Raw genomic sequence first — 56056 nt, 5'->3', positions numbered from 1 at the left:
GACCATCGACTATGCCATCCGACGCGCGAAAATTGAACTCGACGAGCAGATCGCCGTCTTCTGGGGCGTTGAAAGCGCCTCCCTAGAAGAGGGTCTTTTGCTGGCGGACTGGGCGGCGCTGGAGGCCGAAATGCATGTCTTTTTCGGCGTTCCTATCCGGACAACCTATCCGGAGAACACCGATCTGGCCGAGCGCGCCGTTCAGATGATCCGTGAACTGCCCGCTGTCACCACGTGGCACGACGATCGTCAGACCTGGCTGGAAACCGCCAAGTCTCTGGAAGCGCGCGGCCTGCTGCGCCTGCCATCCTGACATTACCCGATGCCCCGCATTGTGCGAGGCACATCAACGCTCGGAGGATATCATGAGCAAAATAACCAAAGCCATCCTGATCGAAACCATCTCGCAAGATGTCGGTCTTCCCAAAACCAAGACGGCGGAAGTGGTCGACGCCGTCCTGTCACGCATCCAGTCCTACACCGACGACGGTGAAAAGGTTGCCCTTGCCAGCTTTGGTCAGTTCGAAGCGCGCACACGTAAGGCCCGCCAGGGCCGCAACCCTTCGACCGGTGAGACGATCCAGATCCCCGAGAGCCGCACCATGGTTTTCCGGGCCAGCAAGGCCGTCAAGAAATCCTGACACTTGACGCGAAACCGGCCCCAGCAGGGCCGGTCGGCGGGGTGTTGTGGCCCCGTCCTGATGAGCAGCTGGAGACAAAGTCATGACTGGATACGAACTGCGCGATCGAGCCGACGGAACCGTCGACCTCGTCGAGAATATTCCCACTGTAATCGCCACGTTTGTCGATCGCATCCATGCCGATCGGATTTGCGGCATCCTCGTGGAACATGGCGACGCGGAAACGCCCCCTTTCAAACTGGTGCGCAACGTAAGAATAGGAGGTGTACGCTACTCACATGACCCGTACCGGCCCATTTCGAAGCCGATGTGGGATGAATATGCAGAGCCCGCATCCCAACCCACAGAAGCGCCGCATGATCACGCCATGACCCGCGCCGAACTGCACGGATCGGTGGCTCAGGCAGTCCAGCCGACGCCGGTCCAGGACGAACCAGCAGGGCCTGTCGCGTCAAGCAGCCATGTTGATTTCGATCTGGCATTTGAGCGGATCGACCAGGGCGAAAAAATCGGCGCTGTCGCAGATGATCTGCGCGTCCCCCTTCACCTGCTCAAGAGCAAGTGGGCCAAACACATCGCAGACAACACACCGGCAACGATCGAAGACGTCCAGACCAATTTGCCGGCTGTTTCCGGTGAACCTGATCTTGAAACGGCATTTTTGCGGATACGCGCCGGGGAAACCGTCAAGGATGTCGCCGCCGATATGGGCTTCAAGTTTCCGTCACTGCGCGGAAAATGGGCCAACAAGCAACGCAGACGTTCGGATGGCGATACCGAATCATGCCGTCTGTGCGACCGGCAGTTCAAGCCCTGTGCAGACAGCGACGGCCTTTGCGCGCGGTGCACTCATGGGTGAGGATATTCGCAAGAAGATTGCCGCGCTGTTGAGCAAGGCTGGCAATGTCGGGGCTTCGGAGGCCGAGGCACTGGCAGCGGCCCAAAAGGCGGCGCAGCTGATGCTTGAGCACGGCGTCTCGCAAGAGGATGTCGAGTTCGACGAGCAGGCAGCCCCTATCCGGACCAAAGGTCATTCACCCCGAGATCCCCTTTGGGGCACGATTGGCCGATGCACCAACTCTGCGCCTGTATTGGACACCAGTTGGGACCCGGTCGTGACCTTCATCGGGCATGCGCCAGGGCCGGAGATCGCCTGCTATCTGGTTGAGGTTCTGAATCGGAGCATCGATCGGGAAATCCTGACCTTCAAGGCATCTCGCGAGTACAAGCGGCGCCGTACTGTCGGGACGCGACGCGCGGCGGCGCACGACTTTACCGCAGCTTTGGTGTTTCGCCTGCGTCAGCGCCTTTTGGAGATGTTCGCGGCCTCTGTATCGGATGAAGCCTTTGAAAAGGCAAAGGAGGTCCTGCAAATACGCATGCCGGGAACGACATCCTCCGCGACGTCGAGCAAGAAGATGCGTTTCGGCAGCGCTGCTGCAGCGGGATACGCGGCTGGCAGTCGTGTGAACATTTCGCGGGGTGTCAACGCCGGTCGCCCTGTGTCCCGCATCGGTTCGGACTGAACCATGAACCACAATGCCATCATCAACATCGCCAAAGCTCAGCTCGGTCTGGAGGAGGATGACTACCGCGCGATGCTCTGCCGTGTGACCGGGAAGGCTTCTCTGCGCGTCATGTCGGGCGGACAGAAGGACGAAGTGATCAAGGAGCTGAAACGTCTGGGGTTTCGGGTGAAGGCCGGGGGCAAGCGCCTGCCAGCCTCCACCCGGCCCTACGTGCGCTTAATCTGGGCGCTGTGGAGTTCCTGCAAAAAGCTTGATGTCATCCAGGACGGATCACGCACCGCCCTGCGGGCCTTTTGCCAGGGCATCGTTGCCCCGGGCGACACCACGATCACTATCGATCCGGATCTTCTCAGCTACGCCGAGGCCACCCCGGTGATAGAGGCGTTGAAGGCCATGGAACGTCGTGGAAAGGCCCGCAAGTGAGCAGCTGGCCCTTCCATCACGGTTTGCATGGCGCTGATCTCCTTGATCGGCAGGACATCTGTGATGTCTGAGAACCTTCCTGTCCGCATTGATGATATCCCACCGTCGCTGGTCGACGTGGCAGAGATCTTCGGAATGCCCGTGGCGTTGAAGCTGATGGCGCATTTCGGCGGACAGCAAAGGCGATTTCCGAAAGTTCCCAAGCCCGGCCACAAGATCATAGCAGCCCTTGGGGAGGAGCAGGCTCGCGCATTCTGCCAGTTTCTGGGAAGCACCGAAATCTACATTCCGCATGCGCGCGGTCAGTCCGTTAAACGTCAGATTGCTGAGTTGGAGGCCGACGGCCTCACTCGCAATGAAATTGCCGAACGCCTTGGCATATCAGGGCGGCATGTCCGCCGCGTGGCCAATCGGAAAGTCCGCACCGACAAGCGCCAGCTCAACCTCAATTTCTTTGAGGATTGACGGGCCGGACATAGGTCCGGTCCAGTTGCTGCGCCGCTTCAGGCAAACCTCGAACAGAGTCAACTCTGAACCGAGGAAACCCGATGTCCTTCATTTTCACCAAGCCAAACCGCCCCGTGAGCCGCGTCTTCATCCATTGCTCGGCATCGGATAATCCCGAACACGACAACGCGGCCACGATGGACCGCTTGCACCGTGAGCGCGGATGGAGCGGCATCGGCTACCATCTCTTCATCCGAAAATCCGCCCTTGTCGAAGATGGGCGCGACCTTGAAAAGGTCCCCGCCGCCCAGGGCGGAAACAACACCCGCACCATCGCGATCTGCCTGCATGGTCTTGCCGTGGACAAATTCACCCAAGAGCAGTTTGACGCTCTGCGTGACCTTTGCGATCAGATCAACCGCGCCTACCAGGGCAACGTCACCTTTCATGGTCATTGCGAAGTCGCAAACAAGACATGCCCGGTTTTCGATTATCGCAACGTCCTTGGTCTTGATATGAAAGGGCGAATGCCAATGCCTATGCGACCCATGGGTTGGGTGAACACCACCGAAGCAGCTGCTGGCACTGGTATCGGCACCCCTGACGTTCCGATTGGGCTCGTCAAATTTGGCGACCGTGGACCAAAAGTCCGCGTGTTGCAGCAGGAGCTGAAGGAACTGGGCTATCAGCCCGGCGCAATTGACGGCATTTTTGGCAAGCTGCTGCGCGATGCCGTGATGGCGCTTCAGGCGGATCATGACCTTGTCACTGACGGCAAGGTTGGACCTGTCACTGCCGAGGCCATTGCCGCGCAAGCCGTCCGCGCGCTGGCGCCGGAACGTACAGCGGCCTCGCTCCTGTCCCTTGCTGGCAATGGCAGCCGCATCGCCACAGCTTCGGTATCAAACGGCCTCGCGGGCCTGACCCTGACGGGCGGCGGTGTGCTGGCCCTGGTCAATGAACTGTCGGGCAAGGTGGATGAGGTCAATGCGATCGCAGGACCGCTCGCGGGTATCCTCAGCACCCATGGCCCACTGGTCGGCGGCGGCACCATCGCGGTCGGTCTCTTCGTCGCCTGGCAGTCCTGGCGCTCCGGCAGTGCCCGCGTCCAGGATCACCGCTCCGGAAAAACGCTGTAAGCTCACAGCTTGAAGAGGCCGCGTGCTTTGATCAATCCTCACCGGCTCGTTTCCAGTTTCCTCCGCCCCGCCATGCACCGGGCGGGGGAAACATTGCGTAAAGGACCTCGCATTGACCCGTGACGAAAAGCGCCGCAAGGCCCGCTCGGACTATGTTTACCGCCGCATGAATGGCACCACCATTGCCTTGGCGCATGGCGTCCACGTCGCGACCTTTGCGCGCTGGAAGAAAAAGGCCCTGCAGGATGGCGACAACTGGGACATCGCGCGCTCTGCCTCGATCATAGCAGGGGAAGGGATCGAAACGGTGGTCTCCTCGGTGGTCGAAGACTTCATGATGATGGCCCAGACGCTGCTGGAAGACATCAAGGGCGGAGAAGGCACAACGGAGCTGAAGGTCAAGCACCTGGTCTCTTTGGCCGATGCCATGACCAAGATGACCTCTGCCGCCGGAAAGCTAGCACCGAAAGTCTCCGAACTCGGCGTTGCGCAACACGTCCTTCAGGAGCTGCTGCGCTTCGTCCAAGAGAACTACCCCCAGCACGCATCCGCCATCATTGAGATCATCGAGCCGTTTGGCGATCGCCTCACGGAGCTTTACGCCACATGAGCAAGCCGCCGCGCCTCAAGGCCGCGATCAGCGCCAAGGATTTTCGCGAGTCACTTGCGGAGATGGCCGAAGGCTTTGCCCGCTGGATCGATCTGTCAGTTTCCGCCTTTCCCGCCGATGCGGCGGCACGGGCGGTGCGTCAGAAATCCGTCGCTGATCCGGATACTGGCTTCCAGTTCTTCATGGAGACCTATCTGCCCCATTACGTCAAAGGCGAACACAGCCTTTTTCACAAGCACATCTTTGCCCGCGTCCCCGAGATCCTTGCGAGTGCCCGAGGCGTCAGGGATCTGTTCATTGCGCCGCGTGGCTCCTCGAAATCGACCCACCTGTCCCTCGGGTTTGCGCTCTACTGCATCGTCACTGGCCGCAAAAAGTATATTCTTGAGGTCTGCGACGTCTATGAGCAGGCAGCGCTCCTGGTTGAAGCCCTCAAAGCCGAGCTGACCAGCAATGCCCGCCTGAAATACGATTTTGAGAACGCCTGCGGGGCCGGGCGGATCTGGCGGGAGGGTGAGATCGTCACCCGCAACGGCATCCGCATAGAGGGCCTTGGTGCGGCAAAGAAGATCCGGGGCCGCCGTCATGGTCCGTTTCGCCCCGACCTGATGTTCTTTGACGATCTCGAAAACGACGAGAACGTGCGCTCTCCCGACCAGCGCAAGAAGCTCGAAAGCTGGATTGCCCGTGCGGCGCTCAAGGTCGGGCCGCCGGATGGCTCGATGGATGTGATCTGGGTCGGAACCGTGCTGCACTTTGATGCCGTTCTGGTCCGCGCAGCAAAGTCGCCTGTCTGGAAGGTCACCGAGTTTCAGGCGATCGTCAGCTGGCCCGATCGGATGGACCTCTGGGATCTGTTCGAAGAGGTCTATCAGAACGAAGGTGAAGACGCGGCCCGCGCCTTTTATGCAAAGCGCCGCGACCAGATGGATGCAGGGGCAGTCGTTAACTGGCCTGCGGTGCAGCCGCTGCTGTTCCTCATGCTGGAACGTGCGGCCTCGCATGATGCCTTCCAGAGCGAATACCAGAACAAGCCTCTGTCTGACGGCAACCCGTTTACCAAACTGATCTATTGGTCTGCGCGCAAGCCGGATCTGGTCTTTTTCGGCGCGGTTGACCCGTCGCTTGGCAAGGCGGGCAAGGGCCGCGATCCTTCAGCCATCCTGGTAGGAGGGTATGATCGGATGACCGGGCGGCTCGATATCATCGAGGCGTCGATCCGCCGCCGCCTGCCAGACATCATCGTGTCGGACACGATTGCCATGCAGCGCGAATATCGCTGCATGCTCTGGTTCATCGAGGCGGTACAGTTTCAGGAATTTCTGCGAACCACTCTGATGACCGAAGCTTCAAAGCAGGGCGTCGGGATATCCGCCATCCCGATCATTCCGCACACGGACAAGGACCTGCGCATCGAGCGCCTGCAGCCGCCCGTCGCGGCCGGGCTTATCCGGTTCAACATGGGCCATACAACGCTGATCGATCAGCTCCAGCAGTGGCCGAATGCCGATCATGATGACGGGCCGGATTGCCTCGACATGCTCTGGCAGAACGCTCTGCACTATTCCGGCGGGGTCGCGGGTGGCGGTGGCGGGATCATGACATCGCAGTCGGGCAGCTCCGGCAGATTGGGAGACTACAGGCTATGAAGGTCACGAACGACAAACTGGGGAAATCCAAACGCAAGAACCTGTCGGCACAGTCCGGCACTCTTGTCGCGACCGCCCGGAACGACATCACGATTCCATACTTCAGCACGGTTCTGCAGCCGCTCGATGACACATTGCTGCAGCGTGGCGGGGGCAAGGGCCTCAAGCTTTATGATGAGATCGAGCGCGACACTCATGCCTTTGCCATGCTGCAGAAAAGAAAGAAGACCTTGCTGGCCCGGGAATGGGAAGTGAACCCGGCCTCGGACGCGCCTCGGGATGTCGAAGCGGCAGAGGTGGTGCGCGACTGCCTGAAGGCTTTGCCGTTTGATCGGATCTGCGAGGATCTGCTCGATGCGACGTTGAAGGGCTTTGCGATCTGTGAGGTGGTCTGGGGACGGGAGGGCAACCGGATCATGCCCATCGACGTTGTGGCCCATGATCAGCGCCGGTTCGTCTTTGGGCACGATTGGCGTCCGCGCCTGCTGACCCACACAAACGTCATGCTGGGCGAGGAGCTGCCCGATCGCAAGTTCATCGTGCATCGTCATGGCGTGAAGGGCAACAATCCTTATGGCCTCGGCCTCGGGACGCGCCTGTTCTGGCCGGTCTTCTTTAAACGCGAAAACATCGCATTCTGGCTGTATTTCCTCGAAAAGTTCGCAGGGCCCACAGCGATTGCCTACAGCCCTTACACGAATGACCCGGCTGAGCAGCGCAGGATGATCAACACCCTGAACGACATCCGCACGGCGTCATCGGTCGTCATGCCGCTCGGCTCTGACGTAAAGTTTCTCGAAGCTGCGCGCAGCGGCTCCGTCAGCTATCAGGAATTTCTGACGTATTGGGACAAGCAGATTTCAATCTGCGTCACCGGCGAAACACTGACCACCGATATCGGCACGTCCGGTTCCAAGGCCGCGTCTCAGACTCATGCCGATATGCTGGAGAACCTGGTCGACAGCGACGGGGATCTGCTGTCGGACAGCCTGCGCGAGCAGCTGCTGACGTGGATCGTCGATTACAACGTTCCCGGTGCGGCTGTGCCGAGCGTCTGGCGCACCCGCACCGAGAACGAAACTGAAGCTGCAACCACCCGCAAGGCCAAGGCCGAGGCTGCAATGGCCGGGGACGCTGCTTTGGCAAAGATTGTCGCGACCGCATCCCGGCTTGAACAGGATGACGATGCGCGCGAATACATCACCTCTTTCGGTCTGACGGATGGTTTGTCTGACGGGACGATTGATCGGCTGGTGGCGTCCCGCTTCAAGGTGTCCGCACCAAGTGAAACGTCAGCAGATCCGGCCCCTCAATTCGCCGATCCCTCCGATCCGCTCAAAAAAAAAGACCTGACCCATGTCTGCCTGGCGGATGAAAACGGGCCGGTCGCACAGATCACCAATCAGCTCATGGCGCTCAGCCAGGGTCACTTTACCCGCCGTCTGAAGGCCATTCGCACCGCTGTTGATATTGCGGACCCGGCGCAGGCCATGCGCAACCTGCTGGCGCTGGCCGCGCGCTGGACGCCCGATGCCCAGGCGCGCCTCCTCGGACAGGCGATGGAGCTGGCGGCATGGGAAGGCCGCGAGGCGGTGTTTCAAGATGCAGATGCCGCTGGCTTTGCGACAGAGGTCAGCGCGCAACCCTTTCTGGAGCAGATCGACTTCCTGCGTCAGAAACGCATCGCCCCATCGAAGACCTGGACGGACACCCTGCGCGGCGATCATGACCGCAAGTTCGTTGTGGCCGGTGCCACGGATCTCGCCCTGGTCGAGGATTTCAAGAATGCGGTGGCCCGCGCGATCGACACCTGGGATGAAAAGGCCTTTGCCAAGGACTTTGACGCGATCGTCGAAAAACACGGCTGGTCCTACAACGGCGGGCGCGACTGGCGCATTCGCACGATCTTTGCCACCAACATCGCCACGAGCCATATGGCCGGTCGCCTGCGTCAGATGCGCGATCCAGATGTGATCCGCCTGCGCCCCTATTGGCAGTATCGGCATGGCGAAAACGGAACGCCCCTCAATCCGCGCCCTCAGCACCTTGCCTGGGATGGACGGATATTGATGCATGACGATGTCTGGTGGGAGACGCACTTCCCGCCAAACGACTGGGCCTGCAGCTGCGGGGTTCGCACACTTTCCAAAGGCGATCTGAAGCGCCTGGGCAAGGATGGGCCTGACAGATCACCCGAGATCATCATGGAACCAATCCTCGACAAGGTCACAGGCCTGCCGTCAGAGAAGCCGAAGGGCGTTGGCTATGGCTGGGACTATCAGCCCGGCGACAAGTGGGAGCGCGGCCTTGTGCCCTCTGCGCTGATCGAAGAGGCGGGCGGGCTGTCCCTCACACATCCAAAGCTTGCTGTCGAAATCGACACGCCACAGCCTCTGGCCGATCTGCTGGCGTCGCCCATCCCCTTCACTTCAAAGCCAATGAAGGAAGGGCTGTCCGAGGAAGACTATGTGCGTGGCTTCCTGCAGCCGTTCGGGGCAGATATCGGGCGGGCGGTGCTTTTTGAGGACAAGGCAGGCGGGCGCATCCCGATTTCTGACGCGCTGTTCAGGAATGCCAGAGGAGACTGGAAGGTTGGCAAGCGCGAACGCGCGACACTGACGCCGCTGCTGGCCGAAGCCATCATGGACCCTGATGAAATCTGGCTTGGCGTGGCGCGCCGCCCGGACAAGGTGGACCGCGATCAGGAAGAGCTGATCGTCGATCGCCGCTACATCCGCACGGATGGCGCCAGCGGCCTGCTGATCGTCTATCAGATCGGCCAATGGTTCTGGGATGCGATCACGGCCTTCAACCCGACAAAAAAGAACGGCAATCCGGATTTGCTTGCGCTGGATAAACGCCGGTCAGGCAAACTCTTGTGGAAAAGGCCTAAAGACTGAGGGCCGAGGTGATCCGGCCCGCACGTCAGAACACTTCACTGGACCATCACCGGTCATCATCGAGTTGCTGACACCTGAAACATGCGCTGAACAGAGGGAGAAATCAAGATGACCGGCATCAGCATCACGGTTGAGATCGACAATGCAGAGCTGCGCGCCAAGCTGGAGAACATGATCGCCCGAATGGAAAAGCCGATCGGCTTTTACAAAAACGTGGGCGAGCAACTGCTGAACTCGACCCGCGACAACTTTGAATCCGAAAGCTCTCCCGAAGGCGTGCCCTGGGCGCAGCTGAAGCCCGCAACGATCCGCGCCCGTGAGCGGCGCAAACAAACCCCGATCAAGATCCTTCAGGCAACCCGGAACACCGGCTTGATGGCCTCGATCAACAAACGCACGATGGAGGTCGCAGACGATCAGGTGCGCATCGGCTCCCCCAAGGAATATGCCGCCATCCACCAGCTCGGGGGCACGATCAAGAAAGCTGCGCGCACGGCAACGATCTATCAGAGCTACGACAAGAAGACCGACACGTTCGATCCAACGTTCCGCAAGAAATCGAGATCCAACTTCGCGAGCGACGTGACCATCCCAGCCCATGAAATCACCATCCCGGCCCGACCGTTTCTCGGGGTTTCAAAGGAAGACGAGGTCATCATCATCGAGATCGCCGACGCCTGGCTGAACGACACCTGACAGCATGTCTAAAAAATGGCCCGCTGAGTGCAATTCACCCCCACGGGGGACCATTCACCCCGGAAAAGGCGAGAACCCCCGTTAAGTTGCCGTTATAAACGCTCTCAGCACAGGTTTGGCAGAACATCCGATATGCGGATGCCAGCGGCGGACATAAATTTGCAATAATTGTCCTTAAACGGGCTTGGCCGGACATGGGTCCGGGCCAGTCGCATTTCCAAATCTGTCAGTTTCCATCCAACGCCTCAGCCTGGATGGAACCAATGCCCCAACAGACACCCGCCACCGCCCGTATCGAAGTCTTCCGCCCCGGCACCTTCACGCCAATGGGTGGCGGGGCCTTGACCTATTCGGCAGCGGATCTGGCGGCGATTGCAGATGTCTACGATTTCGAGACCGCGCCTGCACCGATCGTCGTCGGTCACCCGGCGACCGATGCACCTGCCTTTGGCTGGATCACCGGCTTTGATTTTGACGCCACCGACGGGCGTCTGTTTGCCACCCTGGGCGAGATTGAGCCCAAGTTCTCGGATGCGGTGAGGGCGGGGCGCTACAAGAAAGTCTCGATGTCGTTCTTCCGTCCCGATCAGGAGAACAACCCGGTGCCCGGCACCTGGTATCCCAAGCATGTCGGATTTCTGGGGGGCGCTGCCCCGGCAGTGTCGGGCCTGAAGAACGTCAAGTTCTCGGCCAGCACGACTGAGGCGGCCACGTTCACCGCGGATTTCGGTGAGCGTGGGTTTCAGGAAACGGCCAGCCTGCTGCGCTCCTTGCGCGATTTCATCATCGACAAATTCGGCATGGAAGACGCCGACAAGGCCCTGCCCACCTATTCGCTGGAATGGCTCGACGACATGGAGCTGGACCGCAACCGCACGAGCTTCAGTGCCCCGCCAAAGCCCAAAACTCCCCCCGTACCTGCAATCGACCCCGAAGAGGACCCTGCCGTGCCCCCCAAACCCAATGCCGACTTCGCTGCCCGCGAGGCCGATCTCTCCACGCGCGATGCTGCTCTGAAGGCTCGCGAGGCCAAGCTGCGCCACACCGACAACGTGTCTTTCGCGGACAGCCTGGTCGCGGATGGCAAGTTGCTGCCCGCCTCCAAAGACAAGGTGGTCGCAATCCTCGACACGCTGCCCAGTGACGCCTCGGTCGCCTTTTCCGAGGGTGGCGAAAAGCTCAGCCCCGCCGATGCGATCCGTCAGGTTCTGTCCGAACAGCCCAAGGCGGTGTCGTTCGGGCGTCAGGATCTGGGCGGCGATCCCCGCAGCTCGACAGCCAGCTTTGCCTCTGACGGCAAGGAGGTCGATGGCGAGCAGCTCGAACTCCACGCCAAGGCCGCTGCTTACCAGCTTGCGCACCCGGGCACCGCCTATCTGGCCGCCGTGCGCGCCGTTTCCTGAAGGGACCCCAGACCATGATGACCTATCAGAACGTCCTCAACCGCACAGTCACCGCCACGAGCCTCTTCGATGCCGGTGATCTGATCAGCTACGCGGGCGCAAAAATCACCACGGACGATACGCCCGTGCTGGGCGTTGCCCTCAACCCCTGTACCGAGATCGGCCAGGACATTGCCGTTCTGGTGATGGGCTCCATCCGGATCAAGGCCACGGGTGCCGTGACAGCCGGTGCCAAGCTGATCTCCTCCTCCGGTGGCGGCGTCAAAGTGGCTGTGGCCGATCCCGCCTCGGCCAACGTCTTTGCCACTGCGCTGACCGCTGCGGCGGACGGTGCCTTCCTCGACATCCTCATCCGCTAAGGACCCCAGACCATGAACCAGACCGTTCTCAATACGCGTACCGCCGGGGTCATCGATCCGATCCTCTCGACCCATGCCCGGGGGTATCGCAATCTTGAATTCATCGGGCAGATCCTGTTTCCCCGTGTGCCGATCCCGAACCGCTCGATGCGGGTTATTCGCTTCGGCAAGGAAAGCTTCCGGATGGTCAACACCCGCCGCGCGCCGGGGGCTGACAAGAAGCGCGTCCAGTACGGCTACGCCTCCGATCCGGTGTCGCTCGTCCAGGACGCTCTGGAAGCGCTGGTGCCGATCGAACACCAGGAAGAGGCCCAGAGCATTCCGGGCATCGATCTCAGCGCCGGTGCCGTCGGCATGGTGATGGACGTCCTCGACCTCGGCCTTGAAAAGGAATGTGCTGACCTGGCGCGCAATGCTGCCAGCTATGACGGCAACCACAAGCTGGCCCTGACCGGCGGTGATCGCTGGAGTGATCCCACCAGCGACCCGGCGGCTGATGTGCAGGCAGGCAACGAGGCAGTCCGTCGCTCGATCGGGCGTTACGCCAACACCCTGACGCTTGGCCCGACAGCATTCAATTCCTTGAAGCGTCATCCGGCGGTCAAGGAGCAGTTCAAGTATACGTCCAAAGACTCGATCACGGTTGATATGCTCGCGACGTATTTCGACGTGGCTAAGGTGGTGGTCGGCAAAGCCGTCTACCTGCCCGAGTCCGCTGACGACACCGCCATGGCCACGGATGTCTGGGGGGATGATGCAATCCTGTCCTACACCCCCATGACCGGCGACAACTTCATGGTCCCGGCCTATGGCTACACATACGAGCTGCGCGGCTATCCGATGGTTGAGACCGGGTATTACGAGCGCTCCAACGACAGCTGGATCTTCCCGACTAAGGTCGAGCGGCGTCCCTATGTTGTCGGCGTCGAGGGCGGGTTCCTGTTCCAGAATGCCGGGGCGGCGGCAGTGTGATGGACACTCCCCTGAAACTCGCAAAGTTCGAGGTCACCCTGATCGCCCCCGCCAAGATCGACCGCGTCTGGCAGCCGGAAGGGGCAATTGTCTGGGTCACCCCGAAGGTGGCGTCTCAGCTCTTTGAGGCCGGGGCCATTTCCGGCACCGAAGGCGAAGTGCTGATCGGTGACGAGGTCGACGTCGCCTTCGAAACTCTGGTGGATGCCCGCGCCGAAAAGATCGCCAATGGCATCGTCGCAGCGGCAGTCGATACGGCAATGTCCGGGCTGACCGCCGAAAAGGACAAAGCGCTGGCACAGGCCGAGGCTGCAAATGCCCGTGCTGAAAAGGCAGAGGCGCGGATCACAGAGCTTGAGGGCGAGCTGGCCGATCTGCGCAAGCCTGACGCCGCCCCGGAGCCGACACCCGAGCAGAATACCCCCCCGAGCGAAGGCGCAAAGACCACCCGCAGGGGTGCAGCGCCAACCAAGAAGGGCTGACCCACAGCCCAAGGTCAGCAATGGCCCCCGGGCGGTGCGGCAATGCCGTCGCCCCGCTTTCAAACCCAGATTGATGGAAACCACATGAAGCGTTTGCTCACCTCAATAACCCTGGTCTCTGCCATTGCAGTGGCAGGCATGCTTTCCGCCTGCGATGACACCCAACCGGCAGGCATCGACCTTTTCTCGATGTCCGGGACCGATACCATGTCGCCGGAGATGGTCATCCCGGAACTTGCGACTGCCCCGGTGATCGCGATCACCGCCTCGGACCAGACCCTGACCACCACCCCCGATGCCTTAGTTCTCGCATCCCTGCCGACCGCCGTCATGGATCTGCCCGCCTCGCAGCAGCACCTCTGGCACACGCCGTTCCTGACGCCCGATCCGCGCGCGCCCGACAAGGTCTGATGCGCCGGATTTGAACAGGCCGCGAAAGCGGAGAGACCAAAGCACCAGGGCGCGGCATTTGCCCTGGTGTCTTCACCAAAGGAGCCTCTGAGATGACCGACACTCCGAACAAAGGCACACCCATCCCCCAGGCGCAGCTGAACGCGTTGATCGAAAAGCGCCTGATAAACGTTCTGGATGAGCTTGCAACCTATCCGGAAACAGACCAGCGCTGGCTGCAAATCGCCCGCACGGATATCGAAAAAGGCTTCTTGTCGCTCGACCGCGCTGTCTCTCAGACGACCAGGAGGGCGCTGCCGGATGAAAGTCTGAACCTGATCAGTCTTTCGTCGCTCACGGTTGAAAGCCTCGGTGCCCATCCGCTGCTCACGGATGTCTCGGTTTCTCTGACGAATGCGTCGTCGAAGCTGAATGAATGGATTGATAGCGGAAAGCCCGGCGCGGCGATCATTGTGCCGGAAGCCTGATCCGATGCCGTATGCCAACCTCACAGACCTGATCGAGCGCGCGGGCGAGTCGGAGATCCTGCAGATCGCTGATCGCGACGACGACGGCACGGCAGATCCGGATGTGATCGCCGCTGCCATCGAAGACGCCAGTACCGAGATCGACGGGTATCTGGGGGTGAAGTATACCCTGCCGCTGCCATCGACGCCCCGTCTGGTCACCACCTGGGCCGTGTCGATCGCGCGCTACCACCTGCACCGCGACGGCGCGCCCGAGCACATTGTCACCGATTACGACAATGCGATCAAAGCTCTCGATCGGGTGTCCCGTGGTCTGATGGTCATTCCTGACATCGATGGGGATCAACCGGACACAACCGAACGGCACATGTCGTCTTCACCTGCTCAGGTGTTCACACCCTGCGCCCTGCGAGGCTGGAGATGATTGCCGAGATCGTCCAGCGGCTTCAGGCGGAAGCGACGGCTCTGACGGCCGTCGAGGTGGCCGAGGATATCGAAGCCCTGGCGAAAAGCACCGCCGCTGATCATGGCACCGGCTTTGTCGTGCCCTGGCGGGAACGGGCACTGCCCAATCCGTTTGCGACCGGCGGCTTCCGTCAGAAGGTGAAGGTTCAGGTCGTCGTGGCTTTTGTCATTCGCCAGCACAACGACGCCCGTGGGGCTGAGCGCGCGCTGATGTTCGACGGCTTCAAGACCTCGATCGAGGATGCGCTGGCGGGGTGGTCCCCGTTCGACAGCAGTGACCCGTTCGAGCTGGTGGGCGGCGAAGGCAGCGCGCTTGGAAACAGCGTCACGATTTATGCCCAGACATGGGAAACCAGCAGATTTTTGACAGGAGCCTGACGATGGACAGACCAGCAACCGGGGGTCGCTTCACCCGCGATCCGAAGACCGGAAAGATCAAACAGGTGCAGAAAGCGACGAAACCCGCGCCCGCACCGGCCCCCCAAACCGCAACGCCGACCGAAGCCCCTGTAAAGGCTGACGCGGCCCAGAAGGGCGACTGACCATGGCCGACCGTTACGAACGCAAACTCGCAATCCTGCACAAGATCGAAGCCGCTTACGGCACGGATATCGCACCCGACACCGCTGATGCGATGATCGCCAGCAACGTCACGTTTTCGCCGATGGAAGGCGAGGATGTTCAGCGCGATCTTATCCTGCCTTATCTCGGCTCGCAGGGCATCATTCTGGCAGGGACCTATGCCCGGCTGGAATTCGACATCGAAATTGCCGGGGCAGGTGCCGCCGGGACCGTGCCGCGTTACGGCTCGCTGCTGCGCATCTGCGGCTTCTCCGAAACCGTGACCGTCGATACCGACGTCACCTACGAGATTATCGAGGAAGGCCGCGAGTCCGGCTCGCTCTATTTTGTCATGGACAAGGTCCGGCATATCCTGCTGGGCGCGCGCGGCAACGTCACCGAAACCTTCAACGCCAAGGGCATTCCACAGTTCCGGTTCACGGTCACAGGCTTGCTGGGCACGATCAGCGACCAGGTCTCGAACCCCGCCGTCAGCTCTGCGGGTCTGATCACGCCTCTTGTGGTGTCAAAAGCCAACACACTTCTGACGCTGCATGGCTGGACCTCGATTGCCGAAAGCCTGTCGCTGGATCTGGGCAACACTGTGACGCCGAGCTTCCTGATTGGTGAGGAAGAGATCAAGATTACCAATCGTCAGAGCACCGGCACAGCCGTGGTCAAGGCGACCGCACTGGCAACGGTCGACTGGTTCGCGATCGCCAATGCCCGCACACGCGCAGCCCTCTCGATGGTTCACGGCACGACTGCGGGTAACATTGTCGAGGTCACCGCGCCCAAGGTCGAGATCGGACGCCCGTCCCAAGGCGCAACCAACGGCATCGTCAACTATTCGCTGCCGCTGATGCTCTGCCCTGACGCCGGTCTGGACGAAAAGAAGATCGTCGTTCGCTGACCGCCTTCGGGCGTCACGACGCCCGGAGTTTCTGACACCCCCCTGACCCGGAGACCCTCCATGAATTTTGTCCTTACCGATTTGCAGCTCTACTGGTGGCCCGTTCCAGTCCGCATCCCCGATCCCGACAATGCGGGCAAGATCCTCGAACAGACCTTCAAGGTCCAGTTCGAAGCACAGAGCCAGGATGATGCCGTTGCACATACCGATGGCTATCAGGCCCTGTCCTCAGCGAAAGAACGTGCCGATCACGAACGTGCCTGGCTTTGCCGGGTGGTGCGCAATTGGGATGACGTTGTCGGGCCTGATAAATCCCCTATCCCCTTTAACGACCAGACCTTTACGGCGGCGCTGCAGCAAGCCTGGTTCCGCACCGGGATTTACACCGCCTACCAGGAAAGCATCAACGGTCAGGAAGCGCGCTTGGGAAACTGACGGCGGCGGCGCGGGCGTGGGCCTTCGCGTCACTGGGGCGGGTCGACCAGAACAGGCCCGTCACCGCCGATGATAAGGTGCTCAGCGATTTTGCCGAGATGGGTGTGACTTTCGAGACGGATGCACCCGCGCAAGACGACGGTGACGCCTTTGCCGTCTGGGCCCGCAACTGGGACAGCCTGCTGGCCTTCCTGAACTGCCAGACCCAGTGGCGCACCGCTTCGCGAAACAATGGCTACGTGCATCTGGGTCTGGATTACGTCGCCGTTGATGTCGTTCTGCGCCGCTCGGGCGCTGACGACGGGGTCTTCGCAGACCTTCAGGAAATGGAGCTGGCCGCACTGGCCGCATTTGGGGAACTGACGTGACAGCTGATCGGCAACTCAACTTCGATCTGGTTTTCCGGGGCAATGCGTCCCAGGCGAAAGCTGCGTTGGCCGATCTCAAGGGAGACGTCGAAAAGGCGACGGGTCAGACCGACAAATCCAGCGGTGCCGTCAAAGCCCATACCGAGACGCTCGAAAAAGACACCACGGCCACCCGCGCCGCCGCTGATGCCGCACGCGCTCTTGCCAAGGCCGAAGATGAAGCCCGTGCCGCCGCGCATCGCGCCAACGGCGCACGGACGCAGGCTCCGGCGATCTCACCGGCAGTGCCTGGCGCTGGTCCCCAGTCCAACGGACAGCCGGGTCCCGATCCCAAGCAAATCGACGATCTGCGGGCTAAATATTCCCCGCTCTATGCGATCCAGCGGGACTATGCGCGCGAACTGGAGACCATCAACAAAGCTGAGCAGGTCGGCGCATTGAGCCGCAAGGAACACGGCGAGGCATTGGAACGCCTGCAAATGGGATACGAGCGCTCCGTTCAGAGCATCGACCGCAACGATCGGGCGCTGAAGTCCAGCTCGGGTACGATGAAGCTGACGGCCTATGAAGCCCAGAACCTGCGTTTCCAGATCAGCGATACCTTCCAATCGCTTGCTCTCGGGATGCCGGCGTTGCAGGTGCTGCTGCAGCAGGGGCCGCAGATCACCGATCTTTTTGGCGGTGTTGGTGAGACGTTTCAGGCTCTGAAGCAATTCCTGACACCGGCGCGTCTCGCACTTGGCCTCACGGCGGGTGCGACAGTGCTCGCGGCCAGCGCTTTCGACAGCTATCTGAAATCCGTCAAGGCGGTGGACATCGCCAGCCAGGGCCTCGGGCGGGCCACGGCTGGCAGCTCGGCCGAGATGGAAGCCTCGGCCCGGGCAGGAGCTGCGGCGGCCGGAATTTCGCTGCAGGCTGCGCGCGCCATGCAGGCCGGGTTCCTGAACACCGGTCGGATTGGATCGGATCATTTCGAACGCCTGATTGCCATGTCCGAAGATTTCGGCGCCACAATGGGGCTGGATGCTGCAGCGGCGAGCAGTGCCCTGTCCGAGATGTTTGCCGATCCCGCCAAGGCGGCAGATGCGCTCTATCAGAAATACGGTCTGATCGATGCGGCCACGGCGCGCCAGGTGCGCAACCTGGCCGCCCAGAACCGCGAGAGCGAAGCCCAGGCGCTGCTGCTGGACAAGCTGCCCGACCGGCTGGCCTCTGCGTCCGAGGCGACGAGCGTTCTGGGGCGCGCCTGGCAGGATGTTCAGGCCATGGCGTCGAATGCACAGGACGCGATCGGGTCCACGATGAACACAATCTTTGATCCGCCGCGCATTACAAATGATGACCGCCTCAACGGGCTAGAAAAGCAATTGCTTCGTCTTCAGGTAAAACCGCCAACTGGAGCGGTCAAAGAAGAAATCAAACGCCTGAAATCGGAACGTGATGCGCTGCTCGCCGAAATCGGCCAGTCCCAAGACAAAATCCAAAAAAATGAGGCTGACCAGCAGGCCAGAGAGCAGGCGCGCCTGGGGGATATGTCTCTCACCATCGCCAAAGGCTCTGACGTCAACAAAACCCCTCTGAGGGAAGAGGAGCTGCGCAATCAGATTGCAGCCCTTCAGGCCGGGCAGAATGTGCCGGGTCTCGACAGCACCCAGCAGTCCTGGATCACCTCCGCTATCGAGGGCAAGTCCAACGCCCTGCAGGGGCTGATCGACCGTCAGAAAATAGCCTCAGATCTCGATCGCATCGACATCGCCATCCAGAATGAACGCAACCCTCTTCTGAGGGCGGACATGGAGGCGCGCCGGGTGCTCCTGCAGATGGCGGGCGATGAAGTGACAGCCGCCAAGATTGCGATTGAGTCGGAACGCGCCCGGTCCCGCTCCCTCGGCGCCGCCCTGGGCGCAACCGAAGCGCGGATTGCGGTATCGCAGGACGAGCTGGATATCCGCCGCCAGCTGAACCGACAGGTATCGGCGGGAACGCTGACGGCAGAACAGGCCAACCGCACCCTGCAGCAAGAGCTGGAGTTGCGTCCCCTGATCGCGGCGGCCGCCGCCGCTGAAGGGGCGGAAAAGGTTCGCCTGACCGGCATCATTTCTCAACTGCGGCAGGGCTATGCCGGACTGGCGGAACTGGACCAGCGTGCTGCCGCTGACAGCTTCGTGCGCGGTCAGACGGAAACGCTAGAACGGCTGCGGGTCGAAGCTGCCTTGCTGGGGGCGAGCGCAGACCAGCGCACACGCACCATTGCCCTGTTGGATGCCGAGAAGGCGATCCGTGAGGCTGGCATTCCGGTTCACAGCGCCGAAGCCGATCGGATGCGGCAAACCGCAACGGCCATTGCCGGGCAGACGCGCGAGCTGAACCGCCAGATCGATGCCTGGGACAAGGTGCGCTCGGCTGGCGAAGGGGCCATCGACAGCATCGTCGACAAGCTCGCCAGCGGCGATATCGGCAGCGCTCTGGAAAGTGTCGCCAGCGATTTTCAGGGCATGCTGCTGGAGATGGCCGTTAAAAACCCGCTCAAGAATGCGATCTTTGGCGCAGACAACGGCACCCTTGCGGATGTCGGGGGGCTGGGCGGTATCTGGGATCGTCTGACAGGAGCAACGGACACACGTACGCCCGAGATATCCTCGAAATCCATGGATGTCGGAGCGATGACCGTCACTGCCGCCAGCGTCACGATTTTGGGTGGGCTGATCGGCGGTGGGGCTGCCAATGTTAACGGCAGCGGGCTTAGGGTGCCCGGGGTCAGCACCGGCCCGATCACCGCCAATCTGCCAGGCAGCGAAGCGGTGCAGGATCAGGCTTGGCAGTTCTTTGCCAGCAAGGGCCTGAAGCCGCATCAGATTGCCGGGATCATGGGGAACGTGACTGCGGAAAGCGGTTTCAACCCCGCCGCGATCGGGGATGGCGGCACGTCCTTTGGCCTGTTCCAGCACCACGCCGGGCGCGGCCAGGGGCTGCTGGATGCGCTCGGCGGGCAAGGCAAGCTTGGCAATGTCTCCGGTCAGCTCGACTACGTTTGGAAAGAGCTTCAAACGTCAGAAAAAGGCGTGTTGCAGAAGCTCATGGCCTCCAAGGACGTTCGCGAGGCGACTGGCGCCTTCGCAAGTTTTGAGCGCCCGCAGGGCTGGTCAGCTGCAAACCCCGAGGGGGCGATGCATTTCGACAAGCGTCTGGATGCGGCGCAAAAGTCGGTCGAGAAGTTCGGCACCTCCGCAAATGCCGCCACTGAAAACCTTGGCACCCTTGGCAGCGGCTTTGATGCCTTTGGCAACGCCCTGCTGTCAGGCCTGCAGGGCGGCGGTGGCATCAACGGAATTTTGGGCAGTCTGGCTGGCAGCTTGGCCGGTGCGATCGGCATCCCGGGGTTCTCAGCGGGTGCAGCCACCACCGTGCCCGCCAAGGGGTATGATATCGGCGGGGCCACTGGCGGGTCAGATCCGAACAAGATCGCAGGGTTCGTGCACGAAAAAGAATACGTCTTTGATGCCAAAAGCACGGCCCGGATCGGCGTCTCAAATCTGGAAGCCATCCGCAAAGGCGTGATGGGCGGCTATCGCAAGGGCGGCTATGCCAGTTCCGGCCAGACCTTCCCGAACAATGTCGGCGATCAACGCTCAAATGACAGCGGCGGCTTTGGCAAGATGGCCATCGTCGTGAACGATTATTCCGGCCAGAACGTCGAGGCCGAGGTGCAGCCCGACGGTCGCGGTGGTCGCCAGATGCTGATGTCCATCGGTCAGCAGGGGGCTGCAGCCATGGCGCAGCCAGGCAATCCGATGAACAAGCAGCTCGCCCGCCTCGGCGCCAAGAAGGGCCCGACGCAGCGATGACTGTCCTGACTTGGCCAACCGAGCTTCCCCGTCCGGAGCGCAACAGCTGGAATGCCAGCTGGCAGGACCCCCGTCAGAAACGACGTGGCGAAACCGGTGGCCCGCGCTATCGGCGCCGGTTCTCGGCGGTGTCGAAGATGGTGTCGCTCTCAGTTCTTCTGAGCCGCGCCGAAAAGGGCATTTTCGACAGGTTCCTGAAGCAGGACACCGATTTTGGCTCCCGGCTGTTCTGGATGCCTGACCCGACCACCGATGGCTGGGCGCTGCTGGATGAGGCGTTCGCGCCGCTGCTCGATGAGGCCGGAGGGCCGCTTCTCATGTCGGCGCAGTGGCTCTGCGTCTTTGGTGATGATTTTGCAAAGGAGACAATCGTGGGCACAGATTTTCGCATGACGTTTTCCGTGGTGGTGTTGCCATGAGGCGCGTCTCTCTCAATGCGCGTCAGATGATCGATGCGGAAATGTCGGAAGAGCTGCCGGTGGTGCTGATGGAAATCACCCATCCGCTGCTCGAAGCCCCGATCCGGCTGTCTTCAGACAATGCCGATCTGATCGAAGTGATCGACACGGCGCAGATTCGGGGGACACGCTCCACCTGGCGCGGGGCAGACCCGGAGAGCGAGCCCTACCTGCATATCATCGCCTCGGTTCTGCTGCCGTCCGACCTTGAAGACGCACCGGCTGCCGGCACTCTGGTTCTCGACAATCTCAGCCCGGAAATGGCGAAGCTGCTGCGCTCCTATACCGACCTCGCCACGATCAGCCTGGCGACCGTCATGGCTGACATGCCGAACGATCCGATCGAAGAGAACATCGGCCTGCAGATCACCTCATCCGTGATCACCGCTGCCGAGATCACCATCACCTACACCTACGAAGAGCGCGAGAACGAACCCTTCCCGAAGGGCCGAATGTCGCGCTCGTTTTTTCCGGGGCTGCACAGATGACTGACTGGTCCAACCGCTTTATTGGCATTCCTTATGAGCAATTCGGACGCAGCGAGATCGGCGTTGATTGCTGGGGGCTGGCCTGCATCGTCTATAGCGAAGAACTCAACATCACCTTGCCCGAGTATCTGGGCGAAGGTGCCAGGGGTGAGAATGCTGAAATCGCAGCCTTGGTCGCCGGAGAAGCCGCGTCGCCGCTCTGGGTGCCCGTCACAGGTCCGGCTGTCGCCTTTGATATCGCAGTGTTCAAGCGTGGCCGCTGGGATGCTCATGTCGGTATCGTCATCCAGCACGGTCTGATGCTGCACGTTGCGGCAGGCGACTGCGCGAAGGTCGAGACCTATGCGAAGGGCCTTTGGAAAACCCGGCTGACCGGCGTCTACCGGCATGTCGAGCTGATCAGGCTGGCCGCACAATGAGCGATAACCGCAAGATCCCCGTCCTCGCAGTCCCCATGTTCAACCCCGGCAAGGGCCGGATCGATCTGGAACTGCCCTGCGATATGACGATTGCCGAGATCGTCGCAACGGCCCTGCCGGGTCTGTCCGAGTCTGCCCGCCGCCGGGTGCGGGTGATGCTGGTGACCGACCGCGGCATGCAGATCGTGCCGCTTTCGGTCTGGCATATGGCACGGCCTCTGCCCGGTGTTCAGGTGGTTCTGCGCGTCGTGCCCGGAAACGGTGCGCTGAAATCCATCCTGACCATTGTGGTTGCGGTCGCTGCCGTGGCTCTTGCAGCCACATTTGCAGGGCCTCTGGCTGCTGCCCTGAGTATCAGTCCTCAACTCGCGAGCGGTATTATCGTTCTCGCAACCACTGCCATCGGAAACCTTGCGATCAGCTCGCTCTTTCCGCCGCCGGAGCCGGACAGCGTCAAAAACCGTTATGCCATCGCGGGGTTTCGCAACGAGATGCGCCCGGATGGCGCTGTTCCCGAAATTATGGGCACGATCCGCTATTCACCGCCCTTCGCCACCTCCACCTGGAGCGAGATCATCGGGGACATCCAGTATGTCCGAACCGTCTTCCTCTTCGGGGGCGGACATGTGGCGCTGAGCGACATTCGTCTCGGCGACACCTTGCTTGAAGAATTTGACGAGGTGGAAACCGAGGTGCAGACCAATGTGAGCGGAGACACCTTGCTTGATCTCTATCCCTGGCAAATCGTCGAGGAGCGGTTTCAGGTTGAGCTGGTGCGCCCTTGGCCCACAGATGACGCTGGCAATAAGGTGGATGGTCCCAGCGTCGAGACGCCGATCATCCGCACGACCGGCAGGGACGCGGCTTCGGCCTCGGTCATCTTCTACTTTCCGGGCGGTCTCATCGGCTACAACAGTGACGGTGACAAGAAAAGCTGGGGCGTCAGCATCAGGATCGAACAGCGCGCTGATAACGACGATCCTTGGGAAGAGGTCGCGACGCTCAGCTTCCGAGCAAAGCAACTCGAAGCCTTCTTTCGCCAGCACACTTGGAATTTGCCGTATCGAGGCCGCTGGAAAGTGCGCGTCATCTTTCTGAGCGATCCCAAAGAAGCACCACGCTATACGCAGAAGTGTGCGTGGGTCGCGCTGCAGACCATCCGTCCGGAAAAACCGATTGCCTTTACCGGCCTGGTGACAAAGGTAGGGTTCCGCGCCCGTGCGACCGCGCAGTTCAATGGCCAGATCGACAATTTCAACGCGCTCGCCTCGCGCATCTGTCTGGATTGGGATTATGAGACCGAGGCCTGGGTGGAACGCGCCACGAGCAACCCGGCGTCGCATTACCGCCTGGCGCTACAGTCGCCCGCCAACCCCAAACCCGTTCCCGATGACGAGATCGATCTCGTGCAGCTGCAAGACTGGCACGACTTCTGCCGCATCAAGGATCTGAAGTTCGACTATGTCTTCGAAGACGAAGGCAGCAGCCTGCGCGATGCACTGACCATGATCACGTCAGCCGGTCGCGCATCGCCACGGCGTGATGGCGTGAAATGGGGTGTGGTCATTGATCGCCCGCAGACGCGGATCATCGGCGAACTCAACCCGCGTGTTGCAGACGAGCTGACGTCGACCCGGAGCTACTTTACGCCGCCTCACGCCTTCCGGATCAAGTTCAAGGATGCCTCTGACGATTACAACGATGCGGAGCGTATCGTGCGCTGGCCGGGTTACGAGGGGCTGATTTCTCTGACGGAAGTGCTGGAAATACCCGGCAAGACAGACCCGGCCGAGATCGCCCGCGAGGCCACCCGCCGGGCCTATGAGCTGATCTATCGCCCCGATATCCACCAGGCCATTCAGGCGCATGGCGTAGGCGCGGCAACGCGTGGCGATCTGATGACCTTCAGCAACCATATCCTGAGCGAAGAGCAGTCGGCTGCGCGTGTCCGGGCGGTCGAGGGCACAATGGTGGTGCTTGACGATCGCGTCAGCATGCAGGTCGGAAACGACTATGTGATCCGGTTCCGTCACTATCCAGAAGCGGCACTTGGAGAGGAAGCGGATACGGCGGGGCAGTCCGTTGTGCGTCCTGTCCGTACAGCCCCGGGCGAGACATCGACCCTGCTGCTGCTGGGGTCCGGTCTGATGCCGGTGGTCGGGGATGTGGTGCAGTTCGGCCCGGCTGCAATGGACAGCTTCCCGGTGGTCGTGCGCGGCATCGAGGCGGGTGAGAACTTCTCTTCCATCTACCACATGGTGGCCCATGCCCCGATCATCGACGAGATGATCGACGCCTATGTGCCACCTGCCTGGACCGGTCGCGTTGGCGACGAGGTGGCCTATCCCGGAACGGTGCCGACGGCGCCCAATTTCGTGTCGTTGCAGTCCGGTCTGGAGATCATTGACGACGAAACCGTACCTCCGGCATCTGAAGAACCTGTCCCGCGCGACATCCGGCTTCAGCTTTTGCCAGGCAAAGGCTCTGTGGCCGTGATGAACCAATATCGTATCGAGCATCGCCTCACCGGGGCAAGTGAATGGAGCACGCTTACAGTTCCCGTCTCGGAAGGTGGCGCCACAATTTCAGGGTATTTGACGGGCGCGGATGTTTCCTTGCGCGCTTTCGGTATATCGATCGGTGGCATCGAAGGCCCGGCCTCGGCGACGGTTGCGATCACGGTCGGTCAGGATGACCCCGCCTTCCCTGCGGCTCTTGCAGGGGATGCAGTCACCGTCACGGGCGGTCTGGGCACCTCGCACATTTCGATCGTCACGGGATCGGATAGCGTCACCACCGGCATCCAACTCTACCGGGTTCCTGACGGCACAACACTGGATCGCGATCTGCATGCGATCGGCGCCCCCATCCCGACATCGCCTGGCACGACGCTCAATTACGCAGATGGCGACGCGACACGTACCAACCTGCTGGCAAACTCGGTCTTTGATTCTGCGGGCGCCTGGACGCCCGATGCCAATTGGTCGGTGAGCGGCGGCAACGCGCAGCACAGCTCCGGTACCTCGGATACCATCCGCCAGGCTGTCACTCTGACGGCGGGTAAGGTCTATCGCGTAGCTTTCTTCGCGACGGTTACAGCCGGGTCGGTCACCCCGGTGCTCTTCGGCGGCACGGATCAGCAGGGCAACAGCGTCACATCAACGGGTACGTTTACTGACCGTATTGAGGCTGTATTCGGCAACGCGGCCTTTGGCTGGCTGGCGAGCATCACCGCAGAGCTGCTCGTCGATGACGCAGTCTTGTTTGTCGAGACATCGGGCTGCATCAATGCCGGAAGCTACACGTATTTTGCAGAGCCTGTCTCAGTTGAAGGTGTGCCTGGCGCGCTCTCCGGACCCTATGCGGCAGAGATCTTGTGACGGCGCCCATCCCCCAAACCCCCGAAATCATCCGCGCACCCGCATGGGCGCTGCGATCCCCGTTGAAACAGGAGAATTAGAATGGCTGCCTCTGGTGAGAGAACTGTCGACAAATCATACCTTGACGCCGTCGATGACCTGTTGGGCCACAGCGATAATACAGTGGGTCGCGTTGCTGTGGACCTGCTTTCCACGCGTATCGCGGCTGCAGGACCCTTGGCAGAGGCTCTGGCGGCCAAGGTGGGGACGGATGTGACGGATGCGCTCGACACCCGCACGACAATCCTTGAGGCCGAGTCAAATGATGCCCGTCCATCTGTTGATACGACAGCGGAAGGGATTGCGGCAACATCGACGGGACAGGAGTTCCGCCTTGTTTCTAACGATCTGGACGTTGCGTTCTACCGTTATCGCAACGAGGCAGGTTCCGCCGTGCTCATTGAGACCGTCCCGTCTGTTGCCGCGCTTGTTGCCAAAGCTGACGCTGCCGATCTCGCGAGTGAAATTGATGTCCGCAGCGCTCTGATCGACTCTGCCGACGGTACTGAGATGGTCGGTTTCGAAGACCAGAACGGGTATGTTCAGGGCTATATTCAAGGAGACGGAAGCTACGACGTGCTTGAGGTATACTTCGGCACTGACGGAATCCGCACTCCGCTCTACGAGGTTTATGACGACGGCATTGAAGATGGACGGGTGGTCCACATCGATAAATTCGGGGTTGTCCTGCAAGAGTACCCGGAAAATCCAGCCGACGCATCGGGCGGGGGATCTGAGCCTGCCGTTCTGACCGCTCAGCCAAATGCAACCTATGGATTGCTGCGCAAGTTGGCCGGGGATCAGAATGCAAATATCCTCGTTTGCTCTGACAGTACCGGTGCCGGGACAGATCGCTGGGTCTATAAGATCTCTGATGCGATCGCCGCGTGGGATGGAAGCGTGCGGGTAGAATATCGCGCGTGGGACGACAGTGCGAAAAACTACGCGACGGCTATCGTCGTTTACGCTGGATCGGGCGGCGCGACCTGCACGATCTGGAATGCCGCCGTCGCTGGGCGGCAGCTTTATTACCTGCACGGCGAGCATTTCGATGCGGCGTATGGTCAGACCGCAGCCGACTGGCTGATCATCAACCACGGTCACAATCATGACCACAATTGGACGCCGGAAGTGCACGCCGCCATCCTGATCGGAGGCGGGCAGCAGATCGCGATGCGTCACCCCTATGCAGGCGTCAGTATCGTCGCGCAGAATCCACGGCTGGACAATACTCAGGGCACAAATCGCAGCCTCGGCGCGCAGTTTGCTGCGCGGTCGATGGGCTGGTCGCTTGTCGATGCTTTCAGCTTGTTCCAGCAGGCGGGTAAGCCGCCTGCCTGGTATGACGACGATGGAACGGACCCGATACACCCCTCTGTTATCGAAGGCGGCGGCGATGATGAGATTGTCCAGACCCTGATCGCACCGCTTATCAGCAACCAGATCAGCCTCTCTCAGGCGCGTGATCCGACGCTCTATGATCGAGTGCGCAATCTCCTGAGCAATGGTCTTTTGTCAGACTGGACAGCATCGGTCCCTGACGATTGGGAGTTGGTCAACTGCACATCTGCCGAGGAGACGACCATATATGAAACCGCTGCCATTTCCGCGCGGCTCACAAACAACACGGCAACAGGCGCGCAGCTGCGTCAGACGATGACAGGCGACAAAGTCCGGGCTCTGCGAGGCCGCTATGTGACGGCAGCTTTCCGGGCTTGGATACCGACCGCGACAACATCCGGTGTCGCCGGAACAGACATCAAATCATCGAGCGACGGCGGAGCGACATACGGCTCATCATCGCGGGGTTGGAGTGTCACAAACACCAATGGTCGCGGCGGCTGGCTTTGGATGTGCCAGTCCGCGCTGATCCCGGCTGACGCGACGCACATACAGATCAGCAGCCCGGGGCAAAATATCGGCGCGGCAATGGACATCATTATCGACCGAGGCATCCTCGTCCCCGGATCGCTACCCAAAGACATGGAGTTCTGACATGACGACTTTTATCAAACACACGCGCGCGAATGGCTTGGCAACTGCGCGAAAAATCAATCCGCCAGTCACTGACGGTCTTGTAGGTGTTTTTATTTTTGGCGGTACGCTTGCTCAGTCAGTGCGAAACCTTGCCACGGGGGTGACTGATGCCTCCGTCATAGGTTCACCTGCCATTGGGGAGAGCTATCTTGACCTGACAGGCAACAGCACGGCATATATCCAAACCGCGATTGCACATAGCGAGGATCTCACTTGGATCTCTGCCTGCCGCCCGCTGACAGATACCACCGCAGCCCTGATCAGCAATTACTGGTCGAATAGCCAGAGCTATGGCGGACAGACAATCGGCGGAAATCTTATCCTCTCTGAGAATACCGTGGCTGATGGTTTGGTCTCGGCTCAATTTACGCAGGCTTTTGACGCGGCTGGCACGAGCACAGCAGCGCAGGCAAACACCGGCGCTCCGGGTTTCGCCATCGGCGCAGACTATATTATTTCGGGCCGCGTAGATCAGATCGACAGGACACGGAGCGTCACGAATATCACGACGGGCGCGTCTGGAACAAATAAGCCAGCGCTGAACCCAGCAGACCTCGGTGGGCCAATCCGCATTGGGAGCGCGTACAATAGCCAGTTTGCAGGGCAGGCGCGCCACTATGCGGCGATCTTGTATGACCGAAAGATTTCCGATGAACAGTTGACCTTGATGAATGACTGGCTAGCGATCATCCTAGACGCACGTGGGATCTCTGTCTGATCATGAAACCGCTTCTGCTGTGGATCTGGCACCTCGACACCCGCCTCACTGAAATTGTCCTGGGCAGCGTAAGCCTTGCGCGGGGCGTCACGCTGGCCTTGCCGGGGGACATGATGACGGCAGATGCATACCGCGCCTTCGACCTGCTGCCAGAATCTGCCTGGGCTGTCCTCTTCACGGCCTTCGGACTGGCGCAGCTCGCGGCTGTGGTGATCAATGGCCGCTGGCGCCGGTCCCCGGCGATACGCGCCACCGGCGCGATCTTCGGCGTCTGGTCCTTTACCGCTTTGACAACGGGTTTTGTCGTCTCCGGTGGCCTCAGCCTGGCATCCTGCCAATATGGCATACTGGCTTTCTGGTCAGCCTATTGCCTGATCAACATCTCCAGCAAAACGGCAAGACGCCTTCATGTTTGAGTTTCTGAAGAATGCCCTGTCGCCGGAGCTGGTGGTCGCCTTCGGCTCCGCCCTTGCCGCCGTGATTACCGCAGTGCTCGTCAGGGGCAAAGCACCCTCAAGCCCCTCGGCTGCCAGCATCGTCCAGCAGGCTATCCGACCCGAGACCGAAGCTGAGGTGCGTGCGGCAGATGCTCTGGAAGAGATCTCGGCGGCTGTCAAAAAGATGGCGGAGAGCGTGGATCGTATCGAGCGATCAACTTTTGTCCTGGTCGATCGAAGCGGGCGGCCACACTGAGCGTCAGAGAGTTGGGCGTATGTGTAGATCTCTGACGCTTGAGTTCATAATTTCTGTCCAGATTACCATGTCAGTCCGTCCAGAAGCTGACGGCGCGCCACACACTGTACATGGTCTCCCTTTAGGGACCAATTCATTGCAGAGTGGGGCTAAGTTGCCAAGCAGATTAAGAAAAGTGGCGATCCCGGGAGGAATCGAACCCCCAACATCCTGATTAGAAGTCAGGTGCTCTATCCAGTTGAGCTACGGGACCGTGGCTCTGTGATAACGGTTCGGAAAACGGTTCGCAAGTCGCTGACGTTCTCCTAACCGTCTGTATTTCTGCCTTCTTCTGGCCCCAGACCTCCGGCTTAGAAGTCAGGTGCTCTATCCAGTTGAGCTACGGGACCGCATGGCGCCGCTTGTCGGTCATACGCGCCGCTTTGGCAAGACCGTTGGCACCCTGAAAATAGCGTTCAAGACGCACAAAACCCAGCCAGCTTGTAAAAAAGGCACCGCCCCGCAAGGCGATGCCATCTTCTAATTCTCGCCGCTGCCGGGCCTGCACCCGATCAGTCAGAACAGATCAGCTGGGACCGATCATGAAACAGGTCACCTGACGCGCCTGCAGGCGACGGCAGGCCAGATCAGCCATGTCACGGCTCAGGCCCATGAAATTCGCGTCAAACCCGGAATTGCGATTCACAACCTTTCGCAGCGATCCGTCCAGGCTTGACGTCTCGGACAGGGCGGTCTGCAAGAGCACCTTTTCGGCGGCGTATTTGCTGGGATAGCGGCCGACATTGATGCCCCAGTGCCGCCCGCCAGAGGTCGAAAGCCGCTCGACCACCTCAGCTTCGGCCGGGGCTCTCGCCTGCACCGGCGCCGCGCTGGCCAGAACCACCTCTGGTGGGCGCCGCACCGGCTTGGTCGATTCGGCGGGTGCGACCTCGTTGGCCACCTGCACAGGTTCGGGTGCCGCAACCGGGGCCGTCGGGGCCGCCACGGCCTTTACTTCGGCGGCCTGCACCGATTCGAGGATCGTGTCGATATCGGTGCGCACCTCGGCGACCAGCAGCGCTGGTGTCGCACCACCGCGTGCCATCGGCCGCAGGCTTTGCGTCACAGCAGCAGAGGCAACGCGGATCGCCTTGCCCCGTGTGCCCGGCGTCGGTTCAGAGTTGCGCGCAACCAGCACATCGACATTGCCGCGTCCCATATACGGCGGCTTACCCGGCGCGCGAAACGCGACCTGGCTTGGCATACGCTTGAACCCGAGGTCCATCAGCTCGGCCACCTTTGCGTTGCGCGACGCGGTCGAAGCCCCGCCAAACACCGTGGCAATCACCCGTTCGCTGCCCCGCTGGGCGGATGAAACAAGGTTGAAACCGGCGGCATTTGTATAGCCGGTCTTGATCCCGTCCGCGCCCGGATAGCTTTCAAGCATGCGGCGGTTGGTGTGGCGCACCTGCTTGATCCCTGCATCCGCCGTCTCGCGGGAAAACAGGTTGTAATACTCAGGATAGTCATAAATCACGTGCCGCCCAAGAACAGACATGTCGCGGGCGGTGGACAGATGCCCAGACCGGGTCAGACCGTTGGCGTTCTTGAAGGTCGTGCGCGTCATGCCCAGCTGCTTTGCGGTCCGGTTCATCCGCGCGGCAAAGGCCTCTTCCGACCCGGAAATCGCCTCGCCTATGGCGGTCGCGGCGTCATTGGCGGATTTCACCGCCGCGGCGCGCACCAGATAGCGCAGTTTGATTTTCTGCCCCGCGCGCAGGCCCAGCTTGGACGGTGGCTCTGCTGCCGCGTGACGCGATATGGTCACATCCGTGTCCATGCTGATCTCGCCGTGCTCGACCGCCTGAAAGGCGATGTACAGCGTCATCATCTTGGTCAGAGAGGCCGGATGTAACGGTGTGTCCGCATTGTCGGCCAGGATCTGTTCGCCCGTTCGCGCATCCATGACAAAAGCCGCATACGGCGCCGCCCATGCGCTCAGGGGCACACACAGTGCCAACCACGTAAAAGTCATGAAATACAGGCCAAAGCGGCCCGGCTGCCAACGCCGTCCCTTCACGATATCTCGCCTTCTGCTGCCTCGCGTTCCCGATATTTCGGTGAACTCTTTTATTCTTGATTGATTAGCGTAAAGCTAACACATCAAGTGCTGCGGATAAACCTTTATGATGGCTTGCAATTCCAGATTTATTCGCGCGGCATTAACCAGATATTGAGGTTCTTGATAATCGAATCGCTAAACCGGCGATTTCCGCCGGTTTTCGGACGCCTTCCGGCAAAATTCAGCCGATGTCACGGACCAGCGCGGACAGATCCCCCAAATGCTCCAGGCTGTGAAACCGGATGGATTCGGGTGGCTCGGCATGCTCCAGATCCCAGGACAGTTCTTGCGGCACGAAGACTCCCCAGCCGCCCGCCGCAATCGCCGGAACCACGTCGGATTTCATCGAATTGCCCACCATCATCGCCCCCGCCGCCCCGCCGGGAGCTGCGCCAAAGATCCGTGCATAGGTTTGCGGCGTCTTGTCCGACACGATCTCGACCCCGTCGAACAGATCGCCCAGGCCAGACTGCGCCAGCTTGCGTTCCTGATGCAGCAGATCGCCTTTGGTGATCAGAACGATGTGATGCGTTTCGGCCAGATCCCGCACCGCCGCCTCGGCATGGGGCAGCAGTTCCAGCGGATGCGCCAACAGCTCCTGCCCCGCGCTCAGCAGATCCGAAATGACATGTGCGGGCACCCGCCCCTCGGTCACCTCGATCGCGGTTTCGATCATCGACAGCACGAATCCCTTCACCCCGAACCCATAGTGTCCAATATTGCGCCGCTCAGCGGCCAGCAGACGCGCATCCAGCGTGCCCGTATCGGCGTGATCGGCCAGCAGTTCGGCGAATCGCGCCTGGGTCAGCTTGAAGAACCGCTCGTTCTGCCAGAGCGTGTCATCCGCATCGAAACCGATTGTTAGCAGATTCTGCGCCATTGTTTACCGTCTTACCCCTCTTCGGCCCTTTTCTAACGGGCCCGAGAGGTTATATAGAACCTCTGATGCTGACACCGCAAACCACATTGGCTTTCATGAAACACGGAACCACCGTTTCCCACCGCTCCATGAGCAATGACACCACTCCGCCCCCGGGTGGCGTGGATGATGTGGATGTGGTTGTCGATTCAAAGCCCAAGACAAAGCGCCCGCCGCTGTACAAGGTGTTGCTGCTGAACGATGACTACACGCCGATGGAATTCGTCGTGCATATCCTCGAACGTTTCTTTGGCATGACTCACGCGCAAGCGTTTGAAATCATGCTGACCGTACATAAAAAAGGTGTCGCAGTCGTGGGTGTTTTCAGCCACGAGATTGCCGAGACGAAAGTGGGCCAGGTCATGGATTTTGCCCGCCGTCATCAGCATCCGCTGCAATGCACCATGGAAAAGGAATGACGCCCGCGCAGGCGCGGTGTCCCTGAAATTATGGCCACATCCCGACTCACGACCTGCCTGGAAGATGGCAGCCTGTTGCTGCCGCCCGAAGGCACGATTGCCCTGTTCGGTGCAACCTCCGATCATGACCTCTCTGCGCTTCCCAGCGACCGCTGTCAGGTGATCCAGACCTTCCGCCCCGACTATGATGCGCTGATGGCGCGCGGCTTTGACTGCGTGACCGATCCGGCCGGCCCCTATGCCCTGTCCGTGGTCTTTCTGCCCCGCGCCCGTGCGCAGGGTCAGGCCATGGTCGCCGCCGCCTGCGCCGCCACCCCCGGCGGCACGGTCATGGTCGATGGGCTCAAGACCGACGGGATCGAGCCGATGATCAAGATCTGCCGCACCCGGGCCGAAGTGCAGGGCCATATTTCCAAGGCCCATGGCAAGGCTGCCTGGTTCCCTGCCACGGATGCCTTTTCCGACTGGACCAGCGCCGGACCCAGCCGCATCGCCGATGGCTTCCTCACCGCGCCCGGCGTGTTTTCCGCCGATGGGATCGACCCGGCCTCTGCCGCGCTCGCCGCCGCCCTGCCCGCCAAGATCGGGCAGAGCGTTGCGGATTTCGGCGCCGGCTGGGGGTACCTGTCCGCACAGATCCTGACCCGGACCGACATCGCCGTGCTGCATGTGATCGAGGCAGACCATACCGCCCTGACCTGTGCCCGCGCCAATATCGACGATCCCCGGGCCAAGTTCTACTGGGCCGACCTGCCCGGCTGGCAATCACCCGAACGGCTCGACACCGTGATCATGAACCCGCCGTTTCACACCTCGCGCAGCGCCGAAACCAGCCTGGGTCAGGCCTTCATCGCCGCTGCCGCCCGGGCGTTGAAACCCACGGGGCATCTCTGGATCGTCGCCAACCGCCATCTCCCGTACGAGGCGACTTTGGCTGAACATTTTGGCGAAACCACAGAGGTCAGCGGCGACAAAAGCTTCAAGGTGCTGCATGCGCAACGCCCCTCTCGCCCCCGGCGCTGATCTGGGCTAGGCTCGGCGCTGCACAACAGTTCAAGGCTTTCTCCTCCATGTCCTTTTCGATCGAAGGCAAGACTGCCATCGTCACCGGCGCCGCGAATGGTGTCGGCCTTGCCATCGCCCGGCATTTCGCCCAGCGCGGCGCAAATGTGATGTTCGCCGACATGGACGAGGTGCGCCTCTCCAAGGAGGTGGGCGAGGTCCGCGAAGATGGCAACATGCGCTACTTTGCCGGCGATCTGCGCGAACGGCTGACGCTCGCCAATCTGCTTTCGGCCACGCTCGACGCCTATGACCGCGTCGATATCCTGGTCAACGGCAGCCGACAGATGATTCCCTCCGATCCGCTGGATATGGATGACACCTCGGTCGAATCGCTGCTGGATCAGAACCTGATGACCGCCCTGCGGCTCAGCCAGGTGGTGGCAAAGCGGATGATCAAGCAGGCAGGTGACTCCCCCGAAGGACAGGTCGGCGCCATCGTCAACCTCTCCTCCATCGCCGCGCGCCGCACCCACCCGGACCTGCTGGCCTATTCCGTGTCCTGCGCAGCCCTCGATCAGATGACCCGCTCGCTGGCCGTGGCGCTGGCGCCCAACCGCATCCGGGTCAACGCGCTGGCCTTCGGATCGGTCATGTCGGCCAGCCTCAAGGGCGCGCTCAGGGATCATGCAGACTACCGCGACCAGATCATAAGCCACACACCCCTCGGGCGCATCGCCTCTCCGGTAGAACTGGCCGAAGCGGTACAGTTCCTCGCCTCCGAAGGGTCGTCCTTCATGACCGGTCAGGTGATGACCGTCGATGGCGGCCGCACCCTGCTCGACCCCGTCGCAGCTCCGGCGCATTAAAGCGTTCCGGGTTCGACCTGAAACAACGGGCAACGGATTTCGCGTTCGACCAAAGAGAGAGACCGCGAATATCCGATCCGGGTTTAACCCCAAACGCTGTAAAGTATTTTGGGCTTGCAGCTGACACACTTTTCTCTGCCTCAAGTGAACGCCGAAGTGCTGGGGCCCATTGCGGCGCGCGATCATGGTGTTTCGGCCTTCCCCTCGGATCAGGTCATAGTGCGCTCAGTCACAGTCCGATATTCAGCCCGCAGCGCCCGGGCACGCGACAGACCTGCGGACAACGCCGCCCCAATCCGGCAACGGGTCGCACCGCTACGCCGAAAGGGCATAATTCATGTCACTCGCTTCATGCTTCATATGCTCTGTGGTTTCGGTTTCATCCAGTAGCTGAAACTTGCCGGTCAGCTGAATGAGGTTCGATGTGTCCCGCTCCATCTGCCGTATCGCCAAACCTGATTTCTGGACCATCGCCGCATTGTGCTGTGTCACCTGATCCAGCTGGCTCACACCGATATTGATTTCACTCAACCCATTGGCCTGTTCAAAGGTTTCGCTGGCAAGGCCGGAAATCAGCTTCGCAATCTCAGCAACCTGCACCACAACAGAAGAAAGCGACTCCCCCGCGCCGTTTATCTTGCGAACACCATCCTCAACCTGCTGAGAACTGGCATTGATCAGCGCCTTGATTTCATTTGCGGAATCCGCTGACCTCTGCGCAAGCGCACGAACCTCAGAGGCGACAACCGCAAAGCCGCGCCCGGAGTCTCCGGCCCGCGCCGCCTCGACCCCCGCGTTAAGCGCAAGCAGGTTTGTCTGAAAGGCGATATCGTCAATCACCGCAATGATGCGCGAAATCTGATTGGACGAGGATTCGATCTCGCGCATGGCCAGAACGGCACCTTCGACAATTTTGCCGCTGGCTTCGACATCCCCTCGGGTATGATCGACCGCGGACTTAACCTCCTTGGCATTTTTCGCCGCCGCATTGACACTGTTGGTAAGCATTTCCAGCGCCGCTGCGGTCTCCTCCAGTGTCGCCGCCTGTGTTTCCGTGCGCTGCGACAGATCCTCTGACGCTCCGTTGATCTCGGCAGAGCGGGCATCAAGGCTCAGGCTGACCTGCACAACCTGCGTCATCAGCGAATTCAGCCGGTCGATCGTTTCGTTATACGACTGACGCAGGGGTTCATATTCAGGGACAAACTTCTGCTCAATGTAGCCGCTCAGATTTCCGTTCGCCATCTCGGCAAGCCCCGCCGCAAGGCTTTTGATCACCAGCTCACCCTGCTTCTTCTGAAGTTCCTGATCCTCCATCGACGCGACGAACCGATCCGAAATGCGGTCCACATCCCCCGCGATCCGGCCCAGATCATCATCGCGCATACTGTCCCGGATACGTAGCCCCAGCTCCCCCTGCGCAACCTGCGTCAAAGCGGATCGCAAACGGTCAAACGGCTTCAGGACAGACAGGGACACCGTTCTGGCGTTATAGGCAATCAGCAACGCGCTCAGCGCCACAGAAGTCAGCACAAAATAGATGAGGGTTCTGGAATTTCGTTTGACTGCGGATGAAACTTCAACCGATTGCAGCGCGATCATGTCACCCAGCGCGGCAAGGTCCACCTCAAGCCGGTCGAACATGGCCAGAAACCCCGGCAGGGCCGCACGTCCGGCCGCCTCATTGCCAAAGGATGTTTCGATCACCTGTTCGGCACTGCTTATGTATTCCTCGACCACGGGAATGGTTTTCGCCACCTGAACATGTAATGCATCCGGCAGATCCAGATCCATCAGAGCTGCCATGTTGCTGCGGAAAGTCTCGGAATCCCCGGCAAAGGCAATCCGTTGTTCGGCCTTTGCCTCTTCGGACAGAGTCGCGCCGCTGATGACAGCAAGCGCCACATTCGCGACAAGACCATCATGCATCATGTCGCTCATCATCTGATGCCTGACGGTCTGGGTCACCATGATCTGCTGATCAAGATCAGACGACCCTTTCCACAGACTGTACAGCACAATGGCCCCCAGCAGCACTACGGTCACGATAGAGATCGCGCCGGACAGGTAGAGACGATATTTGATCGGAAGTGTCCGAAAAAAAACCTTGATGCCGGATTGAACCATGTCTGCCACTTTCACTGTCCCGACATTTCGATAGCGGATTCGGCTTAACAATTATGAAAATGATCTGGACCAACTATTTTGCCTGCATCATCGGGGCATTGTCGCGCTCGCAGCCGCCCTCCGGACGCTTGCCGGGACCCTGCCCCTGCCCTGCGCCAGATCCGCAACTGCCCTGCACGCCCTGCCTGCGGATGCTTCACGTAAACGCCGAAAGGCGTTAGAGCTGTGTCAATCAGACAGGACAGAGACATGACCGAAGACCTCATTCCCCAGAAAACCCGCGCCGCCGCCTGGTTCCGCGATCTGCGCGATCAGATCGTTACCGCCTTTGAAGGGCTGGAAGCCAGCCACACCTGCGGCCCCCTGTCAGACAGGGCCCCCGGCACCTTTGAGCTGACCGAGACCAGCCGCAGCTCCGACGATGGCTCGGATGCCGGCGGCGGGTTGATGAGCGTGATGCGCGGCGGCCGTGTCTTCGAAAAGGTCGGCGTCAACATCTCTACGGTCTATGGCACCCTCGCACCGCGTGCGCAGGCCGCCATGGCCGCGCGCAAGGGCATCCCCGGCATGTCCGACGATCCCCGCTTCTGGGCCAGCGGCATCTCCCTTGTCGCCCATCTGCAAAACCCCCATGCCCCGGCGGTGCATATGAACACCCGCATGTTCTGGACCCCGCATGCCTGGTGGTTCGGCGGCGGCTCCGACCTGAACCCCTGCCTCGAATATGCCGAGGATACGGCGCATTTCCACGCCACGCAGCAGGCGCATCTCGACCCACACGGCGCGGGCCATTACCCGAAACTCAAGGCATGGGCCGATGAATATTTCTACATCCCGCATCGCAACCGCGCGCGCGGCGTTGGCGGTATCTTCATGGATGACCACAGCACCGGCGATTGGGAGGCCGACTTTGCCCTCACCCAGGACATCGGCCGCGCCTTCCTTCCGGCCTACATCCCGCTGGTGGAAAAACGCCGCGCCACGGACTGGAGCGATGCGGACAAGGACACCCAGCTGGTGCATCGCGGCCTCTATGCGGAATACAACCTCGTCTACGACCGCGGCACCAAATTCGGGCTTGAGACCGGCCATGACGCCAATGCCGTCTTGATGAGCCTGCCGCCTCTGGCGAAATGGATCTGACGCCCCCACCCCTGACCGGCCCCCGCGCATCATCTGCCCTCAAATATCCTCGGGGGGCCGGGCCGCAGGCCAGGCGGGGGCAGACAGCCCCCTCTGACCTCACGGCACGCGCCAACGCCAGATCAGAGCCATACGAAAACCATACGGTTTCCATACACTTTCCAGCCAGTCTAAATCGCCCCGTCGATCCAGCGTCCCGGGGCGATCCCCTCCAGTGACCAGGCGCCCACCGACCAGCGCACCAGCCGCAGACAGGGCAGCCCCACATGCGCCGTCATCCGCCGCACCTGCCGGTTACGCCCCTCGGAAATCGTGATGCGCAGCCAGCCATCCGGCACGGTCTTGCGAAACCGCACCGGCGGGTCGCGCGGCCACAGATTCGGCTCTGCAATCTGTGACACTTTCGCGGGCCGGGTCAGGCCGTCCTTCAGCACCACGCCCCGGCGCAGATCGGCAATCTGCGCCTCGGACGGCATGCCCTCGACCTGCACCAGATAGGTTTTTTCCAGCTTGAATTTCGGGTTGGCAATCCGCGCCTGCAGCGCCCCGTCATCGGTCAGCACCAGCAGCCCCTCGCTGTCACGATCCAGACGACCGGCGGGGTAAACCTTTGGCACGGTGACATAATCCGACAGGGTCGCCCGCGTGCTCCCCTCGGTGCCCTTGTCGGTGAATTGCGACAGCACACCATAAGGCTTGTTCAGCAGGATCACCCGTCCCATTCCCGCCTCACCCATGACGCCGCTCCGCAAAAAAGTCCCGCAACAACGCCTCTGACGCCTCAGCCCCGATGCCGTCATAGACCTCGGGCACATGATGACACTGCGGATGGCTGAACACCCGCGCCCCCTGCGCCACGCCGCCGGATTTCGGATCCCCCGCGCCGTAATACACCCGCCGGATCCGCGCCGCCGAAATCGCCGCCGCGCACATGGCGCAGGGCTCCAGCGTCACATACAGATCGTGATCCACCAACCGCTCACCCCCCAGCGCAGCGCAGGCCGCGCGAATCGCCACGATCTCGGCATGGGCGGTCGGATCATGCCCCTCCCGGGTCCGGTTGCCGCCCGTGGCAACCACACGGCCCGCGGAGTCGACCACAACCGCCCCCACAGGCACTTCTCCGCGCAGACCAGCGGCCCGCGCCTCGGCCAAAGCGGCCTCCATATGGCTGGTAAACGTCATAGTGTGTCCCTTGCGCAGCAGCGCTCTTTCCCAAAGCCGCAATATAGGCTAGCGCAGGGAAATGAGCAAAGACACACACCCCAAGCCCGCCCCGGCCCATTCGACACCGGCCAAATCCGCCCCTGAGGGGGATCGCATCGCCAAGGTGCTGGCCCGCGCAGGTGTGGCCAGCCGCCGCGAAGCCGAACGCATGATCGAACTCGGGCGGGTCTCCGTCAACGGCAAGGTCATCAACCGCGCCGCGCTGAACGTCACCGACAAGGACAAGATCACCGTCGATGGCAAGCCTCTGGCAGCCCCCGATGCCGCACGCCTGTGGCTTTATCACAAGCCCACGGGACGCGTGACGACGACAAAGGATGAACAGGGCCGCCTGACCATCTATGACGACCTCCCCGAAGAGATGCCGCGCGTGATGTCCGTCGGACGGCTCGACCTCAATTCTGAAGGTCTTCTGCTGCTGACCAACGACGGCGGGATCAAGCGTAAGCTGGAACTGCCCAGCACCGGCTGGTTGCGCAAATACCGCGTGCGGGTCAACGGACGCCCCACGGACGAGATGCTCAAACCCCTGCGCGACGGTCTGGTAATCGATCGTCAACGATATCTGCCGATGATCGCCAGCATAGACCGCCAACAGGGCGCCAATGCCTGGCTCACCATAGGCCTGCGCGAAGGCAAGAACCGGGAAATCCGCCGCGCGATGGAAGATATCGGCCTCAGTGTGAACCGCCTGATCCGCACATCCTACGGGCCGTTCCAGCTGGGCCAGCTGAAACCCGGCGCTGTCGAAGAAGTGCGCCGCAAGATCGTGCGTGATCAGCTCGGCCTCGACGGCCCGGTGCCGGATGCCCCCGCAAAACCGCTGCCGCAACGACGCCGCCGCAGCGGTCCGCAGTCGGATGACCGCTAAGTCGCTAAAATTGATTAATTAACATTAACACTTTGTTTACCCTCGTAAATTTTTACGCGCGATAATTCCAAGCCTGCCCCTTTTTTGCCAGAATCTCGGCGCAGAGCAAAGGGCATGATATTCACTGATCTTGCCATAGCCGTTTTGGCCCTCTCGACCCTGATGGCCCTGTCGCATTTGCGTCCGCTGATGCGCGACACCGTGCAGGCTTTGCGCGCAGCCACGACGCGCATCCTGTACTCGGGGCGGGCCCGGCAGAATCTGGCATTCGGCGCACTCTGGATGCTGATTTTCGTGATGTCGCTGCCATGATCGCACCAACAGGACCGCGTATGAACCACCTCTTTACAAAACCCTGCAAATGCAAGGGCCATGTCCCCGCTCTCAGCCTGATGTTCCTGTCCGCCAGCCCGCTGGTGGAATGGCTCATACACGGGTGCGAGTCGGGCTTTGTCTTTGTCTCCACCCTGGCAGTTTTCGCCCTGGGCCTTGCTCTGATCTCCGCAGGTCACTGTCGCCAAGCCAACTATGATGCAGCCGAAGTCGCCCGCAAACCGCATCTGCCGCGCAAGCTTCTGGGAACCCTGATGATCGGGGCCTTTGTCTTTTTCCTTGGGTGGGTCGAATACGACAATCTCTGGGCTGCGATGGCCTGCGGAACGCTCGCGACAGGGCTCAGCCTCGTGGCGTTCGGCTTGGATCCGCTGCGGGACAAGGGCCACGAAACCCCCGAAAACCAGCTGCAGCAGCGCGTGCATCTGCTGACCCTCGCAGCCGAACGGACACTGGACGATCTCGTGCTGCGCATTGGTCGGCTGGATGATCTCGACCTCATCAAACGCACCAAGGGCGTGCAAAAAGCGGTCAGATGCCTGCTGGGGGCCCTCGCCCGCGACCCGGCGACCATCCGGTCGGTGCGCAAGCCTCTGATGAAACTTCTGCACATCGCCGCACACGAGGCTGACCGTCTGGACGAGGCCTGGGATACCCCGGATCGCGCCTTCGCCCGGCAGCGCTACATCGCGAATCTGTCCGCCATGGCCATCGCATTCGAGGTTCATGCACGGCTGAAGGGCACTGCCCTGCGCGAAGACGGGCTCGAGTTCGAGGCAGATCTGCTCCTAGACCGCATGACGCAGGAATTCGCTGCCTGAGGGCGCTGTTTTGCCTTTCCCCCTAGCAAGCCTGCAGTGATTCACCTAAGTTCAAACACAGTTGCAATGCCTCAGGGGGTGACATGTCTGGCACCAGCCTTCAGAAAGTGGCCTATGTCCTTCTGATAGTTCTCCTGTTCGGGGTCTCCTCAGGCATTCTCGGGGGACTTTAGAAAATGGCGCAGCGTTTCGGCGGCAAATTCAGCCCGGATGGCACGGGTCCCTCGGATCCTGACCGCCCTGCCTTTGACGGCGCGCGGGTCGATCCGGTGGGCGCACGCAGCAACCTGCTGTTTCTGCCACCCATTCTGCTTGCCTTCACATCTCTCACCGCCGGGGCTGCAGGGCTGGCTGTCGGCCTGCTGGGCGCCACATCCCTGACCCTTGGCGCCTGGCTGCTGCGCGATGGCCTGCGGGCAGAGGCAGAATATGCCGCCCGCCGCGTGGCCCGCCGCCCCGCGCTCCCCCGCAAGATCTTTGCTGCCGCGCTTGCGGGCATCGGCGCGGCCCTTGCGACGTTCAATAGCGATGCCAGCCTTGCCGCGCCGGTGATCTACGGCATTGCCGCCGGTGCCCTGCACCTTGCCGCCTTTGGCATAGACCCGCTCGGCGACAAGCAGATGGAAGGCGTCGATACCTTCCAGCAGAACCGCGTCGCGCGGGTTGTGGACGAGGCGGAAAAATACCTCGCCGCCATGACAGAGGCGGCCACCCGTTCCGGTGACCGTCAGGTGGCCGCCCGCGTCGAACGGTTCCAGATCCGCGCCCGTGAACTGCTCCGCACGGTCGAAGAAGACCCCCGCGACCTGACCGCCGCGCGCAAGTTTCTGGGCGTTTACCTGATGGGCGCGCGCGACGCTTCGCAGAAATTCGCGGATGTCTACGTCCGCACCCGTGACGCCAAGGCCCGAAGTGATTACATGCTTCTCCTGAGCGATCTGGAAGAGACGTTCGGCGCCAAGACCAAAACACTGCTGCTGGACACCAACAGCGATCTCAATGTCGAGATCGAAGTCCTGCGCGACCGCCTGCAACGCGAAGGGGTGCGCCTCGGCTAGAGGCCCCTTCCCCGGAACAAGGATTTACCATGTCTGAGAATGTCCGCGCCAAGGCGCAGGAAACGCTGGCTCTGGTCGATGAAGTCAACGCCATGGTTCTGAGCGACCCCAAGGCTGCTGACGCCGTCACCCCGCTGTCCCAGGCCGACGCCAACCTTGGCGAAGAGATCCGCTCGCGCATGGACGAGATCGACATGACCGACACCCAGTCGATCATCTCTTTCGGCTCCGGCGCTCAGACAGAACTGCAGGAAATCAGCCAGGCGATGCTCGCCGATGTGCGCAACAAAGATGTCGGCCCGGCCGGCGATTCCCTGCGCTCCATCGTCAGCACGATCCGGGGCTTTTCGGTCTCCGAACTCGACGTGCGCCGCGACCGCAGCTGGTGGGAAAAACTGCTGGGCCGCGCCGCGCCCTTTGCAAAGTTCACCGCCCAATATGAAAAGGTGCAGCTGCAGATCGACCGGGTGACCGAGGATCTGCAAAAACACGAATACACTCTGCTCAAGGACATCAAATCGCTGGATCTTCTTTATGAAAAGACCCTCGATTTTTATGACGAACTTGCCCTCTACATCGCCGCAGGCACGGAAAAGATCAAAGGTCTGGACGAGGCCGACATTCCCGCGAAAGAGGCCGAAATCGCCGCCGCCGCCGAACAAGATCAGGTGATGAAGGCGCAGGAACTGCGCGATCTGCGCGCCGCCCGCGACGATCTGGAACGCCGGGTGCATGACCTGAAACTGACCCGTCAGGTGACGATGCAGTCCCTGCCCTCGATCCGTCTGGTGCAGGAAAACGACAAGTCGCTGGTGACCAAGATCAACTCGACCCTCGTGAACACCGTGCCGCTCTGGGAAACCCAGCTGGCGCAGGCCGTCACCATTCAGCGCTCTGCCGAAGCGGCCAGCGCCGTGCGCGAAGCCAATGACCTCACCAACGAGCTGCTGACCTCAAACGCCAAGAACCTGCGCGACTCCAACAAGGTGATCCGCCAGGAAATGGAGCGCGGCGTCTTTGACATCGAAGCGGTCAAGCAGGCCAATGCCGACCTGATCGGCACGATCAACGAAAGCCTGCAGATCGCGGATGAGGGCAAGGCCAAGCGCGCCAAGGCCGAAGAAGAGCTGCAGAAGATGGAAAAGGACTTGCGCGACACGCTCGCCTCGGCCAAGTCGCGCCGGGATGGCGTGGGCGATACGTCCGGCACCTCGGTTCCGAAGGCCTGACATGATCCGACGCGCACTCCTGTTCGGGCTGGTCCTGCTGACCCTCGCGGCCTGCGGCTTTCGCCGCTCCGGGCAACCCGATGTCACATCCGCAGCCCCGCCCTCGGGCATGGCCATACCTCCGGCGATCAAACCGCAAGCGCGTCACCTGCCTTCACCGGAAAGGACCGCGCTGACCCGCTATTACGCACGGGTCCAGTCAGAACAACTGGCGCAGGGCCTGCTGCGCACAGACGGCGGCGGGGCCGACACACCCTTTACCGACACGATGCTTGAACGCAACTTCGAACAGATTGCCCTGGCCGAGGAGTACGAACGCGGGCAGGGCTTTCGCCCCTCCTCGGGACAGCTGGGCCGGATCAAGAAATGGGTCCAGCCGATCCGGGTGGCGGCCGAATTCGGCCCCTCTGTGTCTGACGCGGACCGCCGCAGGGACACTGCCGTCCTGTCGCACTATGTCGCGCGTCTGGCACGGATCACCGGCCATCCCATCACCATGTCCGACAACGACCCGAATTTTCACGTGTTGTTCATGAGCGAGGATGACAAGGCGCTGGTTGCCCCCCGCGTTCTGGAACTTGTGCCCGACATCAATCAATCCTCGCTGCGGATCTTCGATGACACGCCGCGCTCGATCCACTGCCTTGTGATCGCCTTTTCTCAGGATATCGGCGGCTACAGCTACGGCCAGTCCATCGCCCTGATCCGCGCCGAACATCCCGAACTCCTGATGCGCTCCTGCGTGCACGAAGAGGTCGCACAGGGTATGGGGCTAGCCAATGACAGCCCGCAGGCGCGTCCGTCGATCTTCAATGACGACGACGAATTCGCCCTGCTGACCAAGCAGGACGAGATTATGCTGCGCATGCTCTACGACCCTCGCCTGACGCCCGGCATGACCGCCGAAGAGGCCCGCCCCATCGTGCACGAACTCGCAGTGCGCTATGCAGGCGGGTCAAGCTGATCCAATGATCGACAGGAGACCATGACATGGGCATTTTCGACTTTCTCAGCGGACAGTTCATCGACGTCATCCACTGGACCGACGACACCCGCGACACCATGGTCTGGCGGTTCGAGCGCGAAGGCCATGAGATCAAGTATGGCGCCAAGCTGACCGTGCGCGAAGGTCAGGCGGCGGTCTTCGTGCACGAAGGCCAGCTGGCGGATGTGTTCACCCCCGGGCTCTACATGCTCGAAACCAACAACATGCCGATCATGACCTCGCTGCAGCATTGGGATCACGGCTTTAAATCGCCCTTCAAATCCGAGATTTACTACGTCAACACCACCCGCTTCAACGACCTGAAATGGGGCACCAAGAACCCGATCATCGCGCGGGACCCGGAATTCGGCCCGGTCCGCCTGCGCGCCTTCGGCACCTATTCGATCCGCGTGACCGATGCGGCAAAATTTCTGCGCGAAATCGTCGGCACCGACGGCGAATTCACGATGGACGAAATCAGCTTTCAGATCCGCAACATCATCGTGCAAGAGGTATCGCGCGTGCTTGCCTCCTCGGGCATCCCCGTGCTCGACATGGCCGCCAATACCGGCGATCTGGGCAAGCTGGTGGCAGGCGAAGTGTCGCAAACCATCGCAGACTACGGCCTCACCATGCCAGAGATGTATATCGAAAACATCTCCCTCCCCCCTGCCGTCGAACAGGCTTTGGACAAACGCACCTCCATGGGCCTCGCCGGGGATCTGGGCAAGTTCACGCAATACTCCGCCGCCGAGGCAATGACAGCCGCTGCCAACAATCCCGCCGGGGGCGGCATGGCCGCAGGCCTTGGGGCCGGAATGGGCATGGCCATGGCCGCTCAGATGTCGCGGCAGGGCCCCTGGGGCGCCGCGCCCGCGCAACAGCACCCCACCCCGTCAGCGCCGCCCCCGCCCCCGGTCGAGCATGTCTGGCATGTGGCCGAAAACGGCCAGACCAAAGGCCCCTTTTCGCGCGCCGCCTTGGGCCGCATGGCCGCAAACGGCGAACTGACGCGGGAAAGCTATGTCTGGACCGCCGGTCAGGACGGCTGGCTCCGGGCTGAGGACGTGACCGAACTCGCCCAGCTCTTTACCGTGCTGCCACCCCCTCCGCCCCCCGGCGCCTGAGCCCCGGTTTCATCTGCCCTCAAATATCCCCGCCGGAGGCATAAAAGTTCATGTCCGACATCCCGCCTCCCGCTCCGGCCCCCCCTCCGGCCCCGGTTCAGGAACACCGCTTTCCCTGCAACGCCTGCGGGTCAGAGATGCGCTTTGACCCCGCGCAGGGCCTGCTGATCTGCGACCATTGCGGCAATACGGCAAAGGTGACGGGCACAAGCGGCCCCTGGGGCGGCGGCATCAAGGAACTGGATTTCCGCAAGGCCCTGGCCAATCTGCTGCCCTTGCAGGAGATCGAGGAGACCCGCGTTTCCACCTGCCCCAATTGCGGCGCGCAGGTGGAATTCAACCCGGATGTTCACGCCACCGACTGCCCGTTTTGCGCCACCCCCGTGGTGGCCGACACCGGCACCCACCGCCAGATCAAGCCGCGCGGTGTGCTGCCCTTCGAACTGGACGAACCCAAGGCAAAACAGGCGATGACAGACTGGCTCGGCGGGTTGTGGTTCGCGCCCAACGGCCTCACGGACTATGCCCGCAAGGGGCGCCGGATGCAGGGCATCTATGTCCCCTACTGGACCTATGATGCCGATACGAAATCCGCCTATCGCGGCGAGCGCGGCACGATCTATTACGAAACCCGCACCGTGATGCGCGACGGCAAGCCGACAACCCAGCAGGTGCAGCAGATCCGCTGGCACCCGGTCTCGGGCCGCGTTGCGCGCTTTTTCGATGATGTGCTGGTGCTCGCCGCGACCTCTCTGCCCAAGCGCTTCACCGATGCGCTGCAGCCTTGGGATCTCACCCGCCTAGAACCCTACCGCCCCGAATTCCTTGCCGGGTTCCGCGCCGAAGGCTACACCCTCGATCTCGACACCGGCTTTGCCGAGGCGCGCGCCCTGATGGATCAGCAGATCGCGCGTGACGTGAAATTCGACATCGGCGGTGACCGTCAGCGTATCCACAGCGTCGATACGGATGTCAGCGCCGTGACCTTCAAACACGTGCTCTTGCCGGTCTGGCTCGCGGCCTACAAGTATCGCGGGCAAAGCTACCGCTTTGTCGTCAACGGCCAGACCGGCCGCGTGCAGGGGGAACGCCCGTGGTCGACTTGGAAAATCGCGCTCGCCGTGGTGCTGGGCGTGATCGTGGCAGCCGGTGTGGGCTATGTGATCGCCATGAACCAATAGACGCCCCGGCGCTCTGCGCATAATCCCGCCCGTCAGACTAGCGCAGCCCCTTGCCCCCACCGCCCCCACAAGGCAGTTTAGCGCAAACATATTTTGGAGGTTCCCATGATCCTGTCCTGCGGCGAAGCCCTGATCGACATGCTCCCGCGTGAAACGACAGCGGGCGAACCGGCGTTTTCGCCCCTTTCAGGCGGCGCGGTGTTCAACACAGCCATCGCACTGGGCCGACTCGGCGCCCCCTCGGGCTATTTCGGCGGGTTGTCGACCGACCTCTTTGGCACCCAGCTCTGTGCCACGCTGGACCACTCGCATGTGGATTATTCCCTCTCGCCGCGCAGCGAACGTCCCACCACGCTCGCCTTTGTCACACTGACCGACGGCCATGCCAAATACGCCTTTTATGATGAAATGACCGCCGGGCGCATGCTCGCCGCCCATGACCTGCCGGCGCTGCACGACACGGTCACGGCGCTGTTCTTTGGCGGCATCTCTCTGGTCAGCGAACCCGCCGCCGACAGCTATGCCATGCTCTGCCTGCGCGAGGCCGGCAAGCGCGTGATCATGATCGACCCCAACATTCGCCCGAATTTCATCACGGATGAAGCCGCCTATCGCAACCGCCTCGGCTCGATGCTGCCAAAGGCCGACATCATCAAGGTCTCGGACGAAGATATGGACTGGCTCGGCACCACTCCGGCAGATCTGATCGCTGCGGGCACCGCCCTTGTTCTGGTGACACGCGGTGCCGAAGGCGTCGATGCCACCACAGCAACCGAAACCCTGCGCGTGCCCGCAACCCGGGCCACCGTTGTGGACACCGTCGGCGCAGGAGATACGTTCAACGCGGGCCTTCTGGCGGGTCTGGCCCGGGATGGGCTGCTCAACCGCGACGCCCTGCGCTCAGCCACGCTCGAAACTCTGAAATCCGCCGTCGAACTTGGCGCTCAGGCTGCCGCAATCACCGTCAGCCGCGCAGGCGCGAACCCGCCCTGGCTCAACGAGCTGTGAGGGCACTGCTTCAGCGGGTCAGCCGCGCCTCGGTCTCGGTCGATGGCGCGGTGCTGGGGGAGATCGGCCCCGGCTTGCTGATCCTGATCTGCGCCATGCAGGGGGATTCAGAGGCCGAGGCGGACCAGCTCGCCGCCAAGATCGCCAAGCTGCGCATCTTCACCGATGAGGCAGGCAAGATGAACCGCTCTGTCACCGACATCGGCGGCGCCGCACTGGTGGTCAGCCAGTTCACCCTTGCGGCCGACACCTCGCGCGGCAATCGCCCCGGCTTTTCCAGCGCTGCCCCGCCGGATGAGGGCCGCCGCCTCTACGACTATTTCGTCGACCGCATCCAAAGCCTGAACATTCTCACCGCCACGGGGCGCTTTGGCGCCGACATGGCGGTGAGCCTCATCAACGACGGCCCGGTGACAATCTGGGTGGATACAGCGGACTGACCCCTGCTTCTTCTCTTTGCAAATACGCAAAATCCGACCGCGCAACAGGCGCCAGACTTCAGGATTTCTTGACGAACTGCGTCAGGATCACGATGCGCTGACCTTCGACGCGGCCCTCGATATGCTCTGCATTGTCAGCAACCAGAGAAATGCCCCGCACCGCGGTGCCCCGCTTTGCGGTAAATCCCGCGCCCTTCACGGTCAGATCCTTGATCAGCACAACCGTGTCACCCTGCGCCAGCACGACGCCGTTGCTGTCACGATGCAGCAGATCCGGCAGGGCACCGACGCCCGCCTGTGCCCAGTCCAGATCGTCGGGTTCCAGATACGCGATTTCCAGCAGCTCCTTGGCCCAAAGCGCGTCCAGCGTGTTCAGCAGCCGCCAGGCCAGCACCTTGGTCGCAGCATCCTCGGACCAGATCGCCTCGTTCAGGCATTGCCAGTGCGGCACGTCCTGCGGGCCAGTCTCGATCCCGACGCGGCAGGTGTCACAGACCGGTACCTCGATATCCTTTGGTGCAACAACGATCCCGCGCGCGTCTTCCGCGCCGCACAGTACACAGGCCATCTCGGCTCTCCCTCTGGTGAATGCAGTCACCTGCTAACGCCCGTGGCCGCCCTTGGCGACCCACAATCGGCCGGGATCAAAGCTTTGAGGCCAGAACCACCGCCTGCCCTGTCAGAGCCGATTCCTGCGCCGCCAGCCCCATGCGCACGGCGGCAAAACCGTCGTTCAGGCTGACCTCGGGCACGCCCTGCCCGCGCACCACATCCAGAAACCGCTGATGCTGGTAATAGGTCGATCCGTTGTGATCGCCCGCCGCCAGCAGGGCGGGGTCCACCGGGATATCAATGCGGTGCGGCCCCTTGGGGCTGCGCGGGCTGACGATCAGCTGCGGCACTGGCGGGCTGCCCAGCGCCACAGGCCAGAACCGCCCCGGGCCGGGCACCAGCGCCTCGATCTTGCCCATGGGTCCAACGGCGCTGACCTCCTCTTGGTAACGACTGCCTTCCGCGAACATGCACAGCTCCAGCATGGCACGCGCTCCGCTGGCGAAATCGACAATGACATAGGCATTGTCCCAGATGTCGGGCACCTCACCGCCATAGGCTTCGTCCTTGTGATTCACCGCCTGCCCGGCGCTTGCCATCACCCGCACCGGTTCGGACTCAATCACCAGCCGCATGAGGTCAAAGAAATGGCAGCATTTCTCGACCAGAGTGCCGCCGGTATTGCGGTTGAACCGGTTCCAGTCGCCGACCTTGGGCAAAAAGGGAAAGCGGTGTTCGCGAATGGTCAGCATCCTCACCCCGCCCGTGGCCGCCTGCGCCTGATCCAGCAGCGCGGCGATCGGCGGCATGTAGCGATATTCCATCGCCACCCAGACCGGCGCGGGATATGTCTCCAGCAGGCGCTGCACACGACCCGCATCCTCGGTCATCGTGTAAAGCGGCTTTTCCACCAGCACCGGCAAGGGGCGGCGCGCCGCGATCAGTTCCAGCTGCGCCACATGCAGATGGTTGGGCGACACGATCACCAGCGCGTCAAGCTCGGGCAGCCCCAGCAGCGCCTCGACCGAACTCACAAGCTGCGCGCCCGGCACCAGATCCAGCGCCGCCTGCGCCATGGTGGCATCCGGCTCAAAGATCGCGGCGACGCGGGTTCCTTCCAAAAGGGCGATGTTGCGCAGATGCTCTTGCCCCATCATGCCGCAGCCAATGAGGCCATAATTGATCGTCTTCATCTCGGTGCCCTTACCCAAGGCGCGCCACGTAACGCGCCACATCCGTATCGATCCAGTTGCGCGACACCTCGGCGCGCGCGCCGTCCTGCCCCCAGCTGATCCGCTCCACCATCACGCAGGGCGTCCCCGGACGCGGCCCAAAGACATCAGGCGCCCAGTCGGGGACCGCACCCAGCCCGACGCGATCCTCCACCCGGGTGATCCACAGCCCCAGCGCACTGCGATAATAGAGGTAGAGGGATTCCGACATCTCAGCGGGATCCAACCGGTCGGCATAGGACCCGTCGAGCCAGATCTCTTCCAGCACCGCAGGGGTCGCATTCAGCCGACGCAGCCGCCGGATGCGATGCGCTACGTCAGATGTGCCGAAATCCGGCAACCCCACGCTCTTGTCCGCCCTGGACACATCCAGCAGTTCCGCACGGGGCAGTCCGCCACCTTCCAGCAGTTCTACCCGAAAAAAAGCATAGACCGATTTGGCGTCCGGTTTGGCGCGCACATAATTTCCAGACCCCTGCACCCGCTCCAGCAGGCCCTTGTCCGTCAGATCCGCCAGAGCCTTGCGCAGCGTGCCGACGGCGGTGCCCAGCTGCACTGCCATCTCCCGCTCGGGCGGCAGACGTTGGCCGTTGGCCAGCCGCCCGGCGTTGATCTCGCGAATCAACATCTCACTCAGTTGCACATAAAGCGGAAGGGCGTCGCGGTCGGCAGTCACATGGCGTCCAGAGGTTAAATTGATACACTATTGATTTACATCAATGACACTGCTACGCAAGAGTAATCCTTGCCGCCCAGAAAGTTGCCAATGACAATCGTTCCTATCACTTCGCCCGACCTTGATGCCGCCGAAGTGTCGTGGTTCTCGGCCCTCTGCTCGGACGATTATGCCTATCTGGGGGTGCCCGACGGGGCGCTGCGGTCAAGCTGGCCACACTGCTCGGACATCGTGAAAGAGGCCGAGGCACAGGGCTTTCGCAACATCCTTTGCCCGTCGTCGTATCAGGTGGGTCAGGATACCCTGTCCTTTGTTGCCGGCTGCGCGCCGATCACCGACAGGATCAACCTGCTCGCCGCCGTGCGCTGTGGCGAGATGCAGCCGATCATGCTGGCCCGCACCATAGCGACGCTGGATCACATGCTTGAGGGCCGCCTGACGGTGAACATCATCTCCTCCGACTTTCCGGGGCAAAAGGAACCCTCACCTTTCCGCTATAAGCGCTCACGCGAGGTGGTCGAGATCCTGAAACAAGCCTGGACACAGGACGAGATCAACTATTCCGGCGAGGTTTATGATTTCAAAGGCCTGACCACCGATCCGGTCAAGCCTTACCAGACTGGCGGTCCTTTGCTGTATTTTGGTGGCTATTCGCCGGATGCGCTGGAACTTTGCGGTCAGCACTGCGATGTCTACCTCATGTGGCCCGAAACCAAAGACGCACTTGCCCAGCGGATGCAGGATGTTCACGCCGTGGCGGCGCGCCATGGCCGCACGCTGGATTATGGCCTGCGCGTACATGTCATAGTGCGCGATACCGAAGCTGAGGCGCGCGAATACGCGCAGCATCTGGTCAGCCAGCTGGATGACAATCAGGGCAAAACGATCCGCGACCGCGCGCTGGATGCGGGGTCGCTGGGTGTATCGCATCAGGCCAAAAACCGCGAACTCGCAGATATGGATGGCTTTATCGAACCGCACCTGTGGACCGGTGTAGGGCGCGCACGGTCGGGCTGTGGCGCCGCATTGGTAGGATCGACCGACCAGGTTCTGAGTGAACTAGAAAGTTATCAGAAAATGGGCATCCGGGCCTTCATCCTGTCGGGCTATCCCCATATAGAGGAATGCCGACACTTTGGCAGCCGAGTATTGCCACAGATGAAAACATGCTCGCTACCGCAGGCCTATGGCCGCGTGCCCGCAACGACCCCCTTAACGCCGCTTGGCGCAGGAGAAAGACGCTGATGGACCGCATTGCCCTGACACCGGACGTGACCCTTAGCCGCCTTGTCTATGGCATGTGGCGGCTGGGCGACGGCGACGATCACTCCCCGCAAGAGGTGCGTGCCAAGATCGACGCCTGCCTGGATCAGGGCATCACAACCATGGATCAGGCCGATATCTACGGCGGCTACATGGCCGAACAGATTCTGGGCAACGCCCTGCCATCAGAACTGCGCCAGAAGATCGAGATCGTGACCAAATGCGATATCGTCGCGCCCGCCGGGCGCTATGCGGAACGCCGGGTGAAATACTATGACACCAGCCGCGCACATGTCCTTGCTTCGGTCGATCATTCGCTGCGGCTGATGAAGACCGACTATATCGATGTGCTCTTGATTCACCGCCCCGATCCGCTGATGGACCACATTGAAACCGGCGCCGCGCTGGACGAGGTTGTCGCCAGCGGCAAGGTCCGCGCCGTGGGGGTGTCGAACTTCAAACCCTGGGACTGGACACTGCTGCAATCGGCGATGAAGACGCAGCTTTGCACCAATCAGATCGAAATTTCGCTTCTGGCCCATGACCCCTTTACCAATGGCGATATCGCCTTTCTGCAGGAACGCGCCATTCCACCGATGGCCTGGTCGCCGCTGGGCGGCGGATCGCTGTTCTTTGACACCCGACATGCCAAGCTGCTGACCGCCCTGAAAGAGGTCGGCGCGGCCCATGGTACCGATGAAACCGCAGCGGCGATCGCCTGGCTCTTGGCACATCCCGCGCGCATCCTACCTGTCCTTGGCACAAACAATCTGGACCGCATCGCCCGGATCGGCGACGCGGCCAGCATCAACATGGATCGGGAGACCTGGTTTGAACTTTACACCCACGCGCTTGGCGAAGAAGTGCCATAACATGTGCCGGATGACAAAGGCCCCTTCATGACCGCACACCCGCTCAGCTTTGATCCGGCGACCGAGGATGCCCGCGCCTTTCGCGAAGCGCTGGGCCAGTTCGGCACCGGCGTCACCATCGTGACCTGCGCCACGGCCGACGGCCCGCTTGGAATCACCGCCAACAGCTTTGCCAGCGTTTCGCTGGATCCGCCGCTGGTGCTCTGGGCACCGGCGAAATCCTCGTCGCGCTATCCGTTCTATGCCGCAGCCGAGCATTTCGCCATTCATGTGATCGGCGCGGATCAGCTGGATCATTGCAAGGGGTTCGCGCGCACAGGGGATGCCTTTCACGAATTCGACTGGACCACAGGCGCCCATGGTGTGCCACTGCTTGACGGCTGCCTGTCCTGCTTTGAATGCGAAAAGACTGCAGAACATGACGGCGGCGATCATACAATCATCGTGGCACGGGTGACGCGCGTGACCACACGGCCCGGAAAACCGCTGCTGTTTCATGGCGGCGCTTACGGTGGCTTTGCACCAGCGTCATGAACCGCCCTTAGAGACAACAAACCGGGGGCGTAGAGGGAGGAGAGGGCCGATGGCCATTTTGCTGGGGATCCTGCGCCCCCTGCAATTCGTGCTGGACCACGTGCTGCGGCTGGGCCGCGCGCTGGCCATCGTCGCGATTGCGCTGATGGTGGTCTGCATCCTGTTGCAGGTGTTCATGCGCTACGTTCTGAACAACGCCCTGCCCTGGCCGGAAGAGGCGTCGCGCTTTCTCATGCTGTGGATGACCGGGCTGATCGCGCCCTCTGCCTACCGCCGGGGCGGATTCGTGGCCATCGACATGCTGAGCGCGCAGCTGCCCCGCAGCCTGGGCGCGGCACTGTCGCTGGTGCTATTGCTGCTTTCGGGTGCGGTGCTGGTGATGGGGCTGGAGCTGGGGCAGAAACACGTGACCTCGGGCTGGATGTTCGCGTCGTCCTCGCTGCGACTGCCGCTGGAATGGATCGGGATGAAGGGCTTCAAGATTAAGCTCGCCTGGATGTACCTGTCGCTTTACACTGGGCTGATCCTGCTGCTGGCAGTGAATGTGGAACTGATCCTGCGCACCCTCATCGCCCTGCTGGGGCAGGAAAAGCGACTGCGCCCGGTCATGGATGTCGAATTGAGGGCCGAATAGATGCTGGTCTTCTTCCTTCCCCTGTTTCTGCTGTTCCTGATGATCGGCCTGCCCGTGTTCTTCGGCATGCTCGCCGCCCCCGGCATCCTGCTGTTGCTGAACGGTCAGGAACGCGATCTGTCACTGCTCTATCGCAATGTCTACAACGGCATGGACAGTTTCCCGCTGATGGCAATCCCATTCTTCATGCTGGCGGGCGAGCTGATGAATCGCGGCGGCATCACAATGCGCCTTGTCGAATTCTCGCAAGCCATGATGGGCCATTTCCGGGGTGGGCTTGCCCATGTGAACATCCTCAGCTCCATGCTCTTCGCGGGCCTTTCGGGGTCTGCCGTGGCGGATACCTCGGCGCTGGGGTCCATGCTGATACCGGCGATGGAGAAAGAGGGGTACACCCGCCGCTTTGCCGCCGCGATCACCGCCGCAAGTTCGGTCATCGGCCCGATCATCCCGCCCTCTGGCATCATGATCATCTACGCCTACGTGATGGGTGAATCCGTCGCCGCCCTGTTCCTTGCGGGCATCGTGCCCGGCATCCTCGTCGGTCTTGGCCTGATGCTGATGGTCAAGGTCATGGCCAACCGCTACGATTTCCCGGCGTCGCGCGCCAAGGCGACATGGCCCGAACGCGGGCAGGCCAGCCTCAAGGCCTTCTTTCCCCTGCTCACCCCGGTGATCATCCTCGGTGGCATCCTTGGCGGTGTCTTCACCCCAACCGAGGCGGCCGCCGTCGCTGTTGCCTACGCCATTGTGATCGGCGTGTTCGTGCTTCGTACGCTGACCCTGCGCGACCTTCCGGATGTGCTCGGCCGTGCCGCCACCACCTCGGCTGTGGTCCTGCTGCTGGTGGGGGCGGCTATGGCGTTCAAGACCGTGGTCAGCCTCAGCCACGCGCCCGAACATCTGGCGGCCTTCATTCTGGGCCTCAGCGACAATCCTCTGATTCTGCTCTTCCTGATCAACCTGCTGCTGTTCGTTGTCGGCATGTTCCTCGATGCTGGCCCTGCGATCATCATCCTTGGGCCGATCCTGGGGCCGATCTTCGTCAATCTCGGCATTGATCCCGTGCATTTCGCCATTATCATGTCGGTGAATCTGACCGTCGGCCTTGCCACACCGCCCATGGGACTGGTGCTGTTCGTCGCCAGCTCCGTTTCCGGCGAACGGGTCGAGACGATATCCAAGGCGATCCTGCCCTTTCTGGCCGTCGAGGTTGTGGTGATCTTCCTGATCACCTTTATCCCCGCCATTTCGCTGACTGTCCCGCGTCTTTTCGGGTTCGTCCAATAATCAACCGACCATCACGCATAGGGAGTTCACAGAATGCTCAAAGGTCTTACAAAGGCAGCCCTGACCGCCGCTCTTCTTGCCGGGACAGCGCTCAGCGCCGCCGCGCAGGATTACACCATCCGCGCCACGGCAAATTCCAACGAGAATGACGAAGATTACGACGGCCTTGTCGTGTTCAAGAACTATGTCGAAGCGGCGTCGAACGGCAAGATCGCGGTCGAACTGTTCATAGGCACACAGCTTTGTGCCGGTGGCGCGGAATGCCTGCAAGGCGTGGCGGATGGATCTATCGACGTCTTCGTGACGACCTCTGGAGGCGCCGCAGGCATCTTTCCCTATGTGCAGGTGCTCGACCTGCCTTACCTCATGTCGTCGGACCGTATCGCCGAAGCTGTGCTGTCGAGCGATTTCACCCGCACCATGCGGGACATGGCACTGGCAAGCTCGGGTGATACGATCCGCGTGATGACCATCGGCAACACCGGCGGCTGGCGCAACTTTGCCAATACCAAACACCGCGTCACCAAACCCGAAGACCTGGCCGGGCTCAAGATCCGCACCGTTGTCGCCGATCTGCCGCAGGAACTGGTCAAGGCGATGGGCGCTTCACCCACCCCCATCAGCTGGCCGGAACTGTTCACCTCGCTTCAGACCGGCGTGGTCGAAGGGTCCAAAAACGGCATCACCGACATCATGAACATGAAATTCCCAGAAGCCGGGCTGAAATACATGACGCTGGACGGTCATGCCTACATGGGCGCGATCTGGGTCATGAACAACGAGAAATTCCTCGGGATGCCCGAGGATATGCGCCGCGTCGTGGTTGACGGCTTTGCCGAGTTGCAACAGGCGACCTTTGCCTCACCCAAGCGTAAGTCGATCCAAGCCTATCAGGACTTCGTGGCCGAGGGCGGCGATCTTTACGTGCCCTCCCCGGAAGAGAAAGAGGCGTTCCGCGCCGCAGCAGAGCCTGTCTATGCGTGGTTCCAGGAAAATGTCGAAGGCGGCCCCGAGATATTCGACGCGCTGAGCGCTGCCGTGTCCGCCGCCGAGGCCGATCTCAACGCAGGTTATGCCAGCGATCTGAACTGAGCACCGCCCCAGAGTCCGCAGCCCAGACTGCGGCCTCTGGCACACACAAGACAGCTGACAAAAAGACAGCTTGCTAACCCTCGTCACTTCACCCTCTATACAAC

At 61.4% G+C, this 56056-nt stretch carries 61 protein-coding genes, 1 tRNA gene and 1 other RNA gene (1 of these 63 only partly in view); 54 read left to right on the top strand and 9 right to left on the bottom strand.

Annotated features, from left to right (window positions below; translation table 11 throughout):
• From P775_RS10650 to P775_RS10500, 33 genes are all read left to right on the top strand, one after another.
• Positions 1-313 carry the 3' portion of a hypothetical protein gene (locus tag P775_RS10650; protein ID WP_143520867.1) on the top strand. It extends 290 nt beyond the left edge of the window, so the window shows 313 of its 603 coding nt (coding positions 291-603); the start codon falls outside the window, past its left edge; its stop codon occupies positions 311-313.
• Between the two features lie 52 nt (positions 314-365).
• A complete protein-coding gene (locus P775_RS10645; protein WP_099910985.1) occupies positions 366-641 on the top strand; it encodes an HU family DNA-binding protein in 276 nt (91 codons plus the stop codon).
• Positions 642-647: 6 nt separating this feature from the next.
• Positions 648-715, top strand: an RNA gene (locus P775_RS10640) — hammerhead ribozyme type II.
• Positions 716-723: 8 nt separating this feature from the next.
• Entirely contained in the window at positions 724-1500 is a 777-nt protein-coding gene (locus P775_RS28045) for a hypothetical protein (RefSeq protein ID WP_180287405.1), read from the top strand.
• Positions 1493-2167, top strand: coding sequence for a DUF7168 domain-containing protein (locus tag P775_RS28040; RefSeq protein WP_180287404.1), 675 nt, complete (start codon positions 1493-1495; stop codon positions 2165-2167). Before P775_RS28045 ends, P775_RS28040 begins: the two co-directional genes overlap by 8 nt.
• 3 nt (positions 2168-2170) lie before the next feature.
• Positions 2171-2593 carry a regulatory protein GemA gene (locus P775_RS10630; RefSeq protein WP_099910983.1) on the top strand — a complete coding sequence of 141 codons (423 nt, stop codon included), beginning with the start codon at positions 2171-2173 and terminating at the stop codon, positions 2591-2593.
• A 27-nt stretch (positions 2594-2620) separates the two neighbouring features.
• Complete coding sequence (locus tag P775_RS10625) at positions 2621-3058, top strand: helix-turn-helix domain-containing protein (protein WP_245875629.1); 438 nt, start codon at positions 2621-2623, stop codon at positions 3056-3058.
• An 83-nt stretch (positions 3059-3141) separates the two neighbouring features.
• The gene (locus tag P775_RS10620; protein ID WP_099910981.1) at positions 3142-4179 is read left to right on the top strand and encodes a peptidoglycan recognition protein family protein; all 1038 of its coding nucleotides are present in this window, start codon (positions 3142-3144) and stop codon (positions 4177-4179) included.
• A gap of 112 nt (positions 4180-4291) precedes the next feature.
• The gene (locus P775_RS10615) at positions 4292-4789 is read left to right on the top strand and encodes a DUF1804 family protein (protein ID WP_245875628.1); all 498 of its coding nucleotides are present in this window, start codon (positions 4292-4294) and stop codon (positions 4787-4789) included.
• Complete coding sequence (terL, locus tag P775_RS10610; protein WP_099910980.1) at positions 4786-6438, top strand: phage terminase large subunit; 1653 nt, start codon at positions 4786-4788, stop codon at positions 6436-6438. The genes P775_RS10615 and terL overlap by 4 nt, the downstream gene beginning before the upstream one ends.
• A complete protein-coding gene (locus P775_RS10605; protein WP_099910979.1) occupies positions 6435-9338 on the top strand; it encodes a phage portal protein family protein in 2904 nt (967 codons plus the stop codon). Before terL ends, P775_RS10605 begins: the two co-directional genes overlap by 4 nt.
• Before the next feature lie 108 nt (positions 9339-9446).
• Positions 9447-10034: a phage virion morphogenesis protein gene (locus P775_RS10600; RefSeq protein ID WP_099910978.1), complete on the top strand. Its 588-nt coding sequence runs from the start codon at positions 9447-9449 to the stop codon at positions 10032-10034.
• 263 nt (positions 10035-10297) lie between these two features.
• Positions 10298-11437, top strand: a complete 1140-nt coding sequence (locus tag P775_RS10595; RefSeq protein WP_099911012.1) for a hypothetical protein — start codon at positions 10298-10300, stop codon at positions 11435-11437.
• Between the two features lie 14 nt (positions 11438-11451).
• Positions 11452-11796 (top strand): capsid cement protein, encoded by a 345-nt coding sequence (locus P775_RS10590; RefSeq protein WP_099910977.1) that lies wholly within the window; start codon positions 11452-11454, stop codon positions 11794-11796.
• 12 nt (positions 11797-11808) lie between these two features.
• Positions 11809-12768, top strand: a complete 960-nt coding sequence (locus tag P775_RS10585) for a major capsid protein (protein ID WP_099910976.1) — start codon at positions 11809-11811, stop codon at positions 12766-12768.
• Entirely contained in the window at positions 12768-13250 is a 483-nt protein-coding gene (locus P775_RS10580; protein ID WP_099910975.1) for a hypothetical protein, read from the top strand. The genes P775_RS10585 and P775_RS10580 overlap by 1 nt, the downstream gene beginning before the upstream one ends.
• A gap of 84 nt (positions 13251-13334) precedes the next feature.
• The gene (locus P775_RS10575) at positions 13335-13661 is read left to right on the top strand and encodes a hypothetical protein (RefSeq protein ID WP_143520866.1); all 327 of its coding nucleotides are present in this window, start codon (positions 13335-13337) and stop codon (positions 13659-13661) included.
• Positions 13662-13753: 92 nt separating this feature from the next.
• Entirely contained in the window at positions 13754-14128 is a 375-nt protein-coding gene (locus P775_RS10570; RefSeq protein WP_099910973.1) for an Acb2/Tad1 domain-containing protein, read from the top strand.
• Between the two features lie 4 nt (positions 14129-14132).
• Positions 14133-14552 (top strand): gp436 family protein, encoded by a 420-nt coding sequence (locus P775_RS10565; protein WP_099910972.1) that lies wholly within the window; start codon positions 14133-14135, stop codon positions 14550-14552.
• Entirely contained in the window at positions 14549-14971 is a 423-nt protein-coding gene (locus tag P775_RS10560) for a phage tail terminator protein (protein WP_099910971.1), read from the top strand. Before P775_RS10565 ends, P775_RS10560 begins: the two co-directional genes overlap by 4 nt.
• Positions 14972-14973: 2 nt before the next feature.
• Entirely contained in the window at positions 14974-15135 is a 162-nt protein-coding gene (locus P775_RS28035) for a hypothetical protein (RefSeq protein ID WP_180287403.1), read from the top strand.
• 2 nt (positions 15136-15137) lie between these two features.
• Complete coding sequence (locus P775_RS10555; RefSeq protein WP_099910970.1) at positions 15138-16067, top strand: phage tail tube protein; 930 nt, start codon at positions 15138-15140, stop codon at positions 16065-16067.
• Between the two features lie 60 nt (positions 16068-16127).
• A complete protein-coding gene (locus P775_RS10550; RefSeq protein WP_099910969.1) occupies positions 16128-16502 on the top strand; it encodes a hypothetical protein in 375 nt (124 codons plus the stop codon).
• A 77-nt stretch (positions 16503-16579) separates the two neighbouring features.
• Positions 16580-16870, top strand: coding sequence for a DUF1799 domain-containing protein (locus tag P775_RS10545; protein WP_245875627.1), 291 nt, complete (start codon positions 16580-16582; stop codon positions 16868-16870).
• Positions 16867-20715 carry a phage tail tip lysozyme gene (locus P775_RS10540; RefSeq protein ID WP_099910968.1) on the top strand — a complete coding sequence of 1283 codons (3849 nt, stop codon included), beginning with the start codon at positions 16867-16869 and terminating at the stop codon, positions 20713-20715. Before P775_RS10545 ends, P775_RS10540 begins: the two co-directional genes overlap by 4 nt.
• Entirely contained in the window at positions 20712-21134 is a 423-nt protein-coding gene (locus tag P775_RS10535; RefSeq protein ID WP_099910967.1) for a hypothetical protein, read from the top strand. The genes P775_RS10540 and P775_RS10535 overlap by 4 nt, the downstream gene beginning before the upstream one ends.
• Positions 21131-21661, top strand: coding sequence for a DUF1833 family protein (locus tag P775_RS10530; RefSeq protein WP_099910966.1), 531 nt, complete (start codon positions 21131-21133; stop codon positions 21659-21661). The genes P775_RS10535 and P775_RS10530 overlap by 4 nt, the downstream gene beginning before the upstream one ends.
• Positions 21658-22080 (top strand): NlpC/P60 family protein, encoded by a 423-nt coding sequence (locus P775_RS10525; RefSeq protein ID WP_099910965.1) that lies wholly within the window; start codon positions 21658-21660, stop codon positions 22078-22080. Before P775_RS10530 ends, P775_RS10525 begins: the two co-directional genes overlap by 4 nt.
• A complete protein-coding gene (gene gpJ / locus P775_RS10520) occupies positions 22077-25460 on the top strand; it encodes a TipJ family phage tail tip protein (protein WP_143520865.1) in 3384 nt (1127 codons plus the stop codon). Before P775_RS10525 ends, gpJ begins: the two co-directional genes overlap by 4 nt.
• A gap of 252 nt (positions 25461-25712) precedes the next feature.
• Entirely contained in the window at positions 25713-27494 is a 1782-nt protein-coding gene (locus P775_RS10515) for an SGNH/GDSL hydrolase family protein (RefSeq protein WP_143520864.1), read from the top strand.
• A gap of 1 nt (position 27495) precedes the next feature.
• Positions 27496-28254: a hypothetical protein gene (locus P775_RS10510; protein WP_099910962.1), complete on the top strand. Its 759-nt coding sequence runs from the start codon at positions 27496-27498 to the stop codon at positions 28252-28254.
• A 2-nt stretch (positions 28255-28256) separates the two neighbouring features.
• Positions 28257-28670 (top strand): hypothetical protein, encoded by a 414-nt coding sequence (locus tag P775_RS10505; protein ID WP_099910961.1) that lies wholly within the window; start codon positions 28257-28259, stop codon positions 28668-28670.
• Positions 28663-28947 carry a hypothetical protein gene (locus tag P775_RS10500; RefSeq protein ID WP_099910960.1) on the top strand — a complete coding sequence of 95 codons (285 nt, stop codon included), beginning with the start codon at positions 28663-28665 and terminating at the stop codon, positions 28945-28947. The genes P775_RS10505 and P775_RS10500 overlap by 8 nt, the downstream gene beginning before the upstream one ends.
• A gap of 176 nt (positions 28948-29123) precedes the next feature.
• Here P775_RS10500 and P775_RS10495 read toward each other — a convergent pair.
• Positions 29124-29200: transfer RNA gene (locus P775_RS10495), tRNA-Arg, on the bottom strand.
• A gap of 138 nt (positions 29201-29338) precedes the next feature.
• On the opposite strand from P775_RS10495, the gene P775_RS29405 reads away from it, so the two are divergent.
• Entirely contained in the window at positions 29339-29470 is a 132-nt protein-coding gene (locus P775_RS29405) for a hypothetical protein (RefSeq protein WP_281256072.1), read from the top strand.
• Positions 29471-29512: 42 nt separating this feature from the next.
• Here P775_RS29405 and P775_RS10490 read toward each other — a convergent pair whose 3' ends face one another.
• Positions 29513-30961 carry a D-alanyl-D-alanine carboxypeptidase family protein gene (locus tag P775_RS10490; RefSeq protein WP_099911010.1) on the bottom strand — a complete coding sequence of 483 codons (1449 nt, stop codon included), beginning with the start codon at positions 30959-30961 and terminating at the stop codon, positions 29513-29515.
• A gap of 268 nt (positions 30962-31229) precedes the next feature.
• Positions 31230-31928 (bottom strand): HAD family hydrolase, encoded by a 699-nt coding sequence (locus tag P775_RS10485; protein ID WP_099910959.1) that lies wholly within the window; start codon positions 31926-31928, stop codon positions 31230-31232.
• A 128-nt stretch (positions 31929-32056) separates the two neighbouring features.
• On the opposite strand from P775_RS10485, the gene clpS reads away from it, so the two are divergent.
• Genes clpS through P775_RS10470 form a run of 3 tightly spaced genes read left to right on the top strand, consistent with a single transcriptional unit; the run spans position 32057 to position 34257 of the window.
• A complete protein-coding gene (gene clpS, locus P775_RS10480) occupies positions 32057-32386 on the top strand; it encodes an ATP-dependent Clp protease adapter ClpS (protein WP_099911009.1) in 330 nt (109 codons plus the stop codon).
• A 30-nt stretch (positions 32387-32416) separates the two neighbouring features.
• The gene (locus tag P775_RS10475) at positions 32417-33409 is read left to right on the top strand and encodes a class I SAM-dependent methyltransferase (RefSeq protein ID WP_099910958.1); all 993 of its coding nucleotides are present in this window, start codon (positions 32417-32419) and stop codon (positions 33407-33409) included.
• Between the two features lie 47 nt (positions 33410-33456).
• The gene (locus P775_RS10470; protein WP_099910957.1) at positions 33457-34257 is read left to right on the top strand and encodes an SDR family NAD(P)-dependent oxidoreductase; all 801 of its coding nucleotides are present in this window, start codon (positions 33457-33459) and stop codon (positions 34255-34257) included.
• 315 nt (positions 34258-34572) lie between these two features.
• On the opposite strand, the gene P775_RS10465 is transcribed toward P775_RS10470, so the two are convergent.
• The gene (locus tag P775_RS10465) at positions 34573-36384 is read right to left on the bottom strand and encodes a methyl-accepting chemotaxis protein (RefSeq protein ID WP_099910956.1); all 1812 of its coding nucleotides are present in this window, start codon (positions 36382-36384) and stop codon (positions 34573-34575) included.
• A 249-nt stretch (positions 36385-36633) separates the two neighbouring features.
• Between P775_RS10465 and hemF the strand changes: the two genes are divergently transcribed.
• Entirely contained in the window at positions 36634-37527 is an 894-nt protein-coding gene (hemF, locus tag P775_RS10460) for an oxygen-dependent coproporphyrinogen oxidase (protein WP_099910955.1), read from the top strand.
• Between the two features lie 170 nt (positions 37528-37697).
• On the opposite strand, the gene P775_RS10455 is transcribed toward hemF, so the two are convergent.
• Together P775_RS10455 and P775_RS10450 are read right to left on the bottom strand one after the other, a co-directional pair.
• Positions 37698-38249, bottom strand: a complete 552-nt coding sequence (locus tag P775_RS10455) for a pseudouridine synthase (RefSeq protein ID WP_099911008.1) — start codon at positions 38247-38249, stop codon at positions 37698-37700.
• 7 nt (positions 38250-38256) lie between these two features.
• Positions 38257-38712, bottom strand: a complete 456-nt coding sequence (locus tag P775_RS10450) for a nucleoside deaminase (RefSeq protein WP_099910954.1) — start codon at positions 38710-38712, stop codon at positions 38257-38259.
• Between the two features lie 61 nt (positions 38713-38773).
• Here P775_RS10450 and P775_RS10445 point away from each other — a divergent pair, with 61 nt between their 5' ends.
• The 10 genes from P775_RS10445 to dtd all read left to right on the top strand — a co-directional run bounded on the left by P775_RS10445 (position 38774) and on the right by dtd (position 47807).
• The gene (locus P775_RS10445; protein WP_099910953.1) at positions 38774-39625 is read left to right on the top strand and encodes a pseudouridine synthase; all 852 of its coding nucleotides are present in this window, start codon (positions 38774-38776) and stop codon (positions 39623-39625) included.
• A 114-nt stretch (positions 39626-39739) separates the two neighbouring features.
• Complete coding sequence (locus tag P775_RS10440; protein WP_099910952.1) at positions 39740-39937, top strand: hypothetical protein; 198 nt, start codon at positions 39740-39742, stop codon at positions 39935-39937.
• A 20-nt stretch (positions 39938-39957) separates the two neighbouring features.
• Entirely contained in the window at positions 39958-40779 is an 822-nt protein-coding gene (locus tag P775_RS10435) for a hypothetical protein (protein ID WP_099910951.1), read from the top strand.
• Between the two features lie 176 nt (positions 40780-40955).
• The gene (locus P775_RS10430) at positions 40956-41837 is read left to right on the top strand and encodes a 5-bromo-4-chloroindolyl phosphate hydrolysis family protein (protein WP_099910950.1); all 882 of its coding nucleotides are present in this window, start codon (positions 40956-40958) and stop codon (positions 41835-41837) included.
• A 29-nt stretch (positions 41838-41866) separates the two neighbouring features.
• Positions 41867-43066 carry a toxic anion resistance protein gene (locus tag P775_RS10425; protein ID WP_099910949.1) on the top strand — a complete coding sequence of 400 codons (1200 nt, stop codon included), beginning with the start codon at positions 41867-41869 and terminating at the stop codon, positions 43064-43066.
• 1 nt (position 43067) lies between these two features.
• The gene (locus P775_RS10420) at positions 43068-44030 is read left to right on the top strand and encodes a DUF2927 domain-containing protein (RefSeq protein WP_099910948.1); all 963 of its coding nucleotides are present in this window, start codon (positions 43068-43070) and stop codon (positions 44028-44030) included.
• 26 nt (positions 44031-44056) lie between these two features.
• Entirely contained in the window at positions 44057-45178 is a 1122-nt protein-coding gene (locus P775_RS10415) for an SPFH domain-containing protein (protein WP_099910947.1), read from the top strand.
• A gap of 50 nt (positions 45179-45228) precedes the next feature.
• On the top strand, positions 45229-46359 hold the full coding sequence (locus P775_RS10410) for a TFIIB-type zinc finger domain-containing protein (protein ID WP_099910946.1): 1131 nt from the start codon (positions 45229-45231) through the stop codon (positions 46357-46359).
• 105 nt (positions 46360-46464) lie between these two features.
• A complete protein-coding gene (locus P775_RS10405; RefSeq protein WP_099910945.1) occupies positions 46465-47367 on the top strand; it encodes a carbohydrate kinase family protein in 903 nt (300 codons plus the stop codon).
• Positions 47364-47807: a D-aminoacyl-tRNA deacylase gene (gene dtd / locus P775_RS10400; RefSeq protein WP_099910944.1), complete on the top strand. Its 444-nt coding sequence runs from the start codon at positions 47364-47366 to the stop codon at positions 47805-47807. The genes P775_RS10405 and dtd overlap by 4 nt, the downstream gene beginning before the upstream one ends.
• Positions 47808-47865: 58 nt before the next feature.
• Here dtd and P775_RS10395 read toward each other — a convergent pair whose 3' ends face one another.
• From P775_RS10395 to P775_RS10385, 3 genes are all read right to left on the bottom strand, one after another.
• On the bottom strand, positions 47866-48375 hold the full coding sequence (locus P775_RS10395; protein ID WP_099910943.1) for an alkylphosphonate utilization protein: 510 nt from the start codon (positions 48373-48375) through the stop codon (positions 47866-47868).
• A gap of 76 nt (positions 48376-48451) precedes the next feature.
• The gene (locus tag P775_RS10390) at positions 48452-49552 is read right to left on the bottom strand and encodes a Gfo/Idh/MocA family protein (protein WP_099910942.1); all 1101 of its coding nucleotides are present in this window, start codon (positions 49550-49552) and stop codon (positions 48452-48454) included.
• A gap of 10 nt (positions 49553-49562) precedes the next feature.
• The gene (locus tag P775_RS10385) at positions 49563-50267 is read right to left on the bottom strand and encodes a GntR family transcriptional regulator (protein WP_099910941.1); all 705 of its coding nucleotides are present in this window, start codon (positions 50265-50267) and stop codon (positions 49563-49565) included.
• Between the two features lie 90 nt (positions 50268-50357).
• Between P775_RS10385 and P775_RS10380 the strand changes: the two genes are divergently transcribed.
• Genes P775_RS10380 through P775_RS10355 form a run of 6 tightly spaced genes read left to right on the top strand, consistent with a single transcriptional unit; the run spans position 50358 to position 55952 of the window.
• Positions 50358-51512 carry an LLM class flavin-dependent oxidoreductase gene (locus P775_RS10380; protein ID WP_099910940.1) on the top strand — a complete coding sequence of 385 codons (1155 nt, stop codon included), beginning with the start codon at positions 50358-50360 and terminating at the stop codon, positions 51510-51512.
• Positions 51512-52402: an aldo/keto reductase gene (locus tag P775_RS10375; RefSeq protein ID WP_099910939.1), complete on the top strand. Its 891-nt coding sequence runs from the start codon at positions 51512-51514 to the stop codon at positions 52400-52402. Before P775_RS10380 ends, P775_RS10375 begins: the two co-directional genes overlap by 1 nt.
• Before the next feature lie 27 nt (positions 52403-52429).
• Complete coding sequence (locus P775_RS10370; RefSeq protein WP_099911007.1) at positions 52430-52936, top strand: flavin reductase family protein; 507 nt, start codon at positions 52430-52432, stop codon at positions 52934-52936.
• Positions 52937-52985: 49 nt separating this feature from the next.
• On the top strand, positions 52986-53570 hold the full coding sequence (locus P775_RS10365; RefSeq protein WP_099910938.1) for a TRAP transporter small permease: 585 nt from the start codon (positions 52986-52988) through the stop codon (positions 53568-53570).
• Complete coding sequence (locus tag P775_RS10360) at positions 53571-54860, top strand: TRAP transporter large permease (protein ID WP_099910937.1); 1290 nt, start codon at positions 53571-53573, stop codon at positions 54858-54860.
• 33 nt (positions 54861-54893) lie between these two features.
• A complete protein-coding gene (locus P775_RS10355; RefSeq protein ID WP_099910936.1) occupies positions 54894-55952 on the top strand; it encodes a TRAP transporter substrate-binding protein in 1059 nt (352 codons plus the stop codon).
• Positions 55953-56056: the final 104 nt, after the last annotated feature.

Source organism: Puniceibacterium antarcticum (assembly GCF_002760615.1).
GTDB classification, from domain to species: Bacteria; Pseudomonadota; Alphaproteobacteria; order Rhodobacterales; family Rhodobacteraceae; genus Puniceibacterium; species Puniceibacterium antarcticum.
The sequence above is the reverse complement of the archived record's forward strand: the minus strand, read 5'-3'. Positions and strand labels throughout refer to the sequence as shown.

Bases quoted from the DNA above. Each gene is read 5' to 3' on its own strand.
- P775_RS10645 (WP_099910985.1), top strand. From the start codon at position 366: ATGAGCAAAATAACCAAAGCCATCCTGATCGAAACCATCTCGCAAGAT.
- P775_RS28045 (WP_180287405.1), top strand. From the start codon at position 724: ATGACTGGATACGAACTGCGCGATCGAGCCGACGGAACCGTCGACCTC.
- P775_RS28040 (WP_180287404.1), top strand. From the start codon at position 1,493: ATGGGTGAGGATATTCGCAAGAAGATTGCCGCGCTGTTGAGCAAGGCT.
- P775_RS10630 (WP_099910983.1), top strand. From the start codon at position 2,171: ATGAACCACAATGCCATCATCAACATCGCCAAAGCTCAGCTCGGTCTG.
- P775_RS10625 (WP_245875629.1), top strand. From the start codon at position 2,621: ATGGCGCTGATCTCCTTGATCGGCAGGACATCTGTGATGTCTGAGAAC.
- P775_RS10620 (WP_099910981.1), top strand. From the start codon at position 3,142: ATGTCCTTCATTTTCACCAAGCCAAACCGCCCCGTGAGCCGCGTCTTC.
- terL (WP_099910980.1), top strand. From the start codon at position 4,786: ATGAGCAAGCCGCCGCGCCTCAAGGCCGCGATCAGCGCCAAGGATTTT.
- P775_RS10605 (WP_099910979.1), top strand. From the start codon at position 6,435: ATGAAGGTCACGAACGACAAACTGGGGAAATCCAAACGCAAGAACCTG.
- P775_RS10600 (WP_099910978.1), top strand. From the start codon at position 9,447: ATGACCGGCATCAGCATCACGGTTGAGATCGACAATGCAGAGCTGCGC.
- P775_RS10595 (WP_099911012.1), top strand. From the start codon at position 10,298: ATGCCCCAACAGACACCCGCCACCGCCCGTATCGAAGTCTTCCGCCCC.
- P775_RS10590 (WP_099910977.1), top strand. From the start codon at position 11,452: ATGATGACCTATCAGAACGTCCTCAACCGCACAGTCACCGCCACGAGC.
- P775_RS10585 (WP_099910976.1), top strand. From the start codon at position 11,809: ATGAACCAGACCGTTCTCAATACGCGTACCGCCGGGGTCATCGATCCG.
- P775_RS10580 (WP_099910975.1), top strand. From the start codon at position 12,768: ATGGACACTCCCCTGAAACTCGCAAAGTTCGAGGTCACCCTGATCGCC.
- P775_RS10575 (WP_143520866.1), top strand. From the start codon at position 13,335: ATGAAGCGTTTGCTCACCTCAATAACCCTGGTCTCTGCCATTGCAGTG.
- P775_RS10570 (WP_099910973.1), top strand. From the start codon at position 13,754: ATGACCGACACTCCGAACAAAGGCACACCCATCCCCCAGGCGCAGCTG.
- P775_RS10565 (WP_099910972.1), top strand. From the start codon at position 14,133: ATGCCGTATGCCAACCTCACAGACCTGATCGAGCGCGCGGGCGAGTCG.
- P775_RS10560 (WP_099910971.1), top strand. From the start codon at position 14,549: ATGATTGCCGAGATCGTCCAGCGGCTTCAGGCGGAAGCGACGGCTCTG.
- P775_RS28035 (WP_180287403.1), top strand. From the start codon at position 14,974: ATGGACAGACCAGCAACCGGGGGTCGCTTCACCCGCGATCCGAAGACC.
- P775_RS10555 (WP_099910970.1), top strand. From the start codon at position 15,138: ATGGCCGACCGTTACGAACGCAAACTCGCAATCCTGCACAAGATCGAA.
- P775_RS10550 (WP_099910969.1), top strand. From the start codon at position 16,128: ATGAATTTTGTCCTTACCGATTTGCAGCTCTACTGGTGGCCCGTTCCA.
- P775_RS10535 (WP_099910967.1), top strand. From the start codon at position 20,712: ATGACTGTCCTGACTTGGCCAACCGAGCTTCCCCGTCCGGAGCGCAAC.
- P775_RS10530 (WP_099910966.1), top strand. From the start codon at position 21,131: ATGAGGCGCGTCTCTCTCAATGCGCGTCAGATGATCGATGCGGAAATG.
- P775_RS10525 (WP_099910965.1), top strand. From the start codon at position 21,658: ATGACTGACTGGTCCAACCGCTTTATTGGCATTCCTTATGAGCAATTC.
- gpJ (WP_143520865.1), top strand. From the start codon at position 22,077: ATGAGCGATAACCGCAAGATCCCCGTCCTCGCAGTCCCCATGTTCAAC.
- P775_RS10510 (WP_099910962.1), top strand. From the start codon at position 27,496: ATGACGACTTTTATCAAACACACGCGCGCGAATGGCTTGGCAACTGCG.
- P775_RS10505 (WP_099910961.1), top strand. From the start codon at position 28,257: ATGAAACCGCTTCTGCTGTGGATCTGGCACCTCGACACCCGCCTCACT.
- P775_RS10500 (WP_099910960.1), top strand. From the start codon at position 28,663: ATGTTTGAGTTTCTGAAGAATGCCCTGTCGCCGGAGCTGGTGGTCGCC.
- P775_RS29405 (WP_281256072.1), top strand. From the start codon at position 29,339: ATGGCGCCGCTTGTCGGTCATACGCGCCGCTTTGGCAAGACCGTTGGC.
- P775_RS10490 (WP_099911010.1), bottom strand. From the start codon at position 30,961: ATGACTTTTACGTGGTTGGCACTGTGTGTGCCCCTGAGCGCATGGGCG.
- P775_RS10485 (WP_099910959.1), bottom strand. From the start codon at position 31,928: ATGGCGCAGAATCTGCTAACAATCGGTTTCGATGCGGATGACACGCTC.
- clpS (WP_099911009.1), top strand. From the start codon at position 32,057: ATGAGCAATGACACCACTCCGCCCCCGGGTGGCGTGGATGATGTGGAT.
- P775_RS10475 (WP_099910958.1), top strand. From the start codon at position 32,417: ATGGCCACATCCCGACTCACGACCTGCCTGGAAGATGGCAGCCTGTTG.
- P775_RS10470 (WP_099910957.1), top strand. From the start codon at position 33,457: ATGTCCTTTTCGATCGAAGGCAAGACTGCCATCGTCACCGGCGCCGCG.
- P775_RS10465 (WP_099910956.1), bottom strand. From the start codon at position 36,384: ATGGTTCAATCCGGCATCAAGGTTTTTTTTCGGACACTTCCGATCAAA.
- hemF (WP_099910955.1), top strand. From the start codon at position 36,634: ATGACCGAAGACCTCATTCCCCAGAAAACCCGCGCCGCCGCCTGGTTC.
- P775_RS10455 (WP_099911008.1), bottom strand. From the start codon at position 38,249: ATGGGACGGGTGATCCTGCTGAACAAGCCTTATGGTGTGCTGTCGCAA.
- P775_RS10450 (WP_099910954.1), bottom strand. From the start codon at position 38,712: ATGACGTTTACCAGCCATATGGAGGCCGCTTTGGCCGAGGCGCGGGCC.
- P775_RS10445 (WP_099910953.1), top strand. From the start codon at position 38,774: ATGAGCAAAGACACACACCCCAAGCCCGCCCCGGCCCATTCGACACCG.
- P775_RS10440 (WP_099910952.1), top strand. From the start codon at position 39,740: ATGATATTCACTGATCTTGCCATAGCCGTTTTGGCCCTCTCGACCCTG.
- P775_RS10435 (WP_099910951.1), top strand. From the start codon at position 39,958: ATGAACCACCTCTTTACAAAACCCTGCAAATGCAAGGGCCATGTCCCC.
- P775_RS10430 (WP_099910950.1), top strand. From the start codon at position 40,956: ATGGCGCAGCGTTTCGGCGGCAAATTCAGCCCGGATGGCACGGGTCCC.
- P775_RS10425 (WP_099910949.1), top strand. From the start codon at position 41,867: ATGTCTGAGAATGTCCGCGCCAAGGCGCAGGAAACGCTGGCTCTGGTC.
- P775_RS10420 (WP_099910948.1), top strand. From the start codon at position 43,068: ATGATCCGACGCGCACTCCTGTTCGGGCTGGTCCTGCTGACCCTCGCG.
- P775_RS10415 (WP_099910947.1), top strand. From the start codon at position 44,057: ATGGGCATTTTCGACTTTCTCAGCGGACAGTTCATCGACGTCATCCAC.
- P775_RS10410 (WP_099910946.1), top strand. From the start codon at position 45,229: ATGTCCGACATCCCGCCTCCCGCTCCGGCCCCCCCTCCGGCCCCGGTT.
- P775_RS10405 (WP_099910945.1), top strand. From the start codon at position 46,465: ATGATCCTGTCCTGCGGCGAAGCCCTGATCGACATGCTCCCGCGTGAA.
- P775_RS10395 (WP_099910943.1), bottom strand. From the start codon at position 48,375: ATGGCCTGTGTACTGTGCGGCGCGGAAGACGCGCGCGGGATCGTTGTT.
- P775_RS10390 (WP_099910942.1), bottom strand. From the start codon at position 49,552: ATGAAGACGATCAATTATGGCCTCATTGGCTGCGGCATGATGGGGCAA.
- P775_RS10380 (WP_099910940.1), top strand. From the start codon at position 50,358: ATGACAATCGTTCCTATCACTTCGCCCGACCTTGATGCCGCCGAAGTG.
- P775_RS10375 (WP_099910939.1), top strand. From the start codon at position 51,512: ATGGACCGCATTGCCCTGACACCGGACGTGACCCTTAGCCGCCTTGTC.
- P775_RS10370 (WP_099911007.1), top strand. From the start codon at position 52,430: ATGACCGCACACCCGCTCAGCTTTGATCCGGCGACCGAGGATGCCCGC.
- P775_RS10365 (WP_099910938.1), top strand. From the start codon at position 52,986: ATGGCCATTTTGCTGGGGATCCTGCGCCCCCTGCAATTCGTGCTGGAC.
- P775_RS10360 (WP_099910937.1), top strand. From the start codon at position 53,571: ATGCTGGTCTTCTTCCTTCCCCTGTTTCTGCTGTTCCTGATGATCGGC.
- P775_RS10355 (WP_099910936.1), top strand. From the start codon at position 54,894: ATGCTCAAAGGTCTTACAAAGGCAGCCCTGACCGCCGCTCTTCTTGCC.